The 57,271-nt window shown below is 59.6% G+C and carries 52 protein-coding genes, 1 tRNA gene and 2 pseudogenes (1 of these 55 running past the window's edge); 23 read left to right on the forward strand and 32 right to left on the reverse strand.

The window, feature by feature from the left end:
• Positions 1–17: 17 nt before the first annotated feature.
• Positions 18–635, forward strand: coding sequence for a hypothetical protein (locus X771_RS164020; RefSeq protein WP_023686189.1), 618 nt, complete (start codon positions 18–20; stop codon positions 633–635).
• Here the strand turns inward: X771_RS164020 and X771_RS01000000164570 are convergent.
• Positions 636–1,636, reverse strand: a pseudogene (locus X771_RS01000000164570) (metallophosphoesterase). It lies immediately after the preceding gene.
• A 77-nt stretch (positions 1,637–1,713) separates the two neighbouring features.
• Between X771_RS01000000164570 and X771_RS164015 the strand changes: the two are divergent.
• The gene (locus X771_RS164015; RefSeq protein WP_023686190.1) at positions 1,714–2,208 is read left to right on the forward strand and encodes an NUDIX domain-containing protein; all 495 of its coding nucleotides are present in this window, start codon (positions 1,714–1,716) and stop codon (positions 2,206–2,208) included.
• 16 nt (positions 2,209–2,224) lie between these two features.
• On the opposite strand, the pseudogene X771_RS01000000164575 reads toward X771_RS164015, so the two are convergent.
• A pseudogene (locus tag X771_RS01000000164575) lies at positions 2,225–3,197 on the reverse strand (glutathione S-transferase family protein).
• 271 nt (positions 3,198–3,468) lie between these two features.
• Between X771_RS01000000164575 and X771_RS164010 the strand changes: the two are divergent.
• From X771_RS164010 to X771_RS163985, 6 genes are all read left to right on the forward strand, one after another.
• The gene (locus X771_RS164010; protein WP_023686191.1) at positions 3,469–4,005 is read left to right on the forward strand and encodes an N-acetyltransferase; all 537 of its coding nucleotides are present in this window, start codon (positions 3,469–3,471) and stop codon (positions 4,003–4,005) included.
• A 106-nt stretch (positions 4,006–4,111) separates the two neighbouring features.
• On the forward strand, positions 4,112–4,873 hold the full coding sequence (locus X771_RS164005; protein ID WP_023686192.1) for a 3-hydroxyacyl-CoA dehydrogenase: 762 nt from the start codon (positions 4,112–4,114) through the stop codon (positions 4,871–4,873).
• 6 nt (positions 4,874–4,879) lie between these two features.
• Positions 4,880–6,046, forward strand: a complete 1,167-nt coding sequence (locus X771_RS164000; RefSeq protein ID WP_023686193.1) for a CaiB/BaiF CoA-transferase family protein — start codon at positions 4,880–4,882, stop codon at positions 6,044–6,046.
• Between the two features lie 35 nt (positions 6,047–6,081).
• Complete coding sequence (locus X771_RS163995) at positions 6,082–6,852, forward strand: HugZ family protein (RefSeq protein WP_023686194.1); 771 nt, start codon at positions 6,082–6,084, stop codon at positions 6,850–6,852.
• A 153-nt stretch (positions 6,853–7,005) separates the two neighbouring features.
• The gene (locus X771_RS163990; RefSeq protein WP_023669951.1) at positions 7,006–7,344 is read left to right on the forward strand and encodes a metalloregulator ArsR/SmtB family transcription factor; all 339 of its coding nucleotides are present in this window, start codon (positions 7,006–7,008) and stop codon (positions 7,342–7,344) included.
• 71 nt (positions 7,345–7,415) lie between these two features.
• Positions 7,416–8,243 (forward strand): RNA methyltransferase, encoded by an 828-nt coding sequence (locus tag X771_RS163985; RefSeq protein WP_023686195.1) that lies wholly within the window; start codon positions 7,416–7,418, stop codon positions 8,241–8,243.
• A 3-nt stretch (positions 8,244–8,246) separates the two neighbouring features.
• On the opposite strand, the gene X771_RS163980 is transcribed toward X771_RS163985, so the two are convergent.
• Together X771_RS163980 and X771_RS163975 are read right to left on the reverse strand one after the other, a co-directional pair.
• The gene (locus X771_RS163980) at positions 8,247–9,407 is read right to left on the reverse strand and encodes a hypothetical protein (RefSeq protein WP_023686196.1); all 1,161 of its coding nucleotides are present in this window, start codon (positions 9,405–9,407) and stop codon (positions 8,247–8,249) included.
• Between the two features lie 148 nt (positions 9,408–9,555).
• Positions 9,556–10,092, reverse strand: coding sequence for an EipA family protein (locus X771_RS163975; protein ID WP_245259859.1), 537 nt, complete (start codon positions 10,090–10,092; stop codon positions 9,556–9,558).
• Between the two features lie 390 nt (positions 10,093–10,482).
• On the opposite strand from X771_RS163975, the gene X771_RS163970 reads away from it, so the two are divergent.
• Entirely contained in the window at positions 10,483–11,112 is a 630-nt protein-coding gene (locus X771_RS163970; RefSeq protein ID WP_023669947.1) for a histidine phosphotransferase family protein, read from the forward strand.
• Positions 11,113–11,355: 243 nt separating this feature from the next.
• Positions 11,356–11,724, forward strand: a complete 369-nt coding sequence (locus X771_RS163965) for a response regulator (protein WP_023669946.1) — start codon at positions 11,356–11,358, stop codon at positions 11,722–11,724.
• A gap of 85 nt (positions 11,725–11,809) precedes the next feature.
• Here the strand turns inward: X771_RS163965 and ctrA are convergent, their stop codons facing one another.
• The gene (ctrA, locus tag X771_RS163960; RefSeq protein ID WP_006203583.1) at positions 11,810–12,505 is read right to left on the reverse strand and encodes a cell cycle two-component system response regulator CtrA; all 696 of its coding nucleotides are present in this window, start codon (positions 12,503–12,505) and stop codon (positions 11,810–11,812) included.
• A 449-nt stretch (positions 12,506–12,954) separates the two neighbouring features.
• Here ctrA and X771_RS163955 point away from each other — a divergent pair, with 449 nt between their 5' ends.
• Entirely contained in the window at positions 12,955–13,332 is a 378-nt protein-coding gene (locus X771_RS163955) for a flagellar export protein FliJ (RefSeq protein ID WP_023669945.1), read from the forward strand.
• Positions 13,333–13,440: 108 nt separating this feature from the next.
• Here X771_RS163955 and X771_RS163950 read toward each other — a convergent pair whose 3' ends face one another.
• Positions 13,441–13,842, reverse strand: a complete 402-nt coding sequence (locus tag X771_RS163950; protein WP_023669944.1) for a helix-turn-helix domain-containing protein — start codon at positions 13,840–13,842, stop codon at positions 13,441–13,443.
• A gap of 93 nt (positions 13,843–13,935) precedes the next feature.
• On the opposite strand from X771_RS163950, the gene X771_RS1000000169010 reads away from it, so the two are divergent.
• Both X771_RS1000000169010 and X771_RS1000000169015 read left to right on the forward strand, forming a co-directional pair.
• Positions 13,936–14,325: an alcohol dehydrogenase catalytic domain-containing protein gene (locus X771_RS1000000169010; protein WP_245262499.1), complete on the forward strand. Its 390-nt coding sequence runs from the start codon at positions 13,936–13,938 to the stop codon at positions 14,323–14,325.
• Positions 14,326–14,375: 50 nt separating this feature from the next.
• Entirely contained in the window at positions 14,376–14,864 is a 489-nt protein-coding gene (locus X771_RS1000000169015; RefSeq protein WP_245262500.1) for a zinc-binding dehydrogenase, read from the forward strand.
• Between the two features lie 64 nt (positions 14,865–14,928).
• On the opposite strand, the gene X771_RS163945 is transcribed toward X771_RS1000000169015, so the two are convergent.
• On the reverse strand, positions 14,929–15,204 hold the full coding sequence (locus tag X771_RS163945) for a DUF1153 domain-containing protein (protein WP_013529904.1): 276 nt from the start codon (positions 15,202–15,204) through the stop codon (positions 14,929–14,931).
• Between the two features lie 257 nt (positions 15,205–15,461).
• Between X771_RS163945 and mnmA the strand changes: the two genes are divergently transcribed.
• The gene (gene mnmA, locus X771_RS163940; RefSeq protein ID WP_023669942.1) at positions 15,462–16,652 is read left to right on the forward strand and encodes a tRNA 2-thiouridine(34) synthase MnmA; all 1,191 of its coding nucleotides are present in this window, start codon (positions 15,462–15,464) and stop codon (positions 16,650–16,652) included.
• Between the two features lie 64 nt (positions 16,653–16,716).
• Here mnmA and X771_RS163935 read toward each other — a convergent pair whose 3' ends face one another.
• Positions 16,717–17,676, reverse strand: a complete 960-nt coding sequence (locus tag X771_RS163935; protein ID WP_023669941.1) for a Gfo/Idh/MocA family oxidoreductase — start codon at positions 17,674–17,676, stop codon at positions 16,717–16,719.
• Positions 17,677–17,912: 236 nt separating this feature from the next.
• Between X771_RS163935 and X771_RS163930 the strand changes: the two genes are divergently transcribed.
• Positions 17,913–17,989 (forward strand) — tRNA-Met (locus X771_RS163930).
• Here the strand turns inward: X771_RS163930 and X771_RS1000000166170 are convergent.
• The 4 genes from X771_RS1000000166170 to X771_RS163925 form a co-directional block, all read right to left on the reverse strand.
• The gene (locus X771_RS1000000166170; RefSeq protein ID WP_084566710.1) at positions 17,946–19,628 is read right to left on the reverse strand and encodes a recombinase family protein; all 1,683 of its coding nucleotides are present in this window, start codon (positions 19,626–19,628) and stop codon (positions 17,946–17,948) included. The two genes, X771_RS163930 and X771_RS1000000166170, sit on opposite strands and share 44 nt — an antisense overlap.
• On the reverse strand, positions 19,625–19,807 hold the full coding sequence (locus X771_RS1000000167835; RefSeq protein WP_156935953.1) for a hypothetical protein: 183 nt from the start codon (positions 19,805–19,807) through the stop codon (positions 19,625–19,627). The genes X771_RS1000000166170 and X771_RS1000000167835 overlap by 4 nt, the downstream gene beginning before the upstream one ends.
• Positions 19,808–20,219: 412 nt before the next feature.
• Positions 20,220–20,747 (reverse strand): helix-turn-helix transcriptional regulator, encoded by a 528-nt coding sequence (locus X771_RS0133070; protein WP_084566687.1) that lies wholly within the window; start codon positions 20,745–20,747, stop codon positions 20,220–20,222.
• Positions 20,748–20,842: 95 nt separating this feature from the next.
• On the reverse strand, positions 20,843–21,478 hold the full coding sequence (locus X771_RS163925) for a hypothetical protein (protein ID WP_023686199.1): 636 nt from the start codon (positions 21,476–21,478) through the stop codon (positions 20,843–20,845).
• 195 nt (positions 21,479–21,673) lie between these two features.
• Here X771_RS163925 and X771_RS1000000166175 point away from each other — a divergent pair, with 195 nt between their 5' ends.
• Complete coding sequence (locus tag X771_RS1000000166175; RefSeq protein ID WP_084566688.1) at positions 21,674–21,919, forward strand: helix-turn-helix transcriptional regulator; 246 nt, start codon at positions 21,674–21,676, stop codon at positions 21,917–21,919.
• A 204-nt stretch (positions 21,920–22,123) separates the two neighbouring features.
• On the opposite strand, the gene X771_RS163920 is transcribed toward X771_RS1000000166175, so the two are convergent.
• The 5 genes from X771_RS163920 to traA all read right to left on the reverse strand — a co-directional run bounded on the left by X771_RS163920 (position 22,124) and on the right by traA (position 28,272).
• Positions 22,124–22,588: a HEPN domain-containing protein gene (locus X771_RS163920; RefSeq protein WP_023686200.1), complete on the reverse strand. Its 465-nt coding sequence runs from the start codon at positions 22,586–22,588 to the stop codon at positions 22,124–22,126.
• A complete protein-coding gene (locus X771_RS163915; protein ID WP_023686201.1) occupies positions 22,588–23,700 on the reverse strand; it encodes a DUF262 domain-containing protein in 1,113 nt (370 codons plus the stop codon). The genes X771_RS163920 and X771_RS163915 overlap by 1 nt, the downstream gene beginning before the upstream one ends.
• A 481-nt stretch (positions 23,701–24,181) precedes the next feature.
• The gene (locus tag X771_RS163910; protein WP_023686202.1) at positions 24,182–24,583 is read right to left on the reverse strand and encodes a sigma factor-like helix-turn-helix DNA-binding protein; all 402 of its coding nucleotides are present in this window, start codon (positions 24,581–24,583) and stop codon (positions 24,182–24,184) included.
• 302 nt (positions 24,584–24,885) lie between these two features.
• A complete protein-coding gene (locus X771_RS1000000166180; RefSeq protein WP_033001299.1) occupies positions 24,886–25,101 on the reverse strand; it encodes an AlpA family phage regulatory protein in 216 nt (71 codons plus the stop codon).
• Positions 25,102–25,230: 129 nt separating this feature from the next.
• The gene (traA, locus tag X771_RS163905) at positions 25,231–28,272 is read right to left on the reverse strand and encodes a Ti-type conjugative transfer relaxase TraA (RefSeq protein ID WP_023686203.1); all 3,042 of its coding nucleotides are present in this window, start codon (positions 28,270–28,272) and stop codon (positions 25,231–25,233) included.
• Between the two features lie 172 nt (positions 28,273–28,444).
• Here traA and X771_RS163900 point away from each other — a divergent pair, with 172 nt between their 5' ends.
• Both X771_RS163900 and X771_RS163895 read left to right on the forward strand, forming a co-directional pair.
• Positions 28,445–28,771 (forward strand): conjugal transfer protein TraD, encoded by a 327-nt coding sequence (locus X771_RS163900; RefSeq protein ID WP_023686205.1) that lies wholly within the window; start codon positions 28,445–28,447, stop codon positions 28,769–28,771.
• A 1-nt stretch (position 28,772) separates the two neighbouring features.
• The gene (locus X771_RS163895) at positions 28,773–29,021 is read left to right on the forward strand and encodes a conjugal transfer protein TraD (protein ID WP_023686206.1); all 249 of its coding nucleotides are present in this window, start codon (positions 28,773–28,775) and stop codon (positions 29,019–29,021) included.
• A gap of 115 nt (positions 29,022–29,136) precedes the next feature.
• On the opposite strand, the gene X771_RS163890 is transcribed toward X771_RS163895, so the two are convergent.
• The 3 genes from X771_RS163890 to X771_RS163880 form a co-directional block, all read right to left on the reverse strand.
• Positions 29,137–30,051 carry a hypothetical protein gene (locus X771_RS163890; protein WP_023686208.1) on the reverse strand — a complete coding sequence of 305 codons (915 nt, stop codon included), beginning with the start codon at positions 30,049–30,051 and terminating at the stop codon, positions 29,137–29,139.
• Between the two features lie 118 nt (positions 30,052–30,169).
• On the reverse strand, positions 30,170–31,108 hold the full coding sequence (locus X771_RS163885; RefSeq protein ID WP_031202354.1) for an SEC-C metal-binding domain-containing protein: 939 nt from the start codon (positions 31,106–31,108) through the stop codon (positions 30,170–30,172).
• Between the two features lie 161 nt (positions 31,109–31,269).
• Positions 31,270–31,992 (reverse strand): hypothetical protein, encoded by a 723-nt coding sequence (locus tag X771_RS163880; protein WP_031202355.1) that lies wholly within the window; start codon positions 31,990–31,992, stop codon positions 31,270–31,272.
• Positions 31,993–32,093: 101 nt separating this feature from the next.
• Between X771_RS163880 and X771_RS163875 the strand changes: the two genes are divergently transcribed.
• Genes X771_RS163875 through X771_RS163865 form a run of 3 tightly spaced genes read left to right on the forward strand, consistent with a single transcriptional unit; the run spans position 32,094 to position 36,660 of the window.
• Positions 32,094–34,472, forward strand: a complete 2,379-nt coding sequence (locus tag X771_RS163875) for an ATP-binding protein (RefSeq protein ID WP_023686211.1) — start codon at positions 32,094–32,096, stop codon at positions 34,470–34,472.
• Positions 34,469–36,142, forward strand: coding sequence for a DEAD/DEAH box helicase family protein (locus tag X771_RS163870; RefSeq protein ID WP_023686212.1), 1,674 nt, complete (start codon positions 34,469–34,471; stop codon positions 36,140–36,142). The genes X771_RS163875 and X771_RS163870 overlap by 4 nt, the downstream gene beginning before the upstream one ends.
• Positions 36,139–36,660 (forward strand): hypothetical protein, encoded by a 522-nt coding sequence (locus tag X771_RS163865; RefSeq protein ID WP_023686213.1) that lies wholly within the window; start codon positions 36,139–36,141, stop codon positions 36,658–36,660. Before X771_RS163870 ends, X771_RS163865 begins: the two co-directional genes overlap by 4 nt.
• A 5-nt stretch (positions 36,661–36,665) precedes the next feature.
• On the opposite strand, the gene X771_RS1000000169020 is transcribed toward X771_RS163865, so the two are convergent.
• From X771_RS1000000169020 to X771_RS1000000169685, 4 genes are read right to left on the reverse strand one after another with little or no spacing between them, the layout of a single operon-like run.
• Positions 36,666–37,286 (reverse strand): Eco29kI family restriction endonuclease, encoded by a 621-nt coding sequence (locus X771_RS1000000169020; protein WP_348625465.1) that lies wholly within the window; start codon positions 37,284–37,286, stop codon positions 36,666–36,668.
• A 56-nt stretch (positions 37,287–37,342) separates the two neighbouring features.
• Complete coding sequence (locus tag X771_RS163860) at positions 37,343–38,506, reverse strand: DNA cytosine methyltransferase (protein WP_245262501.1); 1,164 nt, start codon at positions 38,504–38,506, stop codon at positions 37,343–37,345.
• Positions 38,490–38,915: a DNA mismatch endonuclease Vsr gene (vsr, locus tag X771_RS1000000166185; protein ID WP_023686216.1), complete on the reverse strand. Its 426-nt coding sequence runs from the start codon at positions 38,913–38,915 to the stop codon at positions 38,490–38,492. The genes X771_RS163860 and vsr overlap by 17 nt, the downstream gene beginning before the upstream one ends.
• Positions 38,916–38,964: 49 nt before the next feature.
• Entirely contained in the window at positions 38,965–40,278 is a 1,314-nt protein-coding gene (locus X771_RS1000000169685; protein WP_023686217.1) for a hypothetical protein, read from the reverse strand.
• A 558-nt stretch (positions 40,279–40,836) separates the two neighbouring features.
• Between X771_RS1000000169685 and X771_RS1000000165740 the strand changes: the two genes are divergently transcribed.
• On the forward strand, positions 40,837–41,637 hold the full coding sequence (locus X771_RS1000000165740; RefSeq protein ID WP_050587378.1) for a restriction endonuclease: 801 nt from the start codon (positions 40,837–40,839) through the stop codon (positions 41,635–41,637).
• A gap of 521 nt (positions 41,638–42,158) precedes the next feature.
• Entirely contained in the window at positions 42,159–44,330 is a 2,172-nt protein-coding gene (locus X771_RS163855) for an AAA family ATPase (protein ID WP_245262502.1), read from the forward strand.
• On the opposite strand, the gene X771_RS163850 is transcribed toward X771_RS163855, so the two are convergent.
• The 8 genes from X771_RS163850 to X771_RS163820 all read right to left on the reverse strand — a co-directional run.
• Positions 44,308–44,499 (reverse strand): hypothetical protein, encoded by a 192-nt coding sequence (locus X771_RS163850; protein WP_023686220.1) that lies wholly within the window; start codon positions 44,497–44,499, stop codon positions 44,308–44,310. The genes X771_RS163855 and X771_RS163850 overlap by 23 nt on opposite strands.
• 443 nt (positions 44,500–44,942) lie before the next feature.
• Entirely contained in the window at positions 44,943–46,118 is a 1,176-nt protein-coding gene (locus X771_RS163845) for a hypothetical protein (protein ID WP_023686221.1), read from the reverse strand.
• Positions 46,119–46,319: 201 nt separating this feature from the next.
• The gene (locus X771_RS1000000168650; RefSeq protein ID WP_050587379.1) at positions 46,320–49,403 is read right to left on the reverse strand and encodes a DUF4157 domain-containing protein; all 3,084 of its coding nucleotides are present in this window, start codon (positions 49,401–49,403) and stop codon (positions 46,320–46,322) included.
• Positions 49,403–51,565: an ATP-binding protein gene (locus X771_RS163840; RefSeq protein ID WP_023686222.1), complete on the reverse strand. Its 2,163-nt coding sequence runs from the start codon at positions 51,563–51,565 to the stop codon at positions 49,403–49,405. The genes X771_RS1000000168650 and X771_RS163840 overlap by 1 nt, the downstream gene beginning before the upstream one ends.
• Positions 51,566–51,619: 54 nt before the next feature.
• Complete coding sequence (locus X771_RS163835; RefSeq protein WP_023686223.1) at positions 51,620–53,521, reverse strand: hypothetical protein; 1,902 nt, start codon at positions 53,519–53,521, stop codon at positions 51,620–51,622.
• Between the two features lie 27 nt (positions 53,522–53,548).
• Entirely contained in the window at positions 53,549–55,183 is a 1,635-nt protein-coding gene (locus tag X771_RS163830) for a hypothetical protein (protein WP_156935954.1), read from the reverse strand.
• 23 nt (positions 55,184–55,206) lie between these two features.
• Positions 55,207–56,361: a hypothetical protein gene (locus X771_RS163825; RefSeq protein WP_156935955.1), complete on the reverse strand. Its 1,155-nt coding sequence runs from the start codon at positions 56,359–56,361 to the stop codon at positions 55,207–55,209.
• Positions 56,358–57,271 carry the 3' portion of a hypothetical protein gene (locus tag X771_RS163820; RefSeq protein WP_023686226.1) on the reverse strand. It continues 241 nt past the right edge of the window, so the window shows 914 of its 1,155 coding nt (coding positions 242–1,155); its start codon lies beyond the right edge, outside the window; the stop codon is at positions 56,358–56,360. Before X771_RS163820 ends, X771_RS163825 begins: the two co-directional genes overlap by 4 nt.

Raw genomic sequence — 57,271 nt, forward strand, 5'->3', positions numbered from 1 at the left:
TCAGCGAGGCGACGCCGATGAAGGACACTGGCGAAAACATCACCCCCATCGACACCTCCCGCAAACTGTCCGACGCCGTTCGCGATGTGAAAAATGCCTTCGCCGATCGCGACGATGTCGTGGTCGACATGCGCGAGGCGCACCGGATGCGGCTTGATCTGCTCGCCGCCGAGCTCGCCCCGGTCTTTGCCGACGTGCCCGCCGACATGGACAATTTCGACTTCGTCGTCTCCTCCGGCCTGCAGCCCCGCCTGTGGATCGACGCCGTCAGCCATGTCGCCATGGGGCGCGACCGCCGCACCTACCGCTTTCTCAGGGATACCCGCATCGGCCGCGTCGTGCTCGCCGAATCGACCGATATGAAACCGGTCGCCGATCAGGTCACGCGCTATGTGGCGGAGCGTATCGTCGAGCGCCAGCGCATGATGGAGGGCGGTGTCGAGCCGGCCGTCGCCGACCTGAAACGCCCTGCGGTGGTCGAAGCGGAGCCGCCCTTGCAAGCAGCCGCGCCAGGCAAGAGCTGGTCGACCTTCTTTGCAGGCCTGGGCTTCGTCGCCGCCGGCGCGCTTGTTGGCCTGGCGGTGGCGGCCGCGCTGTTTTGGGATCGCCTGATGGCGATGAAGATCAGCTTCTGATCAACGATCTGAAGGCCTCGGTGTCTGCGCGCCGAGTTCAATGACCTGCAGGTCCGATGGCGGCAAGGCCGGCCCGGTCAGGCCGCGCCGCGTCAGGCGAATCAGCCAATTGCCCTTCTCCCCGTCAATATCGAGCAGATTGTACTGTGCCGCCGGGTTCTTGCTGCCTGGCGACTGCCCGGCGGCGGCGACGCCGACGACAGGAATCCTGGCGCCGCGCCCGCCGATGAAGAACAGCGACGGCAGATGCGAATGGCCGTGCAGCACGAGTTCGGCGCCATGCCTATGAACGGTCTTGTGGAAGCGGGAGATGCCGAACAGGCGCTTTTGCTGGGCGACGGCGCCGCGCACCGGCGGATGATGGATCATGATCACCCGCAACAGGCCGCGTTTGTTCGTTGCGTCGAGCACTGTCGCCAGCCTTTGCGCCTGACCTTCGAGGAAGAAGCCGTTGGCCATGAACGGCGCCGTGGCGCGCGCCGTCGAAACGCCGATCAGCGCGACATTGCCGCGTACGCGCAGATAGGGAAAAGCGTTGCGGTCGATCGGCGCAGTCACGCCGTCGCCGCTCATCCACGCCGCCCAGGAGCGGCAGACCTTGTCGAAGGCGCCCGGCACATAGGCGTCGTGGTTGCCCGGCACCACCGANACGCCGCCCAGGAGCGGCAGACCTTGTCGAAGGCGCCCGGCACATAGGCGTCGTGGTTGCCCGGCACCACCGAGACATCCTCCGGCGAACCCAGCGTCTCAAGCCAGTGCTTGGCCATCTCGATCTCGCCGTCGAGCGCCAGATTGACCAGATCGCCGGTAACGGTGAGGTGGTCGGGGGTGCTCGCCTTCATGTCGGCGACGATGGTGTCGATGACGGCATCGTGCATATGGCGGCGGCGGTTGCGCTGCCAGTTGACGTAGCCGACGACGCGCTTGGACGCGAGTTCGCGATAGGTTACACCGGGAAGCGGCCCCAGATGGACATCGGAAATATGCGCGAGCCTGAACATCCTTCCTTCATAGGCGACGCGCTCCCCGCTTTCCACTCACTGTTTCCTGCCCATCCACGGTTTCGCTAGTCATGGCTATGTCGGACCCGGAGCAGGCGTTTCGCCAGACCGGCTGGGCAGGCCTCAGAGCAAGGCTGTTCCATCTCTATTTCCTGCTGCGGCGGCCGATGACGCTGGGCGTGCGCGGCCTGATCCACGATCGCGCCTCGAACACCGTCTTCCTCATCCGCCACACCTATGTTCCCGGCTGGCAATTGCCGGGCGGCGGCGTCGAGGTCGGCGAAACGCTTGGTGAAGCGCTGGCGCGGGAACTGGCCGAGGAAGGCAATATCGCGCTCACCGCCCCGCCGGTGCTGAAGTCGATGCATTTCAACTGCCGCTCCAGCCGCCGCGACCATGTCGGCCTCTATCTCATCGAAACCTTCAACCAGACCGCGCCGAAACTGCCGGACCACGAGATCGCCGAAGCAGGCTTCTTTCCGCTCGACCGCTTGCCGCATGGCACGACGCCGGCGACGCTGCGGCGGCTTGCCGAGGTTTTTGAAGGCGAGCCGGTATCGCCGTACTGGTAGGCTGTCAATCCGATGCTCACGCCGCCTGCCTGAACCGCGCCCGGTCGTGCGGCGCGCCATAGTCGAGCCCAGGCCCGACCGGCACGATGCGCGTCGGGTTGATGCTCTCGTGGCTGCCGTAATAGTGCATTTTGATGTGGTGCAGGTTCACCGTGCCGGCGATACCGGGCACCTGGTAGAGGTCGCGCAGATAGTTCGAAAGGTTCGGATAGTCGGCGATGCGGCGCAGATTGCATTTGAAATGGCCGACATAGACCGGGTCGAAACGCACCAGCGTGGTGAACAGCCGCCAATCGGCCTCGGTGACACGCTCGCCAGTGAGATAGCGCTGTTTTGACAGTCGGCCCTCCAGCGTGTCGAGCGCCGCGAACAGCTCGCCGAACGCCTCTTCATAGGCCGCTTGCGTGGGCAAAGCCGGCGCGGTTGACGGCGGGAAAGACCAGCGCATTGACCTTGTCGATCTCGCCGCGCAGGCCTGGCGGATAGGAATCGAGAGCGGCATCGCCCCACTCGTCGAAGGCCGAATTGAGCATGCGGATGATTTCGGCGGATTCGTTGGAGACGATGGTCTCTTCCTTCTTGTCCCACAGCACCGGCACCGAAACCCGGCCCGAATAGGCTGGATCGGCCTTGGTGTAGATTTGGTGCAGGAAGTCGAGGCCGTAGAGCGTGTCGCCGGTGGCGCCATCCTCGGCCAAAAACGTCCAGCCCTCAGCACCGAGGAAATGATGCACGACTGAAACCGGGATGATGTCTTCTAGCTTCTTCAGCGCGCGAAAGATCAGCGTGCGGTGCGCCCACGGACAGGCGAGCGAGACATAAAGATGGTAGCGTCCGGGCTCGGCCTTGAAGCCGCGCGTACGACCTTGCGCCGGCGCGCCGTCGCGCGTGATCCAGTCACGCCACTGCGTCTCGGTGCGGATGAACCTGCCGCTGCTATCGACATTGGCCGGACGGTCCTGCCATTTGCCTTCGACCAGCAATCCCATACGAAATCTCCTTGCGTGCCTTGGCCAATGTAGTCGCAAGGCGGCAATGCCGAAGCCGTCATCTGCTGAACAGAGCGTCACTCGTATGAAACGCCGGATGAAAACAGCCGATTGCAGCCGCCGGAAATTGATGCTAGCGGACACTCCGCATGTTCGATCTTGGCTTGATCCGGTTTGACCGACGACGAAAGGGCGCCCGCGCTTAGAAAGCGCTGACTGGCGAACGCTGCCGCTTGCAGCAACCTTTCCTCTTTATCGGACCGCGAAGACCATGAGCCTTGCCGACGTGAAATACCTGCCGGAAACTCCGGCGCATGATCCCGAAATCGAAGCCATCAACGACGAAGCCTTTGGCCCCGGCCGTTTCGTGCTGGCCGCCTACAAGATTCGCGAGACCGGCGGCCACGAGCGCTCGCTATCCTTTGTCGCCATGGATGGCGACATCGTCGTTGCTTCGGTGCGCATGACCCGCATCGCCGCCGGCGCCGGACGCGCGCTGATGCTCGGGCCGCTCGCCGTGCGGCCCGCCTTCAAGAATCTCGGTATCGGCCGCCGGCTCGTGGCGATCGCGCTGGAGGCGGCCGCCAAGGCCGGCGCGCCGGCGGTGATCCTTGTCGGCGACGAGCCTTATTACGGCCCGCTCGGCTTCAGAAAGATCCCCCGCGGCCAGATCTCCATGCCGCGCCCGGTCGACCTCGACCGGCTGCTGTCGCACGAGATCGTGCCCGGTGCCGTGGCGCGGCTCTCCGGCGAGGTCGGCCATGCCAGCCTTGCCAGGATCGCGGAGCAGGCACCAGTGATGGCCTGAGCTCCAGGATCGGTCGCGGCACCGGTCGCGATGGATCCCCATTGGTCAGGTTGCACCATGGCGGCGACCTCCGTAGCATGACCCGGAACAGCACGGAGCATGCAGCATGAACCCGAACGGCCAGATTGCGATCGTAACCGGCGGCGGCTCCGGCCTCGGCGAGGCAACCGCCCGCGCGCTGGCCGACAAGGGCGCGCGCGTCGCCATTTTCGATATCGGCATCGACCGGGCATCGAAGGTGGCGGGCGACATTGGCGGCGCCGCCATCCAGTGCGATGTGAGCAGCGCCGACAGCGGTGCGGCCGCGGTCGCCGAGGTGGAAAAGAGACTTGGGCCAGCGCGCATCCTGGTCAATTGCGCGGGCATTGCCATCGGCGTGAAGACGATCGGCAAGGATGGTCCACATCCGCTCGACCAGTACCGCAAGGTGATCGAGATCAATTTGATCGGCACCTTCAACATGATCCGCCTCGTCGCCGACCGTGCCGCCCAACTCGAACCGCTGCAGGGCGGCGAGCGCGGCGTCATCGTCAACACCGCGTCGGTGGCCGCTTATGATGGCCAGATCGGCCAGGCCGCCTATGCCGCATCCAAGGGCGGCGTCGTCGGCATGACGCTGCCGGTTGCCCGCGACCTGGCGCGCTCCGGCATTCGCGTCTGCACCATCGCGCCCGGCATCTTCAAGACGCCAATGATGGCCGGCATGCCGCAGGAGGTGCAGGATTCGCTCGGCGCGGCCGTGCCCTTCCCGTCCCGCCTCGGCGAGCCGTCCGAATATGCCGCGCTCGCCCTGCATATCGTCGAAAACCAGATGCTGAACGGCGAAACCATCCGCCTCGATGGGGCAATCCGCATGGCGCCGAAATAGACGGCCATGGCGGCCGGCGCAGTGAAGACCGGTCCGCTGGCCGGCCTGAAAGTCATCGAGATGGCTGGGCTCGGCCCGGTGCCTCTGGCCGGGCTGATGCTGTCGGAGATGGGCGCCGAGGTGCTGCGCATCGAGCGCACCGGTTCGGACCAACCCCTGCTGCCGCTCTCCGATGCGTACAATCTCGACCGTCACGGCCGCTCCATCCTGCGCGTCGACCTCAAGCAGGCCAAAGGAACGGAACTGCTGCTGCGCCTTGCCGAAAAGGCCGATCTGTTTGTCGAAGGCTTTCGCCCCGGTGTGATGGAGCGGCTTGGTCTCGGCCCGGATGCTGCATTGGCGCGCAATCCGGCGCTGATTTACGGCCGCATGACCGGCTTCGGCCAGGACGGGCCGCTCGCAGGTCGCGCCGGCCACGACATCACCTACCTCGCCTATTCCGGTGTGTTGCATGCCATAGGCCGGGAGGAAGGCCGGCCGGTGCCGCCGCTGAATCTGATCGCCGACAATGGCGGCGGCGCCATGATGCTGATCGCCGGGGTGCTTGCAGCGCTGTTCGAGCGCTCGCGCTCCGGCAAAGGCCAGGTGATCGACGCGGCGATGGTCGAGGGCGCTTCGATGCTGGTGGCCCCCATACACGCCTTCATGTCGGCAGGTCTGTGGAGCGACCGGCGCGGCGCCAACCTGCTCGATTCCGGTGCGCCCTTCTACGACACCTATGAGACGGCGGACGCACGCCACGTTGCGGTCGGCTGCCTTGAGCCGCGCTTCTTCGCCGCATTCGCAAGACTGCTGCCGCTCGGCGAGGATTTTGTCCGCGGCCAATACGACAAGGCGTTGTGGCCGGACATGCGCGCGGCCATTGCCGACCGGTTCCGGCAGAAGACACGCGACGACTGGGACGCGCTGTTTGCCGCAAGCGATGCCTGCGTGGCGCCGGTTCTGTCGCTGGCCGAAGCCAGGGATCATCCGCACAACCGGGCGCGTCACGCATTTGTGAAGGCCGGTGCGCTCGAGCGCCCCGCGCCCGCGCCACGCTTCTCGGCCTCGCAGCCGGCGCTTGCCGGCATGTCTGAAGATGACGATCAGCTGCCCCAGACTGTGCTGGCGCGCTTCGGCTTTTCGACAGCCGAGATCAAAGCGCTTGTCAAAGCCGGCATGATTGGCCAATAACTGGATTTAGAAAATCAACTTACCTGGTGGGCATTTTGGACCAGCCGAAGAAGGACGTCATTCGCGCGACGGACGCCGAGGCGATCAGGCTGGCCGCAACGCTGATCCGCAGCGCCCGTTTCGGCGCCCTCGCGGTGATCGAGCCTTCGACCGGCGCACCGCTGGCCTCCAGGGTCGGAGTCGCCACCGACATCGATGGCACGCCTCTGATCCTTGTCTCGGCGCTGTCAGCCCATACCGGCGCCATCCTTGCCGAGCCGCGCTGCTCGCTGCTTGTCGGCGAACCCGGCAAGGGCGATCCGCTGGCGCATCCCAGGATAACGCTGGTCTGCCGGGCGCAGCCGCTGGAACGCGGGTCGAGCGCGCATGCCCGCGCCGAGCGGCGCTATCTCAACCGCAATCCCAAGGCAAAGCTCTATGCCGGGCTCGGCGATTTCTCGATCTTTCGCCTCGAGCCGGAGCGCGCCAGCCTGAATGGCGGCTACGGTAAGGCCTACCTGCTCGACCGTGCCGATCTCATCACCGAGGGGTTGATCGTCGACGAGCTGGCCGCCAGCGAACAATCCGCTCTCGACCACATGAATGCCGACCATCTCGACGCCATCGCCGTCTATGCCCATCATTTCGCCAGGGTTGAAGGTGATGGTTGGACCATGACCGGCTTCGATGCCGATGGCATCGACCTGGCATCGGGCGACACCGTTTGCAGGGTCTATTTTCCACAGCCATTGAAGACCGCGCGCGACCTGCGGCCGGTTCTGGTCGACATGGCCAAAGCCGGTCGTGCGCCAGCTACGCAAGGATAATCGTCATGAATCAAAAGCACGTCTTGAGATTTGGGCGAAATGATCTACGATTCAGGCGACGCTGAATCAGCAGCGTGATCCATAGCTGAATTATAGCAGCCAACGCTATTTGCCCCCATAGCGTTTGGATGAGCAGGAAAACATGGGGCATCGATGGTCTCGACCAAACTAATCGCCAATGCCGAATCGGCGGCGACATTTCTGACCCTTATGGGCAACGAAAAGCGGCTCTTGATCATGAGCTATCTGGCCGACGGTGAAATGTCGGTCGGCGCCATCGCCGAAAAGGTGATGCTCAGCCAGTCCGCTTTGTCGCAACATCTGGCCAAGCTCAGGGCGCTCGATCTTGTCGAGACCCGCCGCGACCGGCAGATGATCTACTATTCCTGCAAGTCCGAAGCCGTGCGCGAACTGTTGCGCATGCTGGACGGCATTTTCGGGATAGGCGACTTGTCCCAAATGGCAACGCGTCTGCGCCGCGCCGGGACTTGACCTGCAGGGCTTGACCTGCGGCTCCGATCGCTCCTTACCTCGCTGACGATTTTTCGCCGGCCGAGGTATTGATGGATCCGATCCAGATCGACGACGCGCGCGATCCGCGGGTCGCCGCCTATCTCGACATCCGCGAGCGCGATCTCACCGGCCGCCATGGCCGGTTCGTTGCCGAAGGCAAGGTGGTGCTGGACGTCCTGCTGTCAGCCGGACGCTTTGCTGCGGAGTCGGTCCTGGTCCTCGAAAACCGGCTGGCCGGGCTCGACGACATCCTGCGCAAGGCCCCTGCCGACCTGCCGGTCTACGTTGCGGCAAGCGCCGTCATGGACAGGATCGCCGGCTTCCACATGCATCGCGGTATATTGGCGATCGGCAGCAAGGGCACGCCACAGCCCGCCGAGGCCTTGCTCGACACCTTGCCTGCCGAAGCGTTGATCGTCGTTCTCATCGGCATCGCCAACCATGACAATATCGGATCGATCTTCCGCAATGCCGCCGCCTTCGGCGCCGATGCCGTCTTCGTCGACGCCACCTGTTGCGACCCACTGTATCGCAAGGCGATCCGCGTCTCCGTCGGCGCCGCGTTGAAGGTGCCCTTTGCGTCCTTCGGCGACACTGAAGCTTTCATCGCGAAGCTCGGCGAGTTGGGCTTCGGCCAGGTCGCTTTGTCGCCGCGTGGTGAGGCTGACATTCGCGATGCCGCGCGACCGAAACGACTGGCCCTCTATCTCGGCACCGAAGGCGAGGGCCTCCCGGAGAGCCTGCTTGCCCGCCTGCGGACGGTGCGGATCGCGATGTCGGAAGGGTTCGACAGCCTGAATGTTGCTGCCGCGTCAGCCATTGCGCTGCACCATTTCGCCCTGATAGGCGTAGTCAGGCAATTCCAAGCCGGGGCTTGAAACTCAGCTCGGCAAATCTGCCTTCTGCAACGCCCGCACGCGATCGGCGAGGCTGGTGGTTCCCGACCGCGTTTCCTGCGGCGCCGCCAGCGCCTTGGCGATCGGTGAATCAGGTCCTTCGAGCTTGGCCGTCAAATGGACGACCTCAGCCGCCAGATTGTTCATCTGTTCGCGCAAGGCAGAACCGGCATCATTGCCATTGCCGGGGCCATTCCCGGGCTTCGCGGATCCAGAACCGCCAAGCTCCGCCTTCATCCGCTTGTTTTCGCGGGCCAGCGTCGTCAGCCTGGCTTCGAGCCGCTCTCGGTCGCCTTCGAGCTTGGCGAGCGTCTTGTCCATGTCCTCGTTCCTGGCGCGGGCACTGTCTTGCGCACCAACCAGGCCAGCAGCCGCGGCGCCTCCTGTAGCCTCGCCCTTCACCCGCTCGCGAAGCCGGGCCAGTTCCTTTTCGCGGCGATCGAGCTTGTCCTCGCGATCGGCAAGCGTGGCGAGCAGGCGCTCGAGCTTTCTGTCGAGGTCGGCGGTTCTTTTCTTTTCGGCCTTCAAGGCATCGCGCGTGGCCTTGCCTTCGGCGACGACTTCCTGATGGCGCTTGTCGGCCTCCTTCCGCTGGCCGCGCAGCACTGAAATGTCGTTGGCAAGTTTTTCCAGCTCGGATTCGCGAGCCACCAGTTCGATCTGACGATTGCTGGAGGAGAAGGACGCGTCGTCGTACATATGTTCGAGCTTTTCCAGCTCGAGCGCGCGCTTTTCCATCATGCGCTCTGTTTGTGCAAGCCTGTCCGACAGCTGTTGTATCTGCTGCTCGCGATGCAGCAGCAATTCGTTTTTTTCCCCGAGCTCCGAAAGCGCCTGCTTCTTGTCCTTGCGCTCGACCGCCAGGCCCTTCAGCGCCTCGCGGCCGCGATTGATTTCGACGAGTTGCTCATTCGCCTGCTCACGCAGCGTCTTGATGCTGATTTCGAGCCGGCGCGTCGTCATGGCGAACTCGGCCCGCAAGCTGTCCTTGTCGGCCTGGATCTCGGCCAGCGTTCGCGGCACCGACGCCTCGACACGCTTGCGTGTCAGCGCGACCGCCCGCCGCCAGATGGCCGGCGCGACCAGCAGCGCCAGAAAGCCTGCGCACAGAAAGCCGAGGGCGAAGAACAGGATCGACTGAACCAAGGTGACTACCCGTTACGGGCGGGCCGCTATCCGGCAACCGCCAAGTCTGGACTTTGCCAATGACGCAAATCCAGCGCTGCGGCAAGGGTTTGCCGCAGCTGCACCGGGTCAGAATCTGTTGATCGGGTCGAAGTGTGGTCGGAATCGCTCAGAAAGGATTCCAGGTCGGCCTCTGCGTCAGCTTCAGATAGCCGAGATTGACGCCAAGCCGCGCGCCGACGCCGGTGCGGATCGGCACCAGCAGCACCCTGTTGTTCTGCAGCACGTTGAAGCCGACGCCGGCCACGACATAGGCCGAACCGGCAACGCCGCCGAACCGATTGTAGAGATTGCTGACGTCGTCGAGGTTATAGACGAGCATCATCACCCGCGATCCCTCGCCGCCGAAATCCCAACCGAGCGAAGGCCCTTGCCAGAACACCTTATGGTCGCCGGCATTCTTGGTGTAGAGCGTACCTTCGCCATAGGTCAGGCCGCCAATCAGCGCGCCGGATCCCTCTTCGCCGAGCAGATAGCCATTGGGCAGGCCGTAGGAGGCAAAAATCTTCTCGACGACGGTGGCGAGACCGCCCGACGTCGCGCCGAAGAACTTGTGACCGGAATCGACGATCTCCTGAGCGGTGTATTCCTGTGCCCGCGACGCAGAGGTTGAGAAAGCGAGAGCGCCCATGAGGGCAATCGCCATGAAGAAGACGCGGACAAACGTCCGGTCGTAGAATCGGGAAACCATGCTTCCAATCTCCGTCAGGGAGCACTTTCGCCGACGCCTCGCACCCCGTCCGGCTCTTTAGGCGGCCGTTAAGGATGACTGTTACGGGCAAACTATGCCGTAATCCTTTTTCAACCATTAACCTCCCACATGAACATGGCGGTTCGAAGGCTGTTTCTGACGGTCTGCGCGGGCGCCCATCCTGTGCAAAGTGCCGTTTTTCTCACAAGAATTGTGGATTGTTGCTGCACGCTCGGGCGCTGTGTATTCAGAATGCCTGGGGGGAGAGAGCGTGATTCGGGTGGTGAGCGTGGCTGTCGGCCGCGCGGCCACCAGGATGTGAATTTTAGCAGGGATTTTTCGCCGATGGCTGAGCTTTTCTCTCTCTCCGCACCCGATCTCGCAGCCTTGTTGTGCAGCCGAGTCTGCCACGACATCATTTCGCCGGTCGGCGCCATCAACAACGGCCTTGAACTCCTGGACGAGGGCGGCGCCGACGAAGACGCCATGAAACTGATCCGGCAGAGCGCCAGAAACGCTTCGGCCCGCCTGCAATTCGCCCGCATCGCCTTCGGCGCCGCCGGTTCGGCGGGCATGATGATCGACACCGGCGATGCCGAGTCCGTCGCCATCGCCTTCCTGAAGAACGAGAAGCCGGAATTGATCTGGAACGGGGTTCGCGCCCTGCTGCCCAAGAACAAGGTCAAGCTGCTGCTCAATTTGCTGCTCGTCGCCAATGCCGCCATCCCGCGCGGTGGCAGATTGGTGGTCACGCTGGAAAACCTCGACACCGAGCCGCGCTTTGCGCTTGCCGCAAGCGGCCCGATGCTGCGCGTGCCGCCGAAATTCCTCGAGCTCCATTCCGGCAACAAGCCCGAGGAGCCTATCGACGCCCATACCGTCCAGCCCTACTACACGCTGCTGCTGGCGCGTGAGGCCAACATGACGATCTCGATTCACGCGACCGCCGAAGAGATCGTGCTGTCCGCGGCTTGAGCGAAGCCGTTCGGCAGGACGCCGAGCATCAAGAACAATCAAGTATCTTTTCCCGCTGATATTTGCGGCAATTCAGAACAGGCAAGTTTCATTGCCGGCAACGCCCCTGCAGAATGGGGCTGCAAACGACATGTTTGTAAAAACTTTACCTAACGGCTTTTCTGCTTCTTTACCAGATCGGCCTAGTGTGCATCCCGATACCCGGATGCCGCCGGTTCGCCCCATGGCAAAGAGGACCCGGAAATGAAGCGCTGCATGTTTGTCGACGATTCGAGCGTCATCAGAAAAGTTGCAAAACGGATTCTTGGCGGCTCCGACATGGTGGTGATCGAAGCGGCAACTGGACTTGATGCTGTCGAGATGTGCGCTGCCGAGATGCCTGATGTGATTGTCGTCGACGGCGCCCTGCCGGACATGCAAGCGGTCGACGTCATTCGCCAGGTTCGCGCCATGGAGAGCACGATCAAACCACAGATTCTGATCTCACTGGTCGAGGTCGACGTTGCCTCGATCATGAAGGCAAAGCGCGCCGGCGCCCAGGGTTATCTGTTGAAGCCGTTCAACCGGCCGCAACTGCTCGAACGTTTTCGTACCTTGAAGGTTGCCGCCTGATTCGGCTCGTTTTCGGCCAAAAAGGACAGCAAAAAACCCGGCCTGAGCCGGGTTTTTTGCATTGGTTCAATCGGATGGTGTTCGCTCAGGCGCTGACGCGGATGTCTTCCGGCTCGCGCAGCACATAGCCGCGACCCCAGACCGTCTCGATGTAGTTCTGGCCACCGGATGCTGCGTCGAGCTTCTTGCGCAGCTTGCAAATGAAGACGTCGATGATCTTCAGTTCCGGTTCGTCCATGCCGCCATAAAGGTGGTTGAGGAACATTTCCTTCGTCAGCGTGGTGCCCTTGCGCAGCGAGAGCAACTCCAGCATCTGGTATTCCTTGCCGGTCAGATGCACGCGCTGGCCGCCGACTTCGACGGTCTTGGCGTCGAGATTGACCACTAGGTCGCCGGTGGTGATGACCGACTGGGCATGGCCCTTGGAACGGCGCACGATGGCATGAATGCGGGCGACCAGCTCGTCCTTGTGGAACGGCTTGGTCATATAGTCGTCGGCGCCGAAGCCCAGGCCGCGCACCTTGTCCTCTATACCGGCCATGCCGGACAGGATCAGGATCGGCGTCTTCACCTTGGACAGGCGAAGTGTCCGCAAGACTTCGTAGCCGGACATATCGGGAAGGTTGAGGTCGAGAAGAATGATATCGTAATCATAAAGTTTACCGAGATCGACACCTTCTTCGCCGAGGTCGGTCGTGTAAACATTAAAACTTTCAGATTTGAGCATCAGCTCGATGCTCTGAGCGGTTGCACTGTCGTCTTCTATCAGCAGAACGCGCATTTCATTCCCCTTTTCTGCCGCCGGACCATGTCACGACCCATCCGGGACCGGAGCAGTGATTGCCTGAACAGAGGCTGCCATCGAATGGTTAACAAAACCTAATTCCGCACCAAGGACGGTACCAGATTTTTTAACCGCTTTCTACACCCTCTTGAATCTAATGATGAATCACAGAACCAAATCGCTAATGCTACACATTAATAAGTCGGACTAAGTGACTCAAGGGACTCGCTGGCCGGCTTCCGCATCGGGAGCCGGAATTTTTACCCGGCCTTAAGTCCTCGCCCTTATGATTAACAATGCGCGTAAACGAATGGTTACCGCCGGCAAAAAACTTTAGGGATTTGTTTCCCATAGTTCGGGGAATGCCGGTGGATACGGGCGGCGCCAGGCCCTGGCGGGCGGATTGGACGATATGTGCAGGTGTGCGTTTCCGGGAGTACCGAATCATGAAGTCACGTGAAAACCTCGTTCGGCTGAAGCAATTTCAGGTGAATGAGAAGCGGCGGCAGCTGCTGCAGCTCGACATGATGATCGCCGAGTTCGAGCGCATGGCCGTTGAACTGGAGCTTCAGATCACCGCCGAGGAGAAGAAGGCCGGGATCACCGACATCAATCATTTTGCCTATCCGACCTTCGCCAAGGCGGCGCGTCTGCGCCGTGATAACCTCAGAAACTCTCAAAGCGACCTCGCCCAGCAGCGAAGCGCTGCCGAATCATTACTCGGCGAAGCTGAAGCGGAGCTTTCCAAGGCCGAGATGCTGGAATCGCGCGACACCAAGATCCGCGACGCGGAACTCGGCGGTCGCAGCGCCATGATCGGCTGACGGCAGGGTTTTAACCCGACCGGCGCCCCCTGACGCCGCGCTTTGCTTTGCGTGTAGCGCGCCAAAAGGCTCCGGCGCTGCTGACCTGGCCGCAAGGCGGCCGCAGCTTCAGGCCCGTGTCAAATCCCCGTCCTGGTTCGCCGCCGCCCTCGCCCGCGCTTGCTTGATGTCAGGCACATGCTCTTCCGACCAGGACCGTATCTGGGTGAGCAGCCCCGCCAGGTTCTGGCCAAGTTCGGTCAATTCATATTCGACCCGCGGCGGGATCACCGGAAAGATTTCGCGCCGCACAAGCCCGTCGCGCTCGAGGACGCGCAGCGTCTGCGTCAGCATTTTAGGCGTGATGCCTTCGAGCTTGCGCGCCAGTTCGCCGTTGCGCATCCGGCCACGGCGCAGCGCACAAACCGTCAGATAGACCCATTTGCTGGCCAGCATCTCGAGCACGGCGTGCGAAGGACACGTCCGCTGGAAGGCGTCATAGCCGGAGCCGCAATCATTATCACTATCCATAAAGTGCCTATATATGAAAAAGGTACATACTGGACAAGGGAATATTACTATCCAAATGATAGTGGCACAGAAACCCCAGCAGGAGCCTCACCCATGCGTGCCGTTGTCCAGAATTCCGTCGGCGGACCCGACGTCCTCGTCATCGCCGATCGCCCTGCGCCCTTGCCCAAGTCAGGCGAAGTGCTCGTGCGCGTGCATGCCGCCGGCATCAATCCGGTCGATGGCTCGGTGCGCGCCGGTTACTATCCTTTGCTGGGCGAACCGCCCTTCACTTTGGGCTGGGATATTTCAGGCACGGTCGAGGCGGTAGGCCCAGGCGTCGATGGAGGCCTCAAGGTCGGTGACGCCGTGTTCGGCATGCCGCATTTTCCCAAGCAGGCCGCAGCCTATGCGGAACTCGCTGTCACCCCGGCTGATGAAATCGCACCGAAGCCGCAAGGCATCGATCACTTTCATGCAGGCGCGCTGCCGCTGGCCGGCTGACCGCCTGGCAAGGCCTTGTCCGCCATGGCGGCCTGAAGCGCGGCCAGCGCGTGCTGATCCATGCCGCGGCCGGCGGCGTCGGGCATCTGGCGGTGCAGATCGCCAAGGCGCACGGCGCTTATGTCATCGCCACCGCCAGCCCGAAGAAACTCGATTTCGTCCGCTCGCTCGGCGCCGATGAAGTGGTCGACTACACCAAGCGAGATTTCACCGCCGAGGTCAGCGACGTCGACCTGGTGCTGGAGCCGATGGGCGGCGACCATGCCGACCAATCGCTGACAGTCCTGAAGGACGGTGGCGCCCTGGTGTCGCTGCTCAATGTCCACGACACCACCCGAGCCAAGGCTGCTGCGCGTGGGATCCGCGTCGAGCGCATGTCCGTCGTGCCCGACCGTGAAGGCCTCGTCGAACTTGGCAAACTGGTCGATGCGGGAAAGCTTGCGGTCCATGTGGCAAAGGCGTTTCCGCTCGAACAGGCGGGCGCCGCGCACGCTTTTCTCGCCACTAGGCCGATCGGCAAGGTGGTGCTGACGGTCTGAAGCAGGCATTACCGACAGGCAAAAGGGCGCGGTTACCGCGCCCTTTTCTGTTGTGGTCCTGGCTCTAGTGCCGGTATTGCTGGATGCGCGTCGTGCGCAGCCCGGCAAGGCCGTATTCGTCGATCGACGCTTGCCAGGACAGGAATTCCTCGGTGGTCAGCTTGTAGCGCTGGCATGCCTCGTCGAGGCTCAAAAGCCCGCCGCGCACCGCAGCAACCACTTCCGCCTTGCGCCGGATAACCCAGCGACGTGTATTCGTCGGCGGAAGATCGGCAATCGTAAGAGGGCTGCCGTCAGGCCCAATAACATATTTGACTCGCGGTCTAACAAGATCGGTCATCGTACTCTCTACTAAAAACTCAAAGACCCAATCCCCACCACATTACCGCCACAGCTTTAAAAATTGCCTAAGCGAACCCTAATGAGTAGGTAAGGATCATGAACGCCGCGTTAGTCTTTTTATCGGCATTTGAGGCAACGGCGGGCAGGCGCGCAATTTTCCCGCAAAATCGGCACCGCCGCAAAGCTAGCGCCGCTGGTGTGGTTGACCTATATTCGCGCCACTGCCATTGAAGCGCCGCGCAGAACGAAAGAACCATGAACAGCCTCGACCTTCCCGCCAGCCCGCAAAACACCCGCATCGTCGTCGCCATGTCGGGCGGTGTGGATTCGTCTGTCGTTGCCGGCCTTTTGAAGCGCGAAGGCTATGATGTCGTCGGCGTCACGCTGCAGCTCTACGACCATGGCGCCGCAACGCACCGGGCCGGGTCGTGCTGCGCCGGCCAGGACATTGACGATGCCCGCCGCGTTTCCGAGACACTGGGCATTCCGCATTACGTGCTCGACTATGAGGAGCGCTTCCGTAAGGCGGTCATCGACCCGTTTGCCGAAAGCTACGTCGCCGGCGAAACGCCCATTCCGTGCGTCTCTTGCAATCAGACGGTGAAGTTCGCCGACCTTTTGGCCACCGCCAAGGACCTTGGCGCCGATGCGCTCGCCACCGGCCACTATATCCGCTCCGGGGCCAATGGCGCCCACCGCGCGCTATTCCGGCCCGTCGATGCCGACCGCGACCAGAGCTATTTCCTGTTTGCCACCACGCAGGCGCAGATCGACTATCTGCGCTTTCCGCTGGGTGGGCTGTCCAAGCCTGCGGTGCGGGCCATCGCCGAAGAAATGCGGCTGACCGTTGCCGCCAAGCAGGACAGTCAGGACATCTGCTTCGTGCCCCAGGGCAAATATTCCGACATCATCGCCAAGCTGAAGCCAGCTGCCGCCAACCCAGGCGACATCGTCCATATCGACGGCCGCGTGCTCGGTCGCCATGACGGCATCCTGCGCTATACGATCGGCCAGCGCCGCGGCATCGGCATCGCCTCGGGCGAGCCGCTTTACGTCGTCCATCTCGACGCCGACCGGGCCCGTGTCATCGTCGGCCCGCGCGAGGCGCTGGAGACCCACAAGATCTATCTGCGCAACATGAACTGGCTGGGCGATCGCGCGCTGTCCGACATTCCGGCCGCCGGCATGGAGCTGTTCGCCAAGGTCCGCTCGACGCGGCCGCCGCGCCCGGCCGTGCTGCATCACCGCGCCGGCAGCACCTTTGTCGAACTGGTCGACGGCGAGTCCGGCATCGCGCCCGGACAGGCCTGCGTGCTCTATTCCGACGACGGCAACGAAGCCCGCGTCTTCGGCGGCGGCTTCATCGAGCGCTCCGAGCGCGGCGCCGAGGCCGAAGCCATGCTCAGCCGGCTCGCAGCCAGGCCGGCGCAGATTCCCGCAGAGTAAACACTACCCTCTCGGAGACAGTTTTAGTTTCGATCTGCCTTAAGGGCAGAGTTTCGAAACGGTCTCAGGACTTTGTGTGCGTGACTGTACCCGCCGTCAGGATGCGGAGCACCCTGATGGCTTCCTCGCCGCTGGTGCGCGGCTCGGCCCGCGTCTCGATACACTGGATGAAGTGCTCGAGCTCGCGCGTCAGCGGCATGCCCTGGCCGACCGCGACATAGGACGGCTCGTTGGTGGTGAAGGCCCACTGGCCGCTGTCCTGCCACACCGCGTGGCGGTAGACGGCCAGCTTGCGCTCCCATGGCTCGACATCGTCGAACACCGCCATTGCCTTGGTGCCGACCACGGTCAGCCGCCGCTCGCGATAGGGATTGAGCCGCGAGGTGAAGAGATGGCTGCGCAGCCCGTTGGGAAAACGCATGTGCAGATGCGCGAAATCGCTGAGATTGTCGAGGAGTGCCGCCCCCTCGCCCCTGACCTCGATCGGCTCGGTGCCGGTGATGGCCAGGATCATCGACAGATCGTGCGGCGCCAGATCCCACAGTGCGTCGTTCTCGGTGTGGAATTTGCCGAGGCCGAGCCGGTGCGAGTGGATGTAGCGGACCTCGCCGAGCTCGCCATTGTCGATCAGCGCCTTCAGCGTCTCGAAGGCGGGATGGAAGCGCAAGACATGGCCGACCATGAACACGCGGCCATTGTCCCTGGCCGCCTGCACGGCGCGCTCGGCGTCGGGCACGGTCAACGCAATCGGCTTTTCCACCAGCACGTCCTTGCCGGCCTCAGCGGCGCGCACGGCAAGATCGGCATGGAACTGCGGCGGCAGCGCCATGACGATGGCGTCGATATCATCACGCACGAACAGCTGGTCGGGCTCGATCGCCAGGCAGTCCTGCTCGCTGGCAAAGCCTTCGGCCCGCGCCCGATTGGCATCGGAAACCGCATGCAGCGCGCCGAGCGCCTTGAGGGTGCGGATGTGGTTGCTGCCCCAGTATCCGCAACCGAGGACTGCAATGCGCGGCTTCATCAGCTTCAAACTCTAATTTCTTGGCCGAGACATAGCGGCGTGCCCCGTCGAACTCAACCCCGGTGGCTTACCGGAGATGCCAGCCCGGCAAAGCTTTTACCGGCGACAATATGCCGGCGCCCCTCGCGCATCGATGCTTGACAGGCTCGCCCTCCCAACCTTATATCCGCGCGACCTTGGCGAACGCCTCGAAATGCCTTTCGATTTAAGGCGGATTTCGGGCCTTTCGCCGCCCTGGCGGGGTAGCTCAGTTGGTTAGAGCACGGGAATCATAATCCTGGGGTCGGGGGTTCAAGTCCCTCTCCCGCTACCACTTCCAACCCACTATCGTACGTAACGGCAGCGTTGAAGCGGCTGCCCTGTCCGGTGGGCTTTTCAGTATACCGTCCATTGGGAAATGCGGCCCCGCCTATGAGGGCGGCAAGCTTGCCCTTGACCTCGATTTCGAAGCCCTCACGTGCCCGCTTGGGGTGCACGGTGACGCTGTGAACAAGTCCTCGAAGGTTTTGGATCAGCGGGCCACGGTCGTCAGCAGCAGTTGCGTGGTCGGCCAACGCCTTTGAAAGGCCGTCGACGGTTTCGATGTAACGCTGCAAGGTCGCAGGGTGGAGAGCTACGGGTGACAGCGGCTCATCGAGACCGGAGAGCTGTACCTCTACCTCGGAAAGCTGCGTCTTGAGTTCTGCAATACGCTGCTTGGCATCCTCTTCAGCAATGACGCTCCTGATCACAAGATCGATCGTGCGCTGCCGTTCGCCTTCTATCCGATCGCGCTTGCCTTGCAGCGCTGTGCGCATCGCATTCGCCTGTGCGGACAATTCTCGGCGCTCTTGGTTGTATCTGCGGATGTATGCCTCGATGAGGTCGGGGGCTTTCAGTTGGTCGCGCATGCCATCGAGGACCGCCTTCTCGATCTCGGGTAGATAGATGATGCGCCGGTTGGAGCAGCTCCCGCTTTCACGAACTGCCGAGCACCGGACGCGAGTCTTACCTGTCTTATCACGGTCGTGAACCGACAAACCCGAACCGCAAACGCCGCAGCGGAGCAGACCGGACAACAGGTGAGCCGGCCGACGCGTGATATGAGAGATTGCGTTAACCCGCGCTGCTTTGCGAGCTTGCGCCTTCTCCCAGATTTCGTCTTCGATGATGCGCAAATGCGCAACTTCTTTCGTCTGCCATTGGTCCTTTGGATTCGGCCTGGAGACGCGCTTGCCTGTATCGGGATTCTTCACCATCCGGACCTTGTTCCAGACGATCCGACCGACATAAAGCTCGTTGAAGAGCAGACCTACGCCGCGCTGTGCATTTCCGTTGATCGTGGAACCGTTCCACCGTATCCCCCGCGGTGGCGCTATCCCATCCCGGTTGAGGTCACCGGCTAGGTCACGTGGTGCGCGACCGGCCGAATAGGCGGCAAAAATACGCCGGATAACGTCTGCCTCCTCCTGGACGATCTCGAGTTCGCCAGGATGGCCCAAGACCGGCCGATAGCCATAGGCCCGGCCTCCGGCATGACGTCCATCACGGACGACTCCAGCCATACCCCTACGGACTTTCTTTGCGCCATCCTCCCTCTGCATCTGACCGACGAGTCCACGAATACCAATGAGCACCGCATCGGCGATACCGTCATGAACAGCCTGGATTTCAATGTCGAGAAAAGAGAGACGTTTGTGAAGACCTGCGAGATCCGCCATGTCGCGCGATAGGCGATCGAGCGCCTCGACGACGACGATGTCGAACGCGTTCTGGCCCGCAGCTTCCATCAGGCGCATCAGCGCGTCGCGACCCAATATAGATGAGCCGGAGCGCGCCTTGTCCTCGTAGACTGCAACGATAGCCAGACCGTTGCGCGCTGCGTAAGCACGGCACAGCGCGATCTGGTCTTCTGTGGATTTTTCGTTCTGCAGCTCGGTCGAAAAGCGTGCGTAGACAGCGGCCCGCCTCATGTGTCGGAAGCCTTCTTCTCGCAGCGATCTGCATCCATGGCAGCATTTCGGCCAGCCAAAGCGCCGACGGATTTGAGATGATCGCCTCTAGCATCGGCGATGGCGAGTGCTTCGACAAACTTAAGCATCGCTGTGCGAAGCTCCTCCGGCGTTACCGCTGGGGCGGTTTCGCGCAGCAATCCACCATCGCGTCTGTGTCGTGCCGACTTCACGAAGCCGAGCATCACTAACACGACCGGCGATAAAAGGGGCACACCCCTTCGATCGTGCAATTAGGACCCTTCGGCGCGGAAATCGGATAGTCGCCGAACTGGCGAATCTAGATCGCACGGGCTGCACCCGTGCTGCTGGGAAGCCTATGGCAGGAACTTGGGATGCGTTCGAAGCCTTTTCATGCAACACTCCCATCATCGCCATAGGCAACGACAGGGCCACTTTCTCGGTGCCTGCGGCGATGTAGCCGTTATCGAGGTCTCTTCGGGAAACACTCGCTCGACCATCCCTCCTTGGCGGTGCGGATCGAAGCGACAGCGCGAACTTCGCCATTCCAGCCGTCGAAGGGAACTCGTTGAGCTTTGCCATAACTGCCGGTCAAGCCGGCCTGCATTCGACCAGCATGGGTTCGCTGGACCTTGCGCTCTCCTGCTTTGGGTCGATGGCTGCCAGTTCCTCTCCTAATGCTGCGATTAAAGACGACACCCGACCTCGCACTCGCGGATGGAGATGCACAAGCCTTTCAATCAAGCGTCGACCTTCCGCGCTGGCAATAAAATTGATGCGTTCGTCGACCGGCAGCGGAGGAGGATCACGATCGGTCTCATTGCCCGGCAGGCCTTCGAAGAAGCGGCCCACCGGAACACCTAGTGAACTAGCGATCTCGTAGAGCATGGAAGCGCTCACGCGGTTTCTCGCGTTCTCATATTTCTGGAGCTGCTGGAAGCTGATACCGATGGATCGGGCAAGCTGTGCCTGCGAGACGTCCGACTGCACGCGAACCGCAGCGATCTGCCTGCCGACATGTTGATCAGCAGGGTGCGGGCCACTCTCGATTCCATGGTTTGCCGGTGCGTCGAAGACGCTGCGACGTCCTGACTCCGCAAATGCCTTTCGGAACTGCATCGGTCGCTCCATGTGTAGAGAGTTTGTCTCGGTAAGCCCCGCGAAAATCACCAAACCGACGAATGATCGCGATTCCGGTACCTTAGTGCCGAAGTTCAGCTTGAGACTTTCTGCTCTCTAATCCGAGCTATGTCGTCTAAGGCCGAGCGGATTTGTGGCCACGGGGGCTCACTGTCATGTAGCGAATACTCCCCTTCCCTAAGCGCTGCATTTAGCTTGGCGGCTATACCGGCGAGCGACGTTGCAGGAACTTGGGATAAGGCTTCGAGTAATTCCTTCGCCCGCTCGCCAGCTTCGCGCTCAGCAAGTAAGGCTGTCGAATAACCAATCTCCCTAGCGGCGGCATCCCAGCGCGCTTGATTGGCTACGATTTCAGCTTCAGCTTGGGTGCGGGCCACTGTGTTAGCGGGACGAACACCGAGCAATTCCTGGAGGGCCTCAACGGAGTGAACTGTAACGCTCTCGCCGTCGGACAAGGTAACTGTCGTGCAAGGGAAGCCAACGGTCTCGATAAGTACCCTCTCCAGCCGCTGCTGCTGATTGCAAAGCCGTTCAGCCTCTTCCCAAGCCGCCTGCCATCGTTTCCACACTGCCACCGCAGGATCAATGGCGTCCAAGTCGATGCGAGCAAACGATGTAGACTGCGTCGCCGCCATTGCGGTTGCTGTTCCCGCAAGCACCTTCCTGCGGGTGACGAAAGGCAAAGTCGTGTTATTGTCGGAATCAGCCATGATCCGAGCTCCNTCCCGCAAGCACCTTCCTGCGGGTGACGAAAGGCAAAGTCGTGTTATTGTCGGAATCAGCCATGATCCGAGCTCCGCAAAGCGTGGGCGTGGTTAGACTGTTGGAAGCGGAGGAACCACTTTCAACGGCCGCTACCTAAAACAAGCATATTTGCACTTTTTGTGCAACAGGGCATTTGAACAATGAAGGTAAGTGCGGCCCAAGTTCGCGCGGCCCGTGGGCTTCTCGACATTTCTCAACAGGAACTGGCGGATCTATCCAAGGTAAGTTTGAGGACGATCGTGCAGTTCGAACGTGGTTCGAAACCAGCATCTGAATCAATCCTGCAAGCGCTGAAGCTATCGCTCGAAGAAGCCGGAATAGAATTCATTCCAGAGAATGGCGGTGGCCCTGGTGTGCGCTTGTCACGCGGTACCGCTAACACTTAGACAAGGCGGCATCTACAGGCGCCTTTAGGATTATCTGTTTCTCAATCAAGGTTTAAGGGCCCGAACCTCATCTCCCAAGAGCTGCCATACCTACCGATGGGGTGGATGGCCAACATGAGGTGGCTGGCGGACGCCGCCCTGCTGGCGTGGCCCTAAAAGATCGCTCGCTACTCGATCGCGAGCGAGTCACGTTTGAGTTTCGTTCTACTTCTTTGTAGCCTCAATGAGGGCGGCGACGATACTCTTGCAGTCGGAATAGAACGCCTTGACACCCGGCAAGCCTTTGTTTCCTTCCCCTCCATGGGCGATTGAGTTGCGGATAGCGTAAGCCGAGGTGAGCGAAGCTTCCCATTGCTCGTTCGCTTCGATCGTCGTTCGAAAAGCGTTAGACCAGCCTTGGTCGAAGCGGATCAGTAGTTGGCAGATTGCTTCGCAATCATAGTTCGTTCCCTTCTTAAAATGCGTCTTAATAAATTGCAGCACTTGTGGCTGTGCTCGCGTGGTCAGCCTATCGAGAATGATGACCTCGACGCACCGCTCGACATAGCCGCACACCAGCACAATGCCGTAACGCGCCATATCTGACTTGAGTTCGTCGTCCTTCACGGCGTTGGCGCGCCCAAAGAAGGTATCGAGCTTCCGTTGACGGCTCTCGATCGAGTGCTGCACTAGATGCCTGCGAAAGCGGCGGTGGCGAGCGCCAAGCGCTTACGCACGTTCTCCTCGTCGGCAGTTGCTCGCTCGCAAGCTTGTTTGAACTCATCGTCCGCGATCAGCTTATCGTATGCTGCGCCAACATCGTTGTCAGTGGGGGCCGGGCCGGTATCGAGGCGTTTCGCTAACCCAACCATTACTGAATCAAAGGCGGCAGCGTTCAGCGAGCGGATGATGCGAAATGCACGTGCGCCTATCGCCGTGTTAACTTTACTGATCGTAGTCTGGAAAACCTTCGACAGCCGGTCTAGCTCGTCCTTGCCGACCTTATTCATGGCCGCAGAAAACTTGTTCAGGAAGCCATTCATCGGCCTGGTGTATTTGTCCCCGTCACGATACATCGCGAAGAAACGCACAATCAGCTCTTCGTCCTTCGCGCGGTTGTTCTGGCTGGCGAATACCCCACGCCATGGAGGGAATGTATTCAATTGGTGCACCCGCTCGATGAACGGCCCGAGGCTTATGCAATTGCGGATTTCCTGCGGCGACAGGCGGATTCCGCCCGTGTTGATGCGCTCGAATACAAAGTAGATACTGTCTAGTACGTCTTCCGGCTTGTCTTGCTTAAAGATCGTGGCATGGACGATCGAGTCATCGAGCTTTAGAATGTCGGCGGGGTCAAGCGTCTTATAGGTTTGATTAACCCAAGGCTCGCGAACGCCTTGGAGCTTGAATTCTTTGCCGCGGAGGACGCCGTCATAAAACGCTTCGAGTGTTCGAAGGCGCTGCTGTCCGTCGATCACCAGATGCTCGTTCGTATCAGCCTCTTTGTAGAGAAAGACACCAGGAACCGGTAAGCCCATAAGCAGGGATTCAATGAACTTCGAGGCGTGTTTTGGGGTCCAGACGAACTGGCGTTGGAATTCTGGAATGCGAAACGCTCCCCCGCGCATCCGCTTTACGAGGCTATCTACTGTGTAGTCGGCTCCGTAGCTTGAGATGCTGAATTTGGTTGCCCCCGGATCATCGCGAAGCGTTTCGTCATCGATGCCTTCTTCCAGCGCCAGATCATACTCGTCCTTTCGAACGTCATCGTCTCGGATGTCATTTAGCGTGCCGATGCTCACAAATTATTCCTCAAAAGAATGTTTAGATTCAACACACCACACCCCGTCCCTCGCCGCAAGGAGAACCTAGAATTTGCTAAGGTATTGTCGATTATCGCGAAACCCTTCGCGATAATGGCATCGGACAGTAGCCAGACTAATCAGTCCACAACTCCGCTGTTTAGCGAAACCTGACGGGTTGCGAGTCTCGGGCTGCAACATTACAAGCAGCAACAATGCGTTCGAAGTTGACGCTGGCAACTTTGCGATCGAACGTCCACTAACCCTGATCGACGCCTGAGAACGGCCGCTCGCTTCCGACCCCCCAACGGCCAAAATGAATTCTTGCAGAATCCAGGGGATCTGGCCCGACATGAAAGACCGAGACTGGATGGGTCCCTGGCTTGGGGCTTTGGGCGATGAACTGCGGAAACCGGGCTGTGAGCGGTACAACCTGAGTGGGCGGTTTCGCGCCGAAATATCGGCCGCCCTGAGTTGCGATTTAGCGAAAGCCTTCACGTCGCAGGATATTAGACACTGTCGATTGGGACACGTCGAGGCGTTCCGCAATCTCCATCTGGGTCAAATCACGCTCGTATAGCGCGACGATGTTCTGATCCCGCGCAGCTTTCCCGCCCTTGGTCTTTGGGGTGTAGGTCATCGTCGCGGTCAACCCTGGCCCAACAACCTCCTGCGTGAAGGTTTGGCCACGATGTCCCACGGCGGTCGCCTTGGCGATTCCTGTTTCCTTGTTCACGGTGACCGTGAATTTCTTCACTCCGGGGTCATCTGAGAGGCGGTCCGTCAGCGCCTTCAACTCGGATGCCAGTCCTGCACTGCTGGCAATCGGGACGAGAGCTTTTTCGCTTTTATGTACCTTGCTGAGGCGAAGGGCCTTGACCATACAAATCACTTTCCTGCTATTTGTAATATTCGGATACCAGAACTACCAAATTTTGACAAGGGTAGTTTCAACCTGTCCGGCTACGGTTCTATGTCCGGTTCGAGGCATCGGAAAAACAGGCTGGAAGGCAGCCATCGGATCATGAGCAGACTAGGCAAACTCCCGGTGAGGCAGATCCGAACAGCAGCTTGCGGCTGAACGTTACCTCGCACCGGACGGTCCGGACCCGGCCATTCCCAGTCGTTGAACTTACATCAGAGAGGACTGTTCAACGATGGGCGCAACGTGCCACTCCACCGCCACTAGTCGCTGTTTTTTCGTGATGCACTGGTGTGCCATGAGACAGGATCAGCGACCCACCGATTGATGTCCGACTCCCGCCAGCCCGCACCATTTACGCTTATCTTGATCTGCGCCGGGAACGTGCCTTCGGCGATTTTGCGGTACATCGTTGAACGGGAAAGGCCGGTCCGCGCGAGGACGGTCCGAAGGCGAATGATACGATCTAGTTCAGGCATGGCCGCTTTGCCTTTCGCTGAGAGCATTTGGCACCCGCTGGAACCAGACAGGACAAACCAAGGCTCGCGCGCAATCAGATTTGTCGTCTCATTAATCTGAGGAGTGGAAACGGCGGCAAATCGGAGGGTTTAGATTCCGATGCCATGCCCTCTGCCGATGCCATGGCTGAACGCGAGTTCCACACCCAGGCGGCGGCCGGATTCGACTTGGACGCCAAGCGCCTTCTTATGATTGGCAAGCAGGGATTCAAGCTGCGGATCGCGTTCAAGGCTCTTGGCCATGTCAGACATGGCCGAGCGCGTTGACTTGTAGCCGGACATGTCGCCGGCCTGATATTGCTCCTGTCCCGTACGGTCGAGCTTTTGCCAACGTTCCACGAACCGGTCGGCGCGGCGGACCGGATCGTTGTCCAGTCCGTTGCGAATTTCCGTTTCAAGCTGGAGAGCAAGCACGATGCGGCTGACGCGGCCAGCCCCCGCCTCGTGGACAAGTTCGGGATTTTTCACATAAGCCGCTTCGGCATCGCGCCAGCCAAAGGGCCGAATCTTCTCGAAAGCGCTACGGGCTTCCCTCAATTCGCGCATCTGCTCGGGACTGCCCTGCCCGTCTGCATTTCCAGTACTGAGGATCGCGTCGAGCGCACGCGCGTGACGGACAAGCGCCTGGGTGCGAGCGCTGCGCAACGCCGCTTCCGCGTCCACCGGCACAGTCGTGTCGCGCTGCGCTCCTCTGGCGGAAGCTTCCCTTCCAGGCGCGGCGATGGCATCGTCGCCTCGCGCTCCACCGTCTTCCCTTCCCGGCCTGCGCCCAAGGTCTTGGTCAAGCCCGGCGTCGCCAGGCGAGCGCAACCCGTCCAGCAGCCCGCCGATCCTGTCGCGAAGCTTCTCCGGAACGATGCGGCGCACCATCTCTACCACGCGCTCGCGGAAGGTTATGCCGCGCCGCTCGGCATAGCTCTGCGCCGGGTCGACCTTCTCGTAATCCGACGCCATGTCCTTGGCGCGGTCGCGTGACAGCGTGCGGACCAGCCGTTCGGGGGTCGCGAAGTCATCGCTGCCGTAATGCAGGTCCATCCCGTCTCGATGTCGCGACAGGGCGACGTAGCTGCCATGTGCATCCATGCCAGGCGTAGCGAGCACATGGGTCCGGTCGACGGTCATGCCCTGCGCCTTGTGAATGGTCGCGGCATAGCCGTGGTCGATGTGCGCGTAGTCTTTCAGGTCGAAGCGCACCGACCTGCCGTCGTCGACGCGAACCGTCATATTTTGTGTGGTGACTTCCTCCACGATGCCTAGCGTGCCGTTCTTGACGCCGAGCCCGCGCTCGTTGCGCAGGAACATGACCCGGTCGCCGCTGGCGAATTTCCTTGCACCGCGTTCGACATTCACGTGAACATCTTCGCCGAGATTTCCTGCAATGCGCATGCGCTCACGTGCAGCGTTGTTGAGTGCACGTACCTCGTCGTTGGTATGGGTGAGAATGATCCGGCTTGCCCCTGGATGCGCTTGCCTGTCGCGATCCCAGCGCTCGACAAGTTCAGCTCGCGCTTCGTCGCGCGTTGCAGCCTGATGCACCATGCCTTGCGCGTCGTAGACGCTGATTGCGGCGCCGATCCTGCCGGTTGCCAGATCGCGCGTGGCATCACGCTGCCAGTCCTCGCCCTGCCGACGCACCTGGCCGATTTCGACGCCGCCATGTCGCTCGTGGATGGAACGGAATGCAGCACCGGCTTCGATTGCCTGCAACTGCTGCGGATCGCCGACGAGGACGACTTTGGCGCCAACGTTGGCGGCCTGCGAGAGCACGCGCTCCAACTGGCGCGTGCCAACCATGCCGGCCTCATCGATCACAAGCACATCGCGCGCGGTGAGCAGGTCGCGGCCCTGTCCCCAGCCATGCTCCATGCTGGCGATGGTGCGTGACGAGATGCCTGATCCGCCCTCGAGATTCTCGGCGGCAATGCCCGAGAGTGCCGCGCCTCGGACCTCATAGCCCGCCGCTGCCCATGCCTGGCGCGCAACGCCCAGCATGGCGCTCTTGCCCGTTCCGGCAAAGCCGACAACGACACCAAGACCGCGACCATCGGTGATGTGCGCAAGCGCATCGGTCTGCTCGCCTGACAGGACGAGCCCGCGTTGCGCAGCCCGCGCCAGCGCTGCCTCGCGATGTGCCTCACTCACCGCATGGCGCTCGTCCAAATCGATACGCTCCGCAGCGCGGTGAAGGCGCTGCTCGGTGTCGATCATCGGCCGGGTGGTGAAGCGATCTTCGCCGCGTCCGTCCTTGCCGAGTTCAATCAAATCGGGTGCGTTGTTGATGGCTGCCACGACCGCGGTGAACTGCTCCATTCCTTCGCTGTGCCGATGCGCGAACTTGGCGATGTCTTTTCGGGTGAAGGTCGATTGCTGATGGGTCATGGCATCCAGCGCCACGGATGGATCGGCAATGATGCGCGCACCATTGTTGCGCGCGATCTCGCGATGCAGTTCGGCGCGATCTGCTTCGCCAGCGTCCAGGCCCCTGCCCTCGATGCGTTGGGCCGGTCCGCCAATCTGGGTTTGCGGCTCCAGGGCAATGCCCTGGGCTTCCAGACTGCGATGATCGATGCGGGCGTCGATGTCGAGTTCGGCCAGGCGTTCGTTGGCAAGCTCCGCCCATCGCTCGCGCCAGCGCTCGACCATCTGGGTGACATTCCAATCGCGCACCTTTGCGCCAAAGCCGTTCTCGTCGACCGAGCGCATGGTGAGCATGACATGGGCATGAGGCTTCTGGCTTCCATCCTCTGCCCTGTCCCAATGCACATTGAGATCAGCGACCATGCCCCGGCTGACAAACTCGGCCTGCACAAAGTCGCGCGCCAGTTCGATGTTTCGCGCCTGGCTGAGTTCACGCGGCAGGGCAAACTCCACCTCGCGGGCTAACTGCGCATCCTTGCGGACCTCGAACGCCTCGACATCGTTCCACAGCCGTTCGCGGTCGCTCCAGACGTCCGGCGCATTCTCCGGCAAGATCACCTCGGAATGGACGACACCGCGCTTAGCGGAGAAGTCATGCGTGCGGTCGATCCGCTCGTCGCGCAGCCGCGACGCCGAGCGGTAGGCAGCAGATGCCACAGCGCTACTCCCAGCCTTGCGGCCTATGACCTTGACGTGAAGATGATAGATCGCCATCACGACAGGATCATTTGCACGTCAAAGCCTACGTCGGCACGACGTATAAGCGCGCCCTCCCTCGAAAAACTCTCGGGATGGACCAGCCCGTCCCAGGCTGTCTCGGCGACCCTGAAGCCTTCCGCCAGCCACTCCCCTATCATCCTCCGATCGACAACAGATGGAGACAACCATGCGCAAACCACGTGACTTCGATACGGAACTGAAGGCGTTGGAAAACAAGGCGCGAGAACTCAAGACGCGCAAGGTGCAGCAACTTGGCGAACTGGTGATTGCCACCGGTGCCGATCAGCTCAGCACCGACGAACTGGCCGGCGCACTGGTCGCAATCGCCGAGACGAAAGACGCCGCAAAGCGTGAGGCATGGGCCAAGTGTGGGTTGATGTTTTTCGAGAGCGGGTCACGGCGAATTGCTTCGGCATCTCAGCGCAACCCTCGCAGCGCTCAAGCGCAATCGGGCAGCCCACAATCGCCAGCAGGCAGCTCGGGCTCGCAATGACATGAGGATCTGGCAGGTCGAGCGACGCAAGCGCACCCGGGAGCTCATCGAACTTGGCGGTCTCGTCATCAAGGCAGGCATTGTCGAGCTCACCAATGATGATCGCGCTACCATCTACGGCGCGCTGCTCTGGATCGCCGCCAAGCTGCGGAGCCATGAAGGGAAGAATGCGCGAAACCTGTGGACTGCGAAGGGTAGGCAAGCGTTCGATGCGGAACGGCTTGAGGAGCGAAAGGACCAGCGGACTTAGCGGAGGATCCGCCAGTGGCGCATGTGCAAAGTCACAACAGCACGGGCCGTCGATATCGTGCCGCCTTCTTTCTGGTTCAGGATCCGAGCCGGATCGACGCTGATTTCGAACACCATCATTGTGTTCGGGTACAGGTGAGACAGATCCCCTCGGCGATCGCGTCTCCCTGGCATGTCTCGTCCTTACAAGCCACTCGCTCAACCTCGATGGTCCATTCGCATACGAAGCAGTGAAGCGACGTGGCCCCGGGTGTCTTGGTTTTAAATTGTGCAAGATGTGGCCACTCATCTTGCCAGTCGTGATTGGCTGCAAAATAGCAGTGAGGGCATAGGTAGGTACGGCGCTTGCTGTCGAAGCCGAAGAACCGCTTCGCTTCTGCCGGCGTCAGTTCCCGGATAGCGCTGCCGATCTGTGATAGAACCTTGGTGTGTGCATCGTCCACGAAGCCAAGCGACGCGAACTTGCTTTCATACTCCATCTGCAGGAGCCGACGCGGCCAGGGAATCTCACTGAACAGAACGTCTATTGCGGTCAGGATCGTTTTGACGACCACCGCGGCGGTGAATGTTCCAGGTGCGGCCGAATGCATGATCCGGTTTCGGTCGCGCCGAACCTGGTCCCAGAAGGCTTTGAAAACATCGTCCAGCGGCCGAGCTATGACGCTGTTGTGGACCTTGACCAGATCGACCGCATCAAGCGTGCGGAACTCGCCAAAAGATGCCGTCCCAGTCGCGGCCGAATTTGCCCAGTCCTTCGGATCCCCTATCAGGAGGTAGGGTGTAATCGCCGCGATACGCCCCTTCAACGCCAGCTCCATCGCGTGCTGGATCAGACTGTAGGCGTTGGCAAGCAATGGCTGCGAGCGCCGCCAGAAGTCCTCTGTCGCTTCTTCCGGCGTTTCACCATCCAGCTTGAAATATGTGGCCTCGTCGTAATCCCGCAGGGATTGCAACGCGATCTGCCACGCGAGATGAACCTGCTTTACGCCGGCAGCATGGAAATCGGCGGAGGTGGGTATGTCGATGATCATAGCCACGCGTGATATGTGCTACCGGGCCGGCTGGCCAGCATTATTCGTCATGACGCAGTCACGTCGCCTAGACCACCTTGTTGCAGCTTCGAGCGGCTAGGAAAGGCCGGTTCCTGCGTCAATCGAAGTCATTCGTCATGTGGTTCCGCCGCATCAATATCGACAACGCGAAACGGGCGTGACCGCTGAGATCGATGAACACCGAGTCCACGGTCATGGCCTGATCAGAATCCGGCTCCGAATAGATGTAGTCCGTGACACTGACAAGCTCAAATGGATAGCTGGCAAGGCCGGAAAGGACCTCCGCCTCCCGCTGTTGGCGGACGGCCTCGACATTACCGGCGAAGCGCTGGACCATTTGCAGGACACCACCGGCTCGGAGCCGCTTGACTGTGAATTCCATCACCCGATCTTCCAAAGCCTCACGCAGATCGGCGTCGTTTTTAGCGCCCAGTTTCTGCGAAACCTTGGTCGTCGACCGCGCCGGGTGGACGCCCGAAAACCACAACGTGATGGCATCGAAGGGTCCGGTTGCATCCAGCCAAGCCTCGAACGCGGGATCAGCAACCATCATGTCGACGTGGATCAGAAGCAAGTCACCGCTAAGCTTCAATGGCTTTGTGGCGACTTTCGAAGCGTAATACCCGCTCAGCTGACGTTCCGGCTTGATGCGTCCAAGCGCGGCGCCGGCTGCTGGTATTGCCAGGAGATCGGTGGCGGCCTTCAGGCAGTCAGGGTTCTCATCGATCCCCACGATGAGCCGGTCCGGCTGCGGGATCGCCTCCGCCAATGCCTTCAGACCTTGGCCCAGGCCACAGCCTATGTCCAGCACCCGACGGAAGTCGCACGCCGCCGCCAACTCGGCCGCGAGCTTGCCGTAAATTCCCTGAGCGTCGTAGTGCTGCGCATTCACGGCCCAAGTCTTGGCGTACATTTTCTGGCCGACAAAGATCGCCTTGCCTTTCGGCGCCTCGACGATAGGACCGTGACAGTCCGCGTAGCGTTTACCGCTCTTGCAGGTGCACGGGTCATCTGGCTTCGGATTCGACGTCGGCATCGGTGCTCGAGGGTCAGGTTCTGGCACGTCAGAGTGTCTGCTTATCGAAGCCACATCAATGCCCGTCTCACCCCACGCCGTGCTCCGACGCGATGTTCGTCGAGGATCTTCCCGGCCAGGGGTTCGTCGCCACGCCTGAAGCCAAAGATCCCACCGATCGCTCACTTGCCCTGCTCGATCAACGCGTGCAAGCGGTCAACGAAATAGGAATTGACGCATTCGATGGCCTCAACGACCGGGAAGTTGAAATGTGAGTCTAGGTCCTTCCCAGCTATCGCCAGCGGCGCCGGCAGCGAAAGCAAACCATAGTAGAATACGATATGCGAGTGTGTTTCCGTTGGAATCAGGCCGAGAGTCTTTCCGTAGTCAGGCAGGAGCATATGCGTTCGAACGAGATCCTCCTGGAACATGCGCCGCTTGCCACCATCATAGGATCCGTTCCCTCTTTTGACATTGTACGAGGTCAGCGCGCCCCGTTCTTCGTCGAAGACGATAATGTCAACGCGAATGGCTCGCTCACGATCGCCGTAGGGGAGAGCTGTGGCCAGAAGGGGCTCGATACGTTCACTCATGCGAACGCGTTGAAGTGATTCATGTGAAAGCTTGAAGTCGTCTTCCGTCCAAACCCGCAGGCGGGCGCAGTCCTTAAGGCGCTCCAGAAGAGCCCTGTCGAGAATTGCTCCGTGCCGCTTGTACGCTGAGCTGATTATTGAGGTCGCGCGCGAATATTTCCGACCGGCGATCGGATCCTCACGAAAACTTGCGCTTCCAAGCTTCTCGATCGTATCGTCAACGAAAGGGCGGAGGCGACCCAAATAGTTATCCGATTCGAGCACTACCGGCGTGCCGGTTAAATGGGTCGCCATGGGAATTCCGTCAAGCATGTACCATTCGCTAGCATTTGCAAGGTTGTCCCTATTTTTGCATGCAAATTGTTAATATATCAGGAATCGAAAATATGTCTGGTCGGCAGGGAAGCAACGTGATGACGAACGGCGAGTTTAACTTAATACCAAGTCCGCGGGTTCTTCCCATGTTGGGCGAGATAAATCTGGACCAATGGCGTTGCATCGCGGAGCTGGTAGACAATTCCGTTGACGGTTTTCTCAAGCAGAGTCGCCAAGACGCGCCAATCGCGCACGCGCGGGTAGACGTAACCTTGCCAAACTCTGACAAGGACGGCGCAACGGTGCGCATCCAAGATAACGGGTCCGGCATGTCCGTGGACGTTCTGGAACAGGCCGTCAGCGCTGGATGGTCTGGAAACAATCCGATCGACAGTCTGGGGTTATTCGGCATGGGCTTCAATATCGCGACCGCACGTCTTGGCTCGGTCACCGAAGTCTGGACGACCCGAAAGGGCGAGCTTGAATGGCATGGACTTACGATCGACTTCGATGAGTTGCGACGCCAGCGGCATTTTCGCACTCCGAAACTCACCAGGCCCAAGGCTGATCCGGAGCAGCATGGAACCGAAGTCACCATCAAGAAGCTCAAACCAGAGCAACGTAAGTGGCTAGCAAAGGGTGCCAATCAGACGACGGTGAAAAAGCGACTCGCTCAGGCATACTCCGCGATGCTGCGCCAGAATGGCGTCCCTATTAGCTTCGAGCTTTACATTAACAACAAGCGACTAGAAGCGCGGCGCCACTGCGTGTGGAATGAGGATCGTGTTGTGCCGGGCGTGGGTGGCACGAGCGTCAGTGCGGTAATTCCTATCAACCATGCACTGTCCGAACGTCTCTACTGCACAAACTGTTTATCCTGGGTGCCTGAGGCTTCGGAATCGGAGCCTTGTCCGCTGTGCGACACGAGTGGCTCGATTGTGAAGCGCAAGCGCAGGATCAAGGGGTGGATTGGCATTCAACGGTATCTTGATCAATCGGAGTACGGCCTCGATTTCATTCGGAATGGTCGAAAAATTGAAATCGCGAGCAAGGACCTATTCTCATGGAATGGTGGCGAGGAGAGCGAGCAGTTAGAATATCCGACCGACGATCAGCGTAACCGCGGACGTATCGTTGGTGAAATTCACATTGATCACTGCCGGGTGAGCTACGCGAAAGATCGTTTTGACCGTGCTGATCCTACTTGGACTGAGATGGTGCAGCTTATACGCGGCGACGGGCCGCTACGCCCGGAAAAGGCCAAAGACCTTGGTTTTGCAACGAACGATTCGCCGTTATTCGCTCTATTTCGGGCTTTCCGCCGCACCAGCCCTCATTCAAAAACTGCGGGCGCATACGCGCGTATTCTCATCGCAAAGGACAACAACCTCGCGATGGAAATGGCGAGTTATTTCCATGACGGCAATCCGGAATACCAAGACGACGCGAAATGGTTTGAGCTGGTGGAAGCGGCCGATCGCGAGTTGCTCTACGGGCAATCAGGTCAGCCTGGACAAGCTGGACAACCGGGCGGCGGTTCTCAATCGACACCAGGTGGTGAGGACGGGTTGCCAGCTGGAATCATGGATGATCCAGCACCGGGTATTGAGCCTACGCCCACACCATCGCCTGCCGCCCCCACTCCCGCGCCCCCCGTACGGCGTGAGGTGCCTAACCTTACGAGAAAGTATCATCATCAATCGTCGTCAATGACATGGAATGTCGCGGCATTCGAAGTTGCTTCTAATGATCCTGATTTACCCGCGGGCGCGCCATGGGCCGTCACGCTGGGAGATATTCCGACTAAGACGCACCATTATCTTTATAACCCCGCCCATCCGGTCTTCCAGTCGATTACGATGACGCCCCGGGATGGGATGTTGACACATCTCGCGTACATGACCGCCGATCAAACCCGCAGCTCAAAGTACGCGCCGGACATCGCACTGATTCTTAGCGAATTTCGTGCCGCGTACGGCGATGAGAATGCTCTCGACTTCAAAGCGCTTCCAGCCGACGCAGCAGCGATTCTCGTTGATGTGGCACGCGCGCTTGTGAATTCGTGTGCCCCTGAAGAACGTGCGTCGTTGTTCAATGATTTATCGGTGCAGGAGCAAACCACCGTTATGCGCGCGCTCGCGGCAAGAAAGATCAAACCCGCAGAGGCAACGATTGATGGCAGCTTCCTGCAATCGGCACCCTCCGACATAATCAGGACGCTGATCATTAGGCACCCCGAGCTTTGCTTTGATGGAAAAATCTGGGCCGATGCTTACGCCGACCTCGATTACGGCGACCCAGACATCACCGAGGACGCTAGGCGGAATGTCCTATCCAAGTACGTGAGCCTAGTGAGCGATGCTATCTGGCTTTCGAAACAAGACCTGAGTGATTTGGGAATGGCTTCGAAGGATGAGATTATCCGAGCGGTCATGTCGTTGCTGCTTCTCAGGCCGGATGTCGAGCCGTCTCAATGACACCGTTTCTCGACGATCGGCGCCTTCTCCGCGGTCCGTGGCAGGCTTTCGAACGCGATGTCGCACGACTGCTGATTTATGCGGGATTTGACGATGTCCGTGTGGTTGGGGGAACCGGAGACAAGGGAGCCGATATAGTTGGCGTTAAGAACGGTGAAATCTGGGTCGTCCAGTGCAAGCACACCACCACCGCGCCCGCGAATAAATTCGCCGTGCAAGAGGCAGTCGAGGCGGGCACCTTCTACGGGGCAAATCGCATGGTCGTCGCGACGTCGCGTGCGGTTGGGGGAGGATTACAGGCGGAGATCGATCGTTACCGTCGCATCGGTGTGAACGTAGAACTCTTGGACCCAGCGAAGCTCGCCATCATGGCGGCGCGCATCCCGGAGTATTCAAAGTCGCGGCGGGAACTCCGACCCTATCAACAAGATGCGCTTGCGCGTTTTAGAGAAGGATTGACCGACACGGGACGATCTCAAATCGTTTTGGCGACTGGCCTTGGAAAGACCGTGGTCATGGCTGAGGTGGTCAGCGATATGTACCGTGATGGACTCATCCGCGAAAACCGCGTGCTGGTTCTAGCGGACAAGCGCGAACTGGTCCGTCAGCTCCAGTTTGGCTTTTGGTATCAGCTACCCAAATGGGTTCCGACGCATCTGCTTTCGGGCGACGAAACGCCCTCGTTCTACGACGGAATCACCTTTGCGACCGTGCAGAGCGTTATTGGGCGCGTCGATGACCTTCCGAGTTTTGGATTGGTTCTCGTCGATGAGGCCCATCATATCGGCTCCACGACATTCCGGCGGGCGCTGGAAGCGCTTGAGCCGCCAATGGTGGGAGGAGTCACGGCGACTCCATGGCGAGGGGACGGCTTCGACATCGACGCAATTCTTGGAAAGCCACTGGTTCGCCTTGGTATTTCGGATGGACTCAAGAATAGATATCTCAGCGAAGTGGACTACCGACTGCTGGCCGACAATATCGACTGGAAATTCGTTCAAGACCGCTCTGTGCACAATTATTCGCTGAACCAATTGAACAAGAAGCTCATCATGCCAACCCGCGACGAGGAAGCTGCGCGTCAAATCGCGGAGGTATTCAAGCACGAGGAACGTCGTGGCGGAATCGTATTTTCCCCCACCGTGGATCACGCTGAAAGCTTCGCGGGATCGCTACGTGGCTTCAGTCTTCGCGCGGAGTCGATTTCATCCCGACAGGACGCGCGTGAGCGCGACAGGCTCATGGCGATGTTCCGGCGCGGCGACATCGATTTATTGACCAGCGTTGACCTTTTCAATGAGGGGGTCGATGTCCCAGACGTTGACTTGATCGTATTCATGCGCGCCACGCATAGTCGGCGAATTTTCGTGCAGCAGCTCGGTCGTGGACTTCGGCTAAGCCCCGGGAAAGACAAGGTTGTTGTGCTAGATTTCGTGACAGACTTGCGCCGCATCGCGGAGTTGGTTGAGCTTCAGAAGGCGGCGTCAGGCCCGCTGGAGCGTCTGCCTCTTGGACACCATCTGATCAACTTCAGGGATGCGTCGGCAGGTAGCTTCATGTTCGAATGGATGAAGGATCAGGCTGATCTGATGCTGCGCGAGGGGGACGCCCAACTGGAAATGCCTAGGTTTGATTTCCCCGACACGCCGCAACCTGGAGGCGTCGCATGAGCGTCCCCGAAAAAATTCGGCGCGAGATCAAGGAGAAGCTGTGGGCTGAGGCTGACCGGCTTGGTTGGCCCTCACTTTCGGCCAATGACAAGTCACGCTATTACGGCATTTGGACGGAGACGAAGGACGTAGGTGGTCGCCTAGGGATGTACATGGACCCTCGCCAGGTTCGCGTGTACATCAAGGATACCCTCCTCAAGCCTTACACGCGAGAAGCTTCCGCTAGTCATGATCTGGCTTTTCGGGTTTTGGGGATTCCGGCCAGTGCAAAGCCTGTTACCACATACATCAAGCCGCATGGACGGTTGCTCGATGATGACCGCCAGATCGCTTGGAGCAAGGCAAGCGAGTGGAAGGCGACGCTCATGGCTCTTCACGAACGAGCCTTCGAATTTGGCACGCCTTACGCTGCTATATTGACCCACGCAGGTTCGAAGTTCGCGGAGGAGGAAGGTCGTCGCGTGGTGGAAAGCGCGGCTTCCAAACTCGGCGTGGAAAAGATAATCTGGCTCGGCTGAAGCAACTAGACTTCGTCGGCGCTTTGCTCCGCCTCAGCCTGTACCGCGGCTTGCTGGTCTTCGAGAGCCTTTGGAAGTTTTTCCAAGGGTCTGCCAGCGAGATAATCCGATACCTGCCGCTCTAGGAACTCCTTGGTCAGTTGGGCTTTCTGCCAACTTTGTTGAGAAGGCGCGACCTGGGTGAAGGACATCCCAAGACGAGCGATACTGTGTCGCGCGGCGATTACCCGGGTCCCTGTTTCCAAATCCATGGCGCTGTTCCACAAAGGCTTGAACGTCTCGATCAGCATGTTTTCGCCAAGGGGAATCCAAATATCATCGACGACCAAGTATCGAACCAAAAAGTCCTGGGTGTCCAGGTTGGTGGCCTGCTCGATCGAGGCGGCGTGCTGCGCGATACGATCAGCCAAGGCGCGACCCTTGGCAGCATCAGCGCTCAAACCACCTTTGCGCCCGCCTTTTGGGATCGCCTTCCCGACATAGGTCGGTTGAGCATAAGCGCCATCCGCGTTTCTCGCCGCGATCGGTGCGTAAGCCGAAATTTTCCGATGTAGTAGACTGCGTAGATGTCCGCGCCTTTGACATTGTTCACAGCCGAGAGCGGTACGGGTGCGCGTCCAAGCAATTCAAATTCAATGCTCTTGGCAAGGTTTGCCTTATCGAGAAGATTGTAAGGAGCCCGTCACGCGGCCTTCCTCGGCAAATGGCTGGCGACACTTTCGCCGACTATGCGAGCTAGGTCGACAGGCACGGCATTCCCGAGCTGGCGCATGGTCTCGCTCCATGATCCATGAAACAGGAAGTCATCTGGAAAGGTCTGCAAACGCGCGCTTTCGCGAACGGTGAAGTAGCGGATCGATCCATCCGGGCGCACGAGCATGTTCTCGCCGCCGGGAACTCCATGTACTCCGGCCTTTAGCGTCTTGGCGGGTTCATCCAGCGCACTTCCGGTATGCCCCTTGTAGGAGCGTGCCCCTGCTTGCAGTCGATGGTTCAAAAACTTCTCACTGCCACGAGGATCGAACTCCGGATCGGGCAAACCGACAAGCGCATCGCGGGTGGTGCGCCATGGAAGCGGTTGCCCTCTGTTATCCGGATTGAGGTTCCCCTTGCCGGAAGACTGCGGCGGACGGTCCTTCGTCGCGACTTTATGGCGATCCCAATAGTCGCCGTGCACCTGGCTCCAAAGGAGTGCCTCGCGGGAATGCGTGGCAAGTGGAAAATGCCAACTCACGCCGAGGTCTTCGCGAAAACCCACGAAAATCACGCGTTCCCGTTTTTGCGGAACGCCGTAATTGGCTGCGTTAACGACCTGGGTAATCACACGATAATTCAGGCCAGCCTTGCTTCCACTCGTATGATGCTGTTCCAAGCGCGCCAAGTGATCCCCCCACTCCTCGTCGCGGCGGAGTTTGATTTCAGGATGTTCTAGCTGGAGCTTGATATATTCGAAGTAGTTGCGGAAGGTTGCCCGCGTCAGTCCCTTGACGTTTTCGAAGATAAAAGCTTGTGGGTGTGTCTCACGCACGGCGCGTATAGCTTGGGGAAACATATCTCGCGCGTCATCGTAGGCGGCGTGTTTGCCACCCATCGAAAACGGCTGGCAAGGTGGTCCACCTGACACGAGGCGAATTTTTCCTTCATACGGCTTGAAGTCGACTAGCCGCACATCGCCTTCCGTGACCTTCCAGTTCTTGACCGCCGAAATCCCCCGCTTCTTGTTTTCGCGGATCGTGTCGCAACAATAGGAATCCCACTCAATCACGTTCACCGGGTTAAATCCCGCGTCGTGCAATCCTATCCCAAGTCCACCAGCGCCGGCAAAAAGCTCAATTGATTTCATCATTCAAGAATGCCTGTATTTTGCTTTCCAGCAAAGCGCGATCTTTTATCTCGCATTCCCATATTACAAGAACACCCCACCCCAAATTATCGAGAGCATGCTCGTTTCTGCTGTCACGCTCGGCGTTAGCCTCTAACTTGGGTATCCAGAACTCCACACGCGATTTTGGCAGGCGCGCCAGCTTGCAGCGCGAATCGGAGTGTCGGTGCCAGAAGCAACCATGCACGAAAATCGCCTTGCGTCGCGTTGGAAAAACAAGGTCTGGCCGTCCCGGCAGGGCGCGGCGGTGAAGGCGATAGCGGTAGCCTAGGGAATGAATTAGGCGACGGACAACCATCTCGGGTTTCGTGTCCTTGCGGCCAATTCGAGACATCCGTTCGGATCGCGCTGATGTGCTTAGGGTATCAACCATATGTCATCCAAGGTGCAGCTAGTTGCCACGATTTTTCGAGCTGCGGCAATCATGGTCTGGTTGTGGGGTCTCTCGCCTCGGATAAGGCGTCACGCACCCGAGCCTCTGGATGGCTTTCTAGCTCTTGGAAGACGGAATCCAACGAATTCCTCGCTTCAATCAACACCTTGCGTGAGGGGATATCGATCCCATGCACCAAATTGTTCCGAAGGCGCCGGATTCCGCCTATGGTTTCCAACGCGCTTGCCGAAAGTTCTATCGATTTGGCGCCCTTGACGGGGTCGACGTAGCCGCGTTTGGAGTAGGTAAGGTCCGCTCCCAAAATTCGGAATGTGCGTTCGAGTGTGACCCATGCCGAGAGAAAATCCCCCATTGTGTCGGCTCGCGCGGTGGCCTGTGGAGAGGGTTGCGCGGATGTATCTGGGGTCGCCAGGCTAGACTGCAGCGTTCCGTAAGACGAATACAGTTCTGGATACAATTCAAGGACGGCGTCCGCGAGCAGATCTGATAAGGCCGACCCGCTGGAGGCCGCTGCGGCGTCCGGCAACAAAGGTAGTAGTTTTCCTGGGCTGTTTAAATCCGCTCGCTTGAGCAACTCCCAAAGAATGTCGACACGGCCGATCGCGGGCTCCGTGCCTTCTGGCACGCTTCCCCGCATCCACTTGTACAAGTAAGCCGCCAACTCGTAGTGATTGTCGAATTGCCTATCCTGCGCACTGCTTAGTCGACGTTCCACAGCCTTTTGAAGCCGCTCAAGCGCGATCTCTCCCGCGATGACCATACCGTTCAATTCATCGAGGATAGCGTGCTCATCCTCCGAAGGCATGCCGCTTTCAGGCTTGTAGACCAAGTCATGTTCGACCTCGGCCCAGGCGTGCATGAGGACGGAACCGACTTGGATTTCGATGGCCGCAGTGGCGTATGATTTTTCGCCGTCCTCCAGCGCGTTCGCGGGCATGAGGACGCGATAGTGGTCGGCGTGGTATCCGTCGAAGCGTTTTGAGTCCTTGCGTGGCTTTCCTTTCTCGGGAAAGTCCTTTGCCTTGAGGACATCGAACTTCTCGCTCAAGATCGCTTTTACCCTTTCCCGGTCGCCCGGAAAGTAAAGTGCGATCCGCACACCCGCTAGATCAGGGACGTCGGCCCGAATTTCATCGTGATTCTGGTAATTCTTATCCTTGTCTCGCTGCTGGAGCTTGGCCAGGAGCTTATTTGGCCTCTTAGCGCGGTGACTGACGATAGCCCGAATTCCCTGGGTTGCCAAAAGCTGTTCACAACGGAGGCTACAAATCGCTGACGCCGACTGGTAATAGTCGTATTCGCGCGTATAGGCGCTTACAAAATCTGGAACAACTTGCGACACGGTGGCCCTCCCTCTCGCGACCTTATCGAACCGTGCCTAATGTGTTCAAGCAAAATGGGGTAAGTCCGACTTGTCGGTGGGTCGACCGGATGCATCTACAGCCTGAGCTGAGGCGGCAGTTTTACGCGGGGCAATCCGTCACAAAACGCGCCACAGATTAAGCCGAGTCAATTCAAACAATCGCGGATTTCTGCGAATTGCGTCCAAATGCGACTTGGAGAAATGACGGCGAGGGCTTCAGACACAGTTATTATCGTCAGTTGCAGTTGGCACCCTCGGAACCTTGATCTTTGCACCCAAGCGGGATCGGCCCATTTGGAACGACAAATTCAGGGGCTCCGCTCACCGTTTTACCGCCCAACGAAACCGATGTTGGCCTAAAACACGGCTGACCCGGTAGTGTGATCAGTAGTCTTCGGCCGAAAATCGAGTGCTTCGTGATTCAATGAGGTGCGGGTATCCCCTGCGAGGCCGCCTAGCTATTACTATTAACTACTCGGAAGCTTCATCGCGTGCGATTCTTCGCCAAGCTCCCGCGAATGCAAAGAGGAGCGTTGCATGCCATTGATTACGGTGAAGATCCCGGACAGTTGGGAAGAGCTGGAGGATCTAATCCAGGCGATCCTTGCAGAGTGCGGGATGAAAGCCACAAGGCAGGTGACGATAAAGTTGCCGCGCGGCAGCGTCGATGTCGACGTACTGGCCGAAGAGACCGTGGATGGAATTACCAGCATCACGGTATGCGAATGCAAGAACTGGAAGGCCAGGATTCCGAAGGAGATCGTGCATGCGTTTCGCACCGTCATGCAGGAGACGGGCGCCAATAATGGCTACATTATTTCGCGGGAGGGCTTTCAATCCGGGGCGATCGAGGCGGTCGCCGCGACAAACATCAATCTGGTGACATTCGAGCAATTCCAGGAGCGCTTCTTCGAAAAATGGTATCGTAACCGGCTGTGGGCAATTGAAGACTCACTGCACGGTTTCCACACCTACTACGAGATGCTTGGCAAGCCCGGGTACGATCGTCTTACGACCGATGAAGAACGCGCCGCGTATGATGTGGTCTGGGACCGTCATCTGTTCGCGGGGCTGATGCTTATGTCGTTCTCGCCCTTCAGCGGGCTTCTAAAGGGCGGGTTCAGGGCGCCCCCTCTTCCATTTGATGTATCCAAGATTGTTGAGATGGGTGCAGACGTCCCGGAAGCCGCACAGAATGTGCAAGGCTATCGGGAACTGCTGTCGTTGCTGGAAGCGGCCGGAAAGGAAGGTCTGGCAGAGCTGAGAAAAGTGAACCCCATCACCCGCGACAAAGAGGCCGCGGAAATTGCCGAGAAGCCGCTTCGTTTCGGTGAGTGACTAGGCCTAGAGATGACTGGTGTCGGACCTTCACTTTGACAGTCGTCGGTAGGGAAACACCGCTTCCTCGATAGTGGCTTTGGTAATGTAGCGGTCTTCCGCTTCCGCAATTTCGTGAGCGAAATCAGATTCTTATAGGCGGCCAGCCCTCAAAGCTGGCCGATTGCATGTCGCCCCATGTTGCAAGCGGCTACCGTCGATTTCCAAGGGTTTCCTGCGACACTCGGCCAGTCCACACAACATGCGGCGCGACATGAAGAGGTCAGGGAATGCGTTACGTCATACTTATCGACAGCGATCCAGCAACCGGCCTCTACGCGGATCTGTCAGAGGCCACACGTCATGGGGAACGAACCGCAGCGAAGCACGCCCATTCCGAAATCTCCATTGAAGGCTGTCCCGAAGGCCAAGGCGGCCCCATGGCGACGTGGCGATATGATCGCGATGTCGCGTTGTGGGTTTCAACAAATTAGCCCATCGTTGAGCAGTATTGCCGTCGGTTCCAAAAAATAAACCTATTGATGAAGCATCGCCGGCCGTTGTTGGAAGTCGACAACGACGACCTCCCGGTGCTTTATAGCAAGCAATTTTTGGGAGGGACGGCCGTGAAGCTCATTAGGTTCAAAGTTGAGAACTTTCGCTCGGTAGTAGACAGTGGTTGGGTCGAAGCAGAGCGGGTAACTGCCCTCATAGGCGTGAACGAGTCCGGCAAGACAAACCTCCTCCTTCCCTTGTGGAAGCTGAACCCGGCGCGTGAAGGGGAGATAAAGCCGACTTCGGACTATCCGAAGGCAACCTTTAACCGCATTCAGGAGGCACCCGGAGATTACGTTTTCATCACAGCTGATTTCGAGTGCAAAGAACTCGCACCTAAGATTGCAACTCTAACCGGCCTGGACGCATCGATCCTCGACCGGGTTGAGGTTTCCCGAGCGTTTGACGGAGAGTTCTATGTGTCGTTCCCGAAACACTCGCCCTCACGCCTGGTAGGCGTCGACACGTTAGATGCTGTCTTTCGAACTGCGCTTGCGGAAATAGAGGCCATCGCTCCACTCGCAAAAGAGGGGACCCTAAAACCGGACTTCATCGCGGCAATTAAAAATGCCTCGGCCTCGGTGGAGGGGAAAGTGAAAATCAATGCCAGAGACCTCCTCGATCTCGCAGAAAAGCTCAAAGGCCGCCTTCCGCCAACCCCGGCCACAACAAGCTCGATCGTGCCTCGGTTTATGCTCCTTATCGAGAAACTGGACGGCATCGCAACACGGCTTAAGGCTCCAAATCCGGGAGACGTCGAAGGGGTTGAAGAGCTTATAGTCGCTGCTCTGCCGAAGTTCGTCTACTACTCAAACTATGGGAATCTCGATTCAGAGATCTACCTTCCGCACGTCGTTGAGAACTTGAAGCGAACCGATCTCGGGCAAAAGGAGGCTGCCAAAGCGCGGACTCTGCGAGTGCTATTTAGCTTCGTTCGACTCCAGCCTGAACAGATACTGGAATTGGGACTGGAAGCAACCAACGCGCAGACCGGTACCGCCACAGAGGGTGAAATCGCCGAGGCTGCGGAAAGGAAACGCAAGCGCACAATCATGTTGCACTCGGCTGGAACAGAATTGACCAAAGAGTTTCGGGATTGGTGGAAGCAAGGCGATTACACGTTCGATTTTCAGGCAGACGGAAATCATTTCCGGATCTGGGTGAGTGACGCCCGTAGGCCCGAAAAGGTCGAACTAGAGGATCGAAGCACCGGGCTGCAATGGTTCCTGAGCTTCTACCTCATCTTCCTCGTCGAGAGGAAAAGCGATCTCAAGGATACCGTCCTTTTGTTGGATGAGCCTGGGCTCTCTCTGCACCCGCTGGCGCAGCGCGACCTATCGGCATTCTTCGAGAACCTCGCTGACACCAACCAGATTATTTACACAACCCATTCGCCATTCCTGGTCGACGCGGACATGCTGGATCGGGCGCGCAAAGTCTATCTGGGAGACGATGGCTCGACGAAAGCCTCTGCTGACTTACGGAGAGGTAGCGAGGATCCACGGAAAGCCGGTGCCACCTATGCCATCTATTCAGCGCTGAACATGAACGTCGCCGAGAGCATCCTTTTTGGTTGCCTGCCGGTCATTGTTGAGGGTCCTTCGGACCAGCACTATTTGTCGACAATCAAGATGCTTCTCATCTCGGCGAGCCGCATCAATCCCTCGCGCGAAATAGTGTTCCCCCCATCTCATGGCGCGAAGAACGCGAAGGTCGTAGCTAGCATCCTTTCCGGCCGCGATGAGGAGTTGCCGGCGATGCTCCTAGACGGTGACGAGATAGGACGAAAGATGGCCAATGATCTTCGCAACGGGCTCTACCAATCGGCCAAAGGTCGGGTGCTATCGACGGACGCCTATACCTCGATAAAGGATTCAGAAATCGAGGACCTCTTTCCCCCTGATTTTCTGGCCGCAGTCGTTGATCGGTGGCAGCGTGGCACCGAGACACTCTTCGCAGATGTGCTGAAGGCTGGAGAGCCGATCGTGCCGCAAATCGAAAGCTGGGCAGCACAACAAAGCGTCCTTCTGGAGGACGGATGGAAGGTAGACCTTGCACGGGAGGTCAAAAAGCGAGCTCTTGCTCAAGGTGCGGGCATGTTCGACACTGAAACTCTGGATCGCTGGACGAAGTTGTTCACCGATCTTGAGAAGGCATAAATAGCGCCCGGGCGACTGAGCCGCCCGCCGCCTTGATCCGTCGCCGCTTAGCGTTCTCCCCCTGGCGCGCGACTTCCGCGCGCTTCTCCCCTGCCGCGATCTCCTCGGCCGACGGCGCCGGCAGGATGATATCCGGGCTCGCAAACCGCCACAGCAGCGTTACCGTCATGGCCTCCGTCGTTGCGCAAAGTTTCGGCCGCGCCACCTGAAGGATTTTTGACTAAGCAGCGTGCCTCCGATAACAGAAGAACGCTTCTTCGATAGTGGGTTTCGCTGTGTAACGGTCTCCCGCTACCAAAATTTCGCTAAGAGTTTGAAATATAAACGAAATTTCGGCGCTATGGTAGCGCCCCAGTCGAATTTTGACGATGAACCCAATGTCGTTGCCTGACTGGGGCGAGCCGACGTCGCTTCTGCGCTTCGAGCAGGATTATAGAAACAGATAACCCCTTCGTCCGAAGAACCATTGCGAGGCTTGGACCTGCCCTCCCCTACACCAAGGATGATGGCGATTTCGCCCATCAAGCTTCGATGGGACTCCCGCAATGACTAATCGCCGATCGCTGAGTATCATTGCGAGCAGACACGAGCCCTGACGCGATCATCGTTTTGTTATTCGGACTCCCGGGCAGCTAGGGCGGCTGTTTCCGAGCGGAAGACGACGCCGGCCTTCTCCATGGCAGTGAGGTATCGGTAGAGGCTCTTGTCCGCGCCGCTGCGCATTTCTACATACGTTTTGATGCCGTGGGTGATAAAGCTGACTGCCACACCCAATCCTAGTTGGACGGCAGGGCCGAGGGGTGTGGCCAGGAATGCGGTCGCGCCCCCGGCGGTGAGACTGGACGTCGCCTGGATGAGCGCCGCCATCGTGTCCTTGCTAGGGTCGAGTAGATTTAGGCCAAGCAAGCGCCGCGTGTAATTGGGAACGTTGGCTGCATCATTGCGCCATTTGCTCAGGATCGGCGCCACATGATCTTGAAGAGCCACGTCTCGTTTTTTGCCTGGGTACATTGGGCCGATGCTTTGGGCGCTGGTTGCAAGCGCGCCAAGCAGTTCGCGGATCGCTTCTCGATCTTCACCAAGTGCAGCAAGTTCTTTGGGACCAATTTTCGAAAGGTCACAGCTTAGAGCGACAACGACTTCAAACAATTCGTGGTCTGTCGCCCTCTTTACAGGCGCAGTTGGTCTACCTCGAATTACGCCGTCGTAGACGTCATCAACCTGAAGACTCAGAAGCTGTTCGTGCAGAGTACCCGAACGCTTGTCCCCCACAATATGAGCGCCTTCGGTTAGCGCGCAGGCCACCGCGATAGTCGACATGATCGCCTCTCCGAGGATTGGATGCAGCGCCACATACTCCGCGTTTTCGTCGTAGATCTCCAGCTGGCCAGGTTTCCATGCGAGACGGTGTTTGGCCAAGACTTGACGTAACGATTGATCCAGCTTGCGGTGGTGCATCTGGAAGCCGAACCGGTCGTGCGCTGGACGTTCCCGGAGCGTGGTGTCTTCGCTGAATCTGTCTAGAAATTTCCGGCTTTTGGCGTCCGCCTCAATTCGCAAGGCCAGTCGGCATTGTGCCTGCCGCACATGATTTTCCCACAAGGGTGCCGCCTCCAGCAACGGTCCATTTTTCGATGTCGCACGAGTGTAGCGCTTGATGGCCTCTGTATCGCCGGCGATGTTCCGCTCCGGAACGATGCGTTGCACTTGGTCGAAGAGAAGCAGCGTCGCCTTGAGCCATCCTTCGTCTTCTATCCGCATATACGGATAGTAGAGTGCCCTCTCCATCTCCCCCCTCCTCAGTTGATGACCGCAGCCTAGCAGTTTTGGCGTCCCAGCACCAACGCATAGTTTGCCTGAATCACTCAAATACTTGGGCGATCTCGCCGACTGCGGACGCGATCAGAGCTTTCAGGACAAATTCAGGTAGGCGTTCTGTTCTTTCATTTCTTCCGAACCGGGGAATTTCTTTCGCAACGACGCAGCACATCAAGCCATGGGTTGCGCCGTGCCCGGGGTGTTTGCGCCAGCGACAGCCATGACCAGCGCTTGCGCGGCGGCCATTGCCGCGACTGCGATGCCCACGGCGACAAGCGCTTCAGCGAGCAGTGCTATGGCAACGCCTATGCCAACCGCCACGACGAACATACCGATCCATTCCTTCAGCGGAGGCGAGGCGGCAATAATGCTGGCCGCGACCTTGGCAACGACCCCGCCTGCGTAGTCCACAAGCTCGCCGAAGTTACGCAACGCAGTTTTGACCTCGAACGGCACCTCAATGGCGCTGGGAGCGGTTTCGCGAATTCGCTTTGGGCTTCTAAGTAATCGATAAAGGAGTAGCCCTCCTTCGTTCGAAACTTCCATGTAGAGCCCTGGACCCATTTGATAAACGGGGCTCGGCACCCAGCGTCCTGCGCTCCAAAAGCGCCCGCTTTCTTGCTGACCAATGGACGTTGCAAGATTGACGTTTACATCTAGACGAACGCGTCGAGCCCTTTTATTTTTGTGTGTCGTAATCTCGTATATGGAAGCATTGGTAAAATCTATGATGTCATGCTGCGCGAGATACATGCCGCTCTTTGCGACTGAGTGGCGAACAAATCCGGCATGATCGCTCCGATCCGTTGGGTGACTACAAGTGACAAAGCGCCATTCGTTACCAAAGCCGATACAGTTTCCGTGATGGCTCGTTTGATATGAATTTCGCAGGCAAATTTCCGCCATGCTTCCGAGCGTGTTGTCGGAATTGATTTCCTGCGCGCCAACCGGATACGTCGGTACAGATGAACATGATCTTTGAACGACCTCCGAAGCCTGAAGCGTGTGCGCCAGTTCATGCGCGATCAGCCGGTCACCCGCTTCCGTGCCAGGCGCCCAACGCCCTTGGGCGAAAGCGATATGCGACCCGAGCGTATAGGCCCTCGCGCCGAGCGCCGATGCGGACGCGGCGGCGTCAGCATCGCGGTGGATGCGGACATGAGACAGGTCCTGCCCGAAGCGCGGCTCGAAGGAGGCGCGCACGGTCGCCGGCAACACCTCGCCGCCAGACGTGGCGCGGCGAACCTGTGGTTCGAGATCGGCGGGCACGGCCAGGCCGCCGCCGTTGCCAGCGGCATACCGTCGAATGGGAGCGGCTTGCCCTTGCTCGATCTCGTGACGATGGCTTGCGCACGGACCGCCGGCCGCGCACGCCGAACAGCATGCGCCGCCGTCGCGCATCAGCATGATGCGATCGGCAACCTGCTCCGCCTCGCGCTCGGCGTGGTCGTCGATGCGACCGACTTCGAGGCTTGGAGAAACAAACCGGCGCCTAGGACTGTCCGTCCAGCGCAATTTGCTAAAGTCTCCAATTCCTTCCTTTATCAGTCTTTGATCGTTGGGATCATCTCCGAAGGGCGCCTTCCCGCCCAAGCCCGGATTCGACCAGCGTTCATTGCTTGTACCGGCGATTTTCTGCGCTGCGCCCGCAGCCCTTAGCAATATCTCCTCAGGTATTCCGGCAGCTGAACCCATGAAACCAAAATGCCAATTTCCAAAGTCCTCATAGGGATTCTGGATCTCGTCACCGGGGCCAACGACGTGTCGGTATTCGGCTGGAACGTCCTCCAATCGCCTTCTGTCCGCAAAGGCTCGGCCAAGGAAGGACCCCTCGGTCTTGAAGGCCTGCTTATAGTCCCAAGGCCCACCATTCCTGACGAGGAGGTAGAAGGCTGCGTACTTGCCCACACTGGGAAGAACTCTCAAGGACAAGGCAATCGCCAGATTCCTCCTTATGTCGAAATCCTTGGGTACTTGGATGGGGGGGAGTACCGGTGAATCCTGGAGCTTTGAAGCAACTGTATCCCCGACGTCGGGCTTGGCGAGTATCGGAAGTCCACCGCTGGTACCGTCGCTCTGGCGGCGAATGGGACCGGCATTCCCTTGCCCGATTTCGTGGCCATGGCTTGCGCACAGACCGCCAGCAGCGCAGTGCGCCCCGCCTTCGCGCGACAGCATGATGCGATCGGGGGCCTGCTCGGCCTCGACTTCAGCGGAACCGTCGATGCGGCCAAGGGTAGGACGTACTTTGACATTGATGCTTTTTTTGTTTTTACGTTGCTTCCCTACTTGTTTCTGTATTGTTCGTTTTTCTTCTTTTCGCCTTTTTGCCTTTTTTATGTTTATCATGTCTTCACTTGAGAGAATCTGCTCCGGCGAGAAGATATTCTTCCCTACACGCTCCTGGCTTTTGGAACTCGGGCGCCCGAGCAGATCGAAGTCTGATGCTGCAATATTGTACAGATGCTGCGATGGTTCCGATTTACCTTTTGCCAATTCTTCAACTGCTGCCTTGGAAATTATCCATCGCTCAAGCATCTCTTTCTTTTTATACTCAGGGTCAGACTGGTCATACGCTGCTCGATAGCCAATGCCGGTTTGATGTCCTTCGAATTCGCTTTTCAGTTCGACGATCTCTGCCAGGGTCGCGCTCTCAACTTTCTTCCCCACCTTTCCCCCTTTGACGAAGTGCCCATACTTGATGCGGTCGCCATTTGCATTGTTGAGTGCAGTTTCCGCCAAGCCGCGCGTTTTCTGAGCGGTATTGTAATCTCTTCGAGCATTGTCGTACGCCTGCTTCGCCACTTGACTTTCTACCTGCGTCTTGCTGGACCGGACAACACGGTCTTTTTCCTCCTTTGCTCTGGCTGCGTCGGCCTCTACGATCCGGGCATCGTCGAGTCCTTTCTGTGCCATCTCGAAGCTCGTTTGGGCTCTCTGGATCCTGCGCTGCCGATTGAAGATTTCAGAAGCAATATAGTGGGCCTCTTTCTTCCAGGCGGGATGTTTTCTTGGCGTAAGTTCACCGAGCACTGTCATTGCCGCTTCGTTGAGTTCATCTGCACTATACTTTCCGACGCCCTCAGCGAAAGTTGGCAGCTTTTCGGGCAAGCCGCTTCCGCTAGATATCGCCTCCACCCTTGCGTTCCCTAATCTCCGGTGCGTCTCGATCACCGGCGCCCGCCGCAATGTCAGTCCCGACGCTGTCATGGTGCGCGCTGCCAGCGCTTTGGCCGCCTTCGCCTGTGTCTTCATCACTTCCCTTCTCCCTCGCGCACCCAGGCCAGCCACTCGGTGGCGAATTCGCCGGAGCCGACCGGGCGGCCGAGTTTTTCGTAGGTGCGCGCCGCCGACTCGACCAGATGGCGCAGCGTGAGACGAGGCTGGCCACTGTCTGCCCCATGCGCCGCGTAGGCACGATGCACCGCGTCGACGACGATGCTCTTGATGTGGCCGCCGGCGAGCGGCAACGCCGCCGCGAGGCGCTTGAGTTCCGCGGCCGGCGGCGGCTCGACGCCAGGCGGAATCAGGCTTCGCCACAATGCGGCCCGTAGCGTGGCGTCGGGCATCGGAAAGTCGATCGCGACGTCGATGCGGCGCATGAACGCTTCGTCTATGTTCCGGCGCAGGTTGGTTGCCAGGATGACAATGCCGTCGAACTCCTCGACGCGCTGCAGCAGGTAGTTGGTCTCGAGATTGGCCCAACGGTCGCGAGCTTCCTTGACTTCGCCGCGGCGGCCGAACAGGGCGTCGGCCTCATCAAAAAACAGCATCGCGTCGGTGTTCTCTGCATTCGCGAACAGCCGGTCCAGCCGCTGTTCCGTTTCGCCAACATATTTGCTGACGAGGCTGCCGAGATCGGCCTTGAGCAGATCCAGGCCAAGTTGTTTGGCAATCAGGATCGCGCCGATCGTCTTGCCCGTACCGGCGGGGCCGGTGAAGAGCGCCACCGTGCCGTGGCCCAGCGGCAGCCGACCCGCGAGTCCGCTTGTCGAAAGCACACGCCGGCGCTGACCGAGGCGCTGGACCAGATCGGCCACGCGGCGGCGCGTTCCCGGCGTCAGCACGAGATCGTCGAGCTCGATCGACAGTTGGTCCGGCAGGATGCGCCGGGCCAGTTCGATATTCTCCGTCGATGTTTGCCGCCGGCAAGCGCCGACAAGATCGGCACGTTCGAGCTTCGGATCGCGCGGATCGCGCAGACGCGCGGACGTCTCGGCCTGCGCCGCCGCGGCTTCGATCCCGGAATGGTTCAATCGATAGCGATCGGCCAGTTCCAGTGCGAGCGCGTAGGCGTCAACCCCCGCCGCCAACGCGCGAACGGCCAATGCGCCGGCCCAGAACGCACGCCTCTCTTCGAAACCGGGCAATGCGAGCGCCAGATCGAGCGCCGGTCTTGACGAGATGCCCGCGGGGCAAAGCGCGCCCGGCTGAAGGGTCAGCACGATCGGCCCGACGTGACGCGCCAGCGTCATGCCGATGTCGGGCGCGCGGGCTGCCGCATCGCTCGCCGGCGCGATCGTCAGGTGCAAGATAGCGCTGTTCAGGCGGGCCGAACGCGCCGCCGCGCGTACGCGCAGCTCGTCATGGGAGTCCTCGGCCGGGCACGACAGCAGCGAGCGCCCGGCGGCCGAGGCCAGATGCCGATAGGGAAGAGGATCGGCCGCCCCCGGGCCATTGGCGCGAACGACGAGTTGCGGCACCTCGCGTATCAGCCGGGCTATTTTCAGCAGGTCATCCGATACCCCCTCCGGCAGCTTGCCGGAGGGACGCCATGGCTTGGCGGGTGCAATGGTCTCCCGGTCAATACCGTCGCCGCCACGGAGCCAGTCGATGATCTCGGCGCAGGCTCTGAGCCCGCGCTGTGCCTTCGGCCCTGAAGGCCCGCTGGGCGCGGGCACAGCCAGAACAAGGCCTGTCGCAAGCAGCACCGCGTCCGGGGCAAGTGCCTTCTGAACGTCCTTGTGTAAAGGCGCGAGAGCCGCGTCGGCAAATTCAAAGCTTGGCCATGCGAGCATCGCATCATCCATCAGATAGCCGAAGAGCCGCCGGTAGCGCACATCGAACTCGGGCAGCGTGGCGAGAAGGAGCAAATCGCGCTCCAGCGGCTCAAGCGCAAATGCATCCTCGGCAATGCGCAAGCGGCTTTCGATTGCACCGGCGCGCAGCGAATTCAGCGTCGCATCCATTTCGCCGGCCTCCTTCACCTCGCGCTGGGCCGCCTTCGGCAACGGGTCGGTCCGCACGATACCCAGTGGCGGATGCGCCAGTTGCGCATCGACCTCACCGCGCGGCACGTGGGGCACGCCCCAGAGGCTATCAGGTTTTTGCCGGGCCAGGGTCGCCTGCCAGACCAGCGCGCGCGCGCGCAGCAACCGCTCGATCCGGATGACGCAAGCCGCCCAATACGGGTCCATCGACGGCGCATTCGCTCCTGTATCTATGACGTGCTGCCACCCGATCCGCATTGCTCAGCCCGTTCCATTGTCGAGTTGGAACGTGAGCTGGCGCCACGGCAGCCAGCCATGCGGCACAAGCGGGTCGAGGTAACCGGCCCGCCGAAGCAAAATATCCATCGGCAGCGGCGGCAGGATCACGGAGAGTCGATCTGCTTCGACCGCTATTTGTCCGCGGCGGCGAACAGCGTTTTCGAGGAGCCATGCGCTCGATGAACCTTCAAAGCCCTGCAGCCAACCCGACCAGGAGGCGAGCAGTCTGGCCGCAATACGGGAGATCACTGGATCGAGGCCGAGAATTGAAGGTCCGGCGAGCGCATCAATATCCGCCTGCCCCACCTCGGAACCTGCGGCGACGGATTTCTTGCTGGTAACTTTTCGATCGATTACATCGGCAAGCGTATCGAATGCAGCCGTGCCGATTTCCGCCAACGCGGCCGAGAGTTCACCTGCATTGCGCGGCCCATGATTGCCCAACAGCATCAAGATGGCATCGTCGAGTGTTCCGTCGGGGCCAATTGAGGCCGGGCCGGCCCACGCACACAACAAGGCTGTGGCGACAATGCCGGGATTGTCCGGCAAGGAAGGGGCCGTCAGGCGCGCGGTAGCGACCACAGCCGACAGGTTGATGTCCACCAATGCCCTCAACATGACGGCGACACCGGCGCAGCCGCATTCGCTGACAAGCTGCGGCAATCGCTGGGCGGGTTCCCCTGCAATCGCCTCGAGCAGCGACACGACTGAAGCACGTTGCTTCTCGGTCGTTCCTGGTTCCAACCCCTGCAGGTGTGCGCTGCCATTTGCGCAGGCCCGGAGTGCCGACGAGCGTTTCTGAGGTGGCAATCTCGCCAGATGCAGCACGAGAGGTGCCGCCAACTGAATGAGCGTCCGTGCATTCTGCCCTTCGCCAAGGTCTGAATTGTCCCTTGCGAAGCGTGACAGAACCCTCAATGCAAGGCGATCCGGGTCCCTCACGCTGTCGTCAAGCGACGACTGGAAGGCCTTGATGATCGAGCTCAGATCGCCTGTTTCTCGTCTTTCCTCGTGGACGAGGAGCCCTTGTCGAAGTCGGTCGGTGTCCACCCATTGGAATCGCGACGAGCGCTCGGCCGCTGCAGTCATTTGGTTATGGTCGGCACGGCCAGCGCTGACGACAAATCGACTAGCGTCAAGCATGGCGTCCGCGAGCGCGCTTCGACTGCGCCAGTCAGGCTCGTCGACGTTAGCGTGCGTAGGCCACGCCGCAAGAAGCGCCTCTACATCGCCTGGCGTGCACGAGATGTCGAGCAATTCAATCGCGGCGGCGAGAAATGGCCGCAGCCGGTTGCGCCGGTCCGCTCCAAACTTCGAACCGGCCCGCGCTTCCGAGGAAAGGAGCTCCCTGCTCGCAGCCGGCCCAAGCGCATCCAGGAAGCGCTCCAATACTCCCTTGCCGTCCAGGCGCGCGAGAACCGGCATAACCTTCGAGCTGTCATACTCCAGGATAAGTAAGAGAGCCTCCGCTGTCGACTTTCCAGCGACAGCTCCCGCCAGAGGGCCAAACCACCATGGCGGGGACGCCGCGGCACTGGTGAGCAACGCACAGATGCAGGCGGCCAGCCACTCGGCACGATCTGAGAAGACGCATACATCGTCGGAGATGGCGGAGGAGCCATGTTTCTCTATTGCGCCTGATATTCCATCCGCCAGGGATTTCGCCCACGCATCGGACAGTTTGATGTCGGAGGGCTGGTTTACAAGCCGGCAGCGAACCTTGAGTTCGCGAACCATGACGACGGCATCTCCGCCGGACATCCGGTCGGCAACATGTTTGGCCAGCCGCTCGGGCAAACCGCGTTGGGCTATGCGATCGATGCGTGCTGCAAGGTCGTGGTGAACCTGCCGGGCGCGGCCGCCCGTCGATTGCATCGTCGTCATATGCTCCATCGCCCTGGCTTCCCAGTGCTACTTCTGCGGGTTCTGTTGTGAAGTCTGGCCGCCGGCCGCCTTGTTGTCGTCGCAGTAGATCCAGATTGAGGTGGGTTGGATAGTCTTGGTGTCCCTAAGCGCGTTGAGGCCGGACGAGATGCTCTCGATGGCGGCCGTATATACAGCAATTTCCTGGTCTGGACTTGGTTTCACTGCCGGGACGGGTGCCGTGGCCGGCTTGGGCTCTGCCGGACTGGTCGCCTCCGTGGGCGCGGGCTTCTCCTCCTGTTTGGCTGCTACGGCCTTGGGTAGGAGTTCACCGTTCTCATCCGTAAGCTTCGTTCCACTTTTTGAGACCGTGCAACTTGCGTCACCCGCAACAATGGCAACAGCGCCGGTCGTTGGTGCCGCCATGTGGCAAAGCATTGGCGGAATATGCAAGATATGCCGAATGGCATTTACCGAGTCGCAGGGGAACATTCCTGCAGCCGCGTCCCACCAAACTCCAAGGAAAGCGACCACAAGAAGCAAGCCGGTGCCACCCGCAGTCTTTCCGACGGACTTGGACATACTCAAAAGAATTGCCAATAGATTGGCCAACATCGTCGTTTCCTCCCCTGGCGGTTGCGCGGCGTTTGCTGTTTCCTGCCCTGCCTTGGCTTGACCCACGGGCTCGACAAATGCGCCTTCGATAATGAGGTCGCCTGCGATGGTTACGCCGCGCGTCGCGGCGTCGATTGTCAGCAATGCCTCGAACTTTCCGCTTTGCTGATTCCACGCGCCAATTGAGAGCGCGCCATTGGCGGGCAGCACAAGCCGCATCTCGTGTGTATCCGGTGGCGCCTGGGAATCCCCTATGCGGAAGAGACCGCAGCCGTCGGCCATGGCGGGTGCCGGTCCGGAAGTCGGCAGCAACAGTTGCGATCCGACCTCAACGTCGCCATCCACCACCAGCAGCCCCTGAAAGGACGCGCCGCTGTTGGTGACCGTCAGCCGCTTGGAGCCCGCGATATCATCAGGGGCATTGCCCACGGCCTGCTGCGGCGCGCCTGCCGCTACGGCCGACTTCAAGACAACCGCGAACTCGCCATCGGCCAATGTGATATAGGATGTATCGTTTCGATCCGGCACGATTGCGGCGGCGACCAAGCCAGCCTCCAGGCGGCTGTCGGCGTCGCGAAGCGTTATCCATTCCCCGGCCTTGTCAGGATCGGCCCTGAGCACTCCGATCCGCACGGGACGTCGAACCGATGGGTCATCCGGTGCAGCTTGGAAAACGCCAAATTGCAGCCGTGCGTCCGGTGCTCCGATGCGAGCACGTACCTCGACCTGCGGCGTCTCGTCGAGGCGCGAAGGATCGATCCCTTTCCCGAACGACAACGGTCTTTGACCGTAGTTGAGTAAAACTTCGAACGTGTCGGCTCCTGGGTTATCAAGCCGCGCGCCAGCCATAAATGGATCCAACTGCACCGGACCGGCCAGAACCAGATCTCGACCGAATTCATCCACGGCGTATCCGGCGTTCAACACCAGCCCCGTGCTCGCCTTTTCGATCTCGAGACCATCGACCACGCCGGCAAGATGTGCGCCGGCGCGATGCCTGCGGCCGAGTTCGATCTGGTAGAGCTGCGCCGTGTTGAGGTCGGCGCTGGTAAGCAGACTGCCCTCCACAAAGTGTATCCGAGGCGCTGACATCAAGGCACCTGTTGCTGGAAGAATTGGGTCACCGGAATACCATAGTCGGCTTCGGCGGCGATCATGATGCCGACCCACGATGTCTGCCCCATGGCCGGCTTCGGTCCAGATACCGAACAGGAGCCGTGCACTTCCTCACCTTTGTCGAGCCCGGTCTTCTCGACGTTGTGCAACTCGGTAAAGACCGGTGCGGGCTCCAGTCCGTTCGGCTTGATTGAAGACGGTTTGATCATGTAGGTCGCCATGACCTTCAGCCGTTTCAGCTTCATCTCCTGGTTGTTCTCCAACTTCCAGTCCAAGCGCCATGCGCATTGTTCGCCGGCATCGGTGCTGGATAGGCTCGGTATTGTGATTTTGAGACCCGTCGCCGCACTCTCGATACGCGCCAGTTCCTTCTTGCCCGCGTCCGTGCGCAGGAACGCCTGCATCAATTGTGCTTCGCTCGGTTCGCTACTTGGCGGCTTGCGCACAATCATACGCTGCTTGAAGAGATTGCCGCGCACGACAACGCCGCGCCCCGGCACGATGTCGAGAAGAGGGAGGAACCCTTGAGCGATATCCGGCCCGATGCGAAAACCCGCCGACTTCGGAGTGGAGTTGTCTTGCGGATGCTTTCCAACGGAGCCGGGAGGAGCCACCACCACGTCGGGATTGACGGCGGCAACTTCGATCATCATCATTTCCGGGGTCTTTGCCTTTGCATCGGCGGCGACGCGCAGAATTCTGAAAGGTCTTGCCGCTTTTGGCGCTGGACCACCAGCCGATGTCAAATGCAGGGCTGAGCATGACAGCCCGCCGCTCGACAAATTGCCGAGAACTCGGCCCCTGGTCTTCGATCCGGTCGTCCAGCCGACCATGAACATCGCCTGCTGGGCAACGGATACGATCCACGAACGCGGACGAGCCAGTACACGGTGATCTTCGCCGGATCGAGCATGCAAAGGCTGAGCCGCCACGCTCGGCGGCATTGTCACCTCTACACTGCCGTCGACGGATTGGAGCCTACTGCCAACCACCCCGCTTGTCGCGCCCTGCGGTGTCCAGTGGGATCTTTGTTCATGAATGTCGGCTTGCAATTCGCAAAGATACGCCTGCTCGTCGTTGAGCATTTCTGACGTCAGGTTCGATCCTGCTAACCAGCGAAGACGCATCATGACGATAACCAATGGGCCAAGATTTCAAGCATAACCGTCACTATTAAAAGCAGAAATAAAACATGTATCGCGGTCCAAAGTCGTCTAACCTCACCTTCCAGAGATGACAGCCTCTTACTTAGCTTAGATATAGACCAAGAAGCTGTCCCTCCTTTTCTTGCAAGCAAAACGCGACCGTTGTGGACATACAAGCGAACAGTTTTTCCTGGCAGGAAGTCAACTCTCCAGTCGAGGAAGCGATGATTTTTAGTGATTAGAGATTCAATCTTCTGCTCGGTCAGCGTCTTGACCGTCCAGGTTTGTATGCCTCTGCGAGCCAGCCAACTGACGGCCTGGTCGGCTGATAGGTTGAACGTAGGCGTGATGTTGACGTGTTCGTCGCGAGCAGGGAGTTGCTCGCGATTTTCTGTCCGACGGCCCAACGACCAGTCAACCTTTGTTATCACCGCAGAAAGTTTGGTTCTGGCGATCCAAACGCGACCAAGCGCGACCGCCTTTTCGTCTGTTGGCTTGGCAGCGAACGCTTTGGCCAAGACATCAAGGCGCGCAACGCGAACGGCGTCGAGACTGCCGGTTCCCGCAGGGCCGTTAAAGGCCCTCACGAAGTTTTCGAACGCCGTTAGCCGTTGTGCGCTCTGCGTGTCGAAGACGTTTGCAGGTCGTAGCTCCACCGTGGCTGTGAGAGCTTCAAGCGTAGGCCGGCCTTCATCGTCAGAACTGCTCTGACCGATTGTGGGTGCGCGGGCAGCGGCACGTCCCGGCCACTGATAGGCCATCGGCCGGCCAGACGCGTCAACCCCCATCGACAGCCATAGATCGAAGGCTGATGGCTCTCCGCCATCGGAAATTCTTTGTATTTCGGCAACAGCGAGAAGTTCACTCAAAAGTATCTCTGCCGTATCCTCCAAGA

It is taken from the genome of Mesorhizobium sp. LSJC269B00, assembly GCF_000502815.1.
In the GTDB taxonomy this organism is placed as follows: domain Bacteria; phylum Pseudomonadota; class Alphaproteobacteria; order Rhizobiales; family Rhizobiaceae; genus Mesorhizobium.

Bases quoted from the DNA above. Each gene is read 5' to 3' on its own strand.
- X771_RS163945 (WP_013529904.1), bottom strand. From the start codon at position 15,204: ATGACCGATCTTGTTAGACCGCGAGTCAAATATGTTATTGGGCCTGAC.
- X771_RS163880 (WP_031202355.1), bottom strand. From the start codon at position 31,992: ATGCTTGACGGAATTCCCATGGCGACCCATTTAACCGGCACGCCGGTA.
- X771_RS1000000168650 (WP_050587379.1), bottom strand. From the start codon at position 49,403: ATGAAGACACAGGCGAAGGCGGCCAAAGCGCTGGCAGCGCGCACCATG.
- X771_RS164000 (WP_023686193.1), top strand. From the start codon at position 4,880: ATGGCGGCCGGCGCAGTGAAGACCGGTCCGCTGGCCGGCCTGAAAGTC.
- X771_RS163840 (WP_023686222.1), bottom strand. From the start codon at position 51,565: ATGGACCCGTATTGGGCGGCTTGCGTCATCCGGATCGAGCGGTTGCTG.
- vsr (WP_023686216.1), bottom strand. From the start codon at position 38,915: ATGGTTGATACCCTAAGCACATCAGCGCGATCCGAACGGATGTCTCGA.
- X771_RS163990 (WP_023669951.1), top strand. From the start codon at position 7,006: ATGGTCTCGACCAAACTAATCGCCAATGCCGAATCGGCGGCGACATTT.
- traA (WP_023686203.1), bottom strand. From the start codon at position 28,272: ATGGCGATCTATCATCTTCACGTCAAGGTCATAGGCCGCAAGGCTGGG.
- X771_RS1000000165740 (WP_050587378.1), top strand. From the start codon at position 40,837: ATGCCATTGATTACGGTGAAGATCCCGGACAGTTGGGAAGAGCTGGAG.
- X771_RS163895 (WP_023686206.1), top strand. From the start codon at position 28,773: ATGAGGATCTGGCAGGTCGAGCGACGCAAGCGCACCCGGGAGCTCATC.
- X771_RS1000000166170 (WP_084566710.1), bottom strand. From the start codon at position 19,628: ATGAGGCGGGCCGCTGTCTACGCACGCTTTTCGACCGAGCTGCAGAAC.
- X771_RS163845 (WP_023686221.1), bottom strand. From the start codon at position 46,118: ATGGAGAGGGCACTCTACTATCCGTATATGCGGATAGAAGACGAAGGA.
- X771_RS163890 (WP_023686208.1), bottom strand. From the start codon at position 30,051: ATGATCATCGACATACCCACCTCCGCCGATTTCCATGCTGCCGGCGTA.
- X771_RS163985 (WP_023686195.1), top strand. From the start codon at position 7,416: ATGGATCCGATCCAGATCGACGACGCGCGCGATCCGCGGGTCGCCGCC.
- X771_RS164015 (WP_023686190.1), top strand. From the start codon at position 1,714: ATGTCGGACCCGGAGCAGGCGTTTCGCCAGACCGGCTGGGCAGGCCTC.
- X771_RS163965 (WP_023669946.1), top strand. From the start codon at position 11,356: ATGAAGCGCTGCATGTTTGTCGACGATTCGAGCGTCATCAGAAAAGTT.
- X771_RS163910 (WP_023686202.1), bottom strand. From the start codon at position 24,583: ATGGTCAAGGCCCTTCGCCTCAGCAAGGTACATAAAAGCGAAAAAGCT.
- X771_RS164010 (WP_023686191.1), top strand. From the start codon at position 3,469: ATGAGCCTTGCCGACGTGAAATACCTGCCGGAAACTCCGGCGCATGAT.
- X771_RS1000000169010 (WP_245262499.1), top strand. From the start codon at position 13,936: ATGCGTGCCGTTGTCCAGAATTCCGTCGGCGGACCCGACGTCCTCGTC.
- X771_RS163855 (WP_245262502.1), top strand. From the start codon at position 42,159: ATGAAGCATCGCCGGCCGTTGTTGGAAGTCGACAACGACGACCTCCCG.
- X771_RS163885 (WP_031202354.1), bottom strand. From the start codon at position 31,108: ATGCCGACGTCGAATCCGAAGCCAGATGACCCGTGCACCTGCAAGAGC.
- X771_RS163925 (WP_023686199.1), bottom strand. From the start codon at position 21,478: ATGGCTGATTCCGACAATAACACGACTTTGCCTTTCGTCACCCGCAGG.
- X771_RS163870 (WP_023686212.1), top strand. From the start codon at position 34,469: ATGACACCGTTTCTCGACGATCGGCGCCTTCTCCGCGGTCCGTGGCAG.
- X771_RS163835 (WP_023686223.1), bottom strand. From the start codon at position 53,521: ATGACGACGATGCAATCGACGGGCGGCCGCGCCCGGCAGGTTCACCAC.
- X771_RS163935 (WP_023669941.1), bottom strand. From the start codon at position 17,676: ATGAAGCCGCGCATTGCAGTCCTCGGTTGCGGATACTGGGGCAGCAAC.
- X771_RS163900 (WP_023686205.1), top strand. From the start codon at position 28,445: ATGCGCAAACCACGTGACTTCGATACGGAACTGAAGGCGTTGGAAAAC.
- X771_RS163860 (WP_245262501.1), bottom strand. From the start codon at position 38,506: ATGATGAAATCAATTGAGCTTTTTGCCGGCGCTGGTGGACTTGGGATA.
- X771_RS1000000166180 (WP_033001299.1), bottom strand. From the start codon at position 25,101: ATGCCTGAACTAGATCGTATCATTCGCCTTCGGACCGTCCTCGCGCGG.
- X771_RS163950 (WP_023669944.1), bottom strand. From the start codon at position 13,842: ATGGATAGTGATAATGATTGCGGCTCCGGCTATGACGCCTTCCAGCGG.
- X771_RS163850 (WP_023686220.1), bottom strand. From the start codon at position 44,499: ATGACGGTAACGCTGCTGTGGCGGTTTGCGAGCCCGGATATCATCCTG.
- X771_RS164005 (WP_023686192.1), top strand. From the start codon at position 4,112: ATGAACCCGAACGGCCAGATTGCGATCGTAACCGGCGGCGGCTCCGGC.
- mnmA (WP_023669942.1), top strand. From the start codon at position 15,462: ATGAACAGCCTCGACCTTCCCGCCAGCCCGCAAAACACCCGCATCGTC.
- X771_RS164020 (WP_023686189.1), top strand. From the start codon at position 18: ATGAAGGACACTGGCGAAAACATCACCCCCATCGACACCTCCCGCAAA.
- X771_RS163955 (WP_023669945.1), top strand. From the start codon at position 12,955: ATGAAGTCACGTGAAAACCTCGTTCGGCTGAAGCAATTTCAGGTGAAT.
- X771_RS163875 (WP_023686211.1), top strand. From the start codon at position 32,094: ATGACGAACGGCGAGTTTAACTTAATACCAAGTCCGCGGGTTCTTCCC.
- ctrA (WP_006203583.1), bottom strand. From the start codon at position 12,505: ATGCGCGTTCTGCTGATAGAAGACGACAGTGCAACCGCTCAGAGCATC.
- X771_RS1000000166175 (WP_084566688.1), top strand. From the start codon at position 21,674: ATGAAGGTAAGTGCGGCCCAAGTTCGCGCGGCCCGTGGGCTTCTCGAC.
- X771_RS163825 (WP_156935955.1), bottom strand. From the start codon at position 56,361: ATGATGCGTCTTCGCTGGTTAGCAGGATCGAACCTGACGTCAGAAATG.
- X771_RS163970 (WP_023669947.1), top strand. From the start codon at position 10,483: ATGGCTGAGCTTTTCTCTCTCTCCGCACCCGATCTCGCAGCCTTGTTG.
- X771_RS0133070 (WP_084566687.1), bottom strand. From the start codon at position 20,747: ATGCAGTTCCGAAAGGCATTTGCGGAGTCAGGACGTCGCAGCGTCTTC.
- X771_RS163975 (WP_245259859.1), bottom strand. From the start codon at position 10,092: ATGGCGATTGCCCTCATGGGCGCTCTCGCTTTCTCAACCTCTGCGTCG.
- X771_RS163865 (WP_023686213.1), top strand. From the start codon at position 36,139: ATGAGCGTCCCCGAAAAAATTCGGCGCGAGATCAAGGAGAAGCTGTGG.